Here is a 57,671-nt window from a genome sequence, read left to right as displayed (position 1 = left end):
TGAAAAGAAGTATATCGTTCAAGAATACATTCCTTCAGATTATTTACTAGCGCCAAATAAAAATAACGAATGGACACCACATTCACTGATTTGGGGCGCTTTTGGGTTTGGAGATGCATATGGAGGAACATGGGTAAGAATGGCAGCTAAGGAAAATGCTTTGGGCGCAATCAATGCAGCAACGGGCGCTGTAGAAGTAATAGTATATGAAGAAATATCCGTAAATCATCATACAAACAACGAAGAGAAAGAAATAACCAATAGTATATTAGGAGAAGCGTATAACCAGTTGATGTCTAATACTTCTAAAAACCTTCCTGCTTTTGTAGACTTAACATCCAAAAAATTGCCAAAATTGCTTCAAGAATATCATTATCCAGTATCTTCTTGGCCCGTAATTATTGATACTGATATAGTAGATAAACTAAAAGAATTATGCGTGCGTATTCCTAAAATGATTCAACAAATCCCAGAACTATACTTTAAAAATGATTTAAAAAAAATAGCTGATTTTTATTTTAATGGAGACAATATGTTAGCGCAATATGCCATGTTATGCCATCAAAAGAAGATTGAAATAGGATGTAGATTGGACTTAACATATTCGGATAACGAGTTCAAAATATTAGAAGCCAATGTTGGATCTGCAATAGGAGGTTGGCAAGTACAGTCTTTTGATCATATTATTCGCGATCAACATACTATTCTTAATGATACGGAAACAGAGCATTTTTACGAGTCAAGAAACACGCAATTATATTATATCAATTTTTTAATAGACAACCTTATAAAAATAAAACTACCCGACGATGATACAATTAATGTGTTTATGTGCTTAGGAGTTGCAGATGATACGAGTATTTATAAAAATACTGAAGATTTTTTAAATGAATTATTTCAGCAAGAATTATCTAAAAGAGGCTTAAAAGGACGTGTATGCGTTGCAGATTATTCCTCATTACATCTAATGAATGGTAAATTGTATAAAGACGACCTTTTAATACACGGACTAGCTATCTTAACTTTAAACAAAGAAGACTTGCCGCCAGATGTTTTTAGAGCATTTTTTATTGGGAATCTCTATTTCCCTGATCATTTGGGAACCATTATGTACGGGGATAAAAGAAATCTTGAACTATTAAGAACATTAGCCGAGCAACAAGCTTTTTCTGAAGAAGATAATGACCTAGTACTAAACAGTATTCCTTGGACAAAGAAAATAACGCCGAACAGTAAAGTTTTATATAGAGGGAAAACGGAATTATTTGCCCAAGTATTAAAAAATAACAAAGAAAACCTTGTTATAAAAGCTTCTAATGGATCTCAAGGGGAAGATGTTTTTGTTGGAAAATTTCTGACCGATAAAGAATGGGAAGAAGCCATTAACTTAGCTGAAAACACAAGTACCTTTATCGCACAAGAGTTTTGCAATTCCAATAGTAACATTGCTCCAAACAAAATAGGAGAATGGACACCTCACAAATTAATTTGGGGAGCGTTTGGTTTTGGAGAAAACTATGGAGGAGTTTGGGTTAGAATGTCAGAAGAAAAAACAGATATTGGAGTAATTAATTCTGCGTCAGGAGCAGTCGAAGCCATTGTATACGAACGATTATTCTTTGAAACCCTTATTCTATAATGATTCATATTTACTACGCTTACATTCATGAAAAAAGCCATAAAGAATTAATTGAAAAACATTTGTTCAGATTTCCAGAAATCTACCAACAAAAAATTCATAGATATCGTAGATGGCAAGATGCTCAACTATCGCTATTGGGAAGATTACTTTTGGTACATGGTATGAACAAATTAAATAAAAACTTTGATGACTATCAACTGGAATATACAGATTACAACAAACCATTTTTTGTAGACTCAAATTTAAAATTCAATATCTCTCATTCAGGAAATATAGTCGTTTGCGCTATAACTGAAGGATTTGAGGTTGGAATTGATTTGGAGTTAATTAATGAAATAAAAATTGAAAGCTTTAAAAGTCAAATGACTGCTTACGAATGGAAAAGAGTTAATGAAAGCGAAAATAAAACGAATGCTTTTTACGAATATTGGACAAAAAAAGAAGCTGTAGTCAAAGCACATGGAGAAGGCTTATCAATTCCACTAAAAAAAATTGAAATCATAAATGGAAAAACAGTGGTAAAAGATTCTTCATTCATAACTAAAGAAGTCTTTTTGGATAAAAAATATAAAAGTTACTTAGCTATACTGGCAAAAAAAACGATGGATATCAATTTCAGGGATTCTAAAAAAGTAACGATAAAAAAAGTACACTTTGAGTCCATTCTAGTTTTATAACAATCCAATCACCAGACTTAACATACGACAGAAAAACTATAATGTTTCCATGAAATCGCGTTGATTTCATAGAAACATTTTTTTATATTTTTTAATTGAAAATACCAAGCGAAGCTATCGAGATGTGTCACATTGAGCGCTGTCCAATGATACTCTTATTAAAGATAAACGCTAGTATTAACGAAAACCACACGATGTATCTGCAATCTTTGCGTTACATTTATAGTAAATAAAAGGAATTTTGCTGCACATCACGATAATAATTCTCAATCAAATAGTTCTAAAATTATAAACAATAATCTAAAAATATATTAAAATGAAAAAAGGTTCAATTAAAGTAAGTGTAGTATACCCAAACTCAGCTGGGAAAAAATTTGACATGGATTACTACTGTAATACACATTTACCAATGGTTGGTGCACTATTAGGTGACGCGCTCAAAGGTGCAACTGTTGAAAAGGGAATTGGTGGCGGTGCTCCCGGATCTTTGGCGCCGTATGCAGGAATGGGGAATATGTATTTCAATTCTGTAGCAGACTTCGAAAATGCTTTTGGACCAAATGCTGATAAAATAATGGGCGATTTACCAAACTTCACAAACATTGAACCTATAATACAAGTGAGTGAAGTGATGGTTTAATAGATAGAATAATCTAGCTGCTAACGCTTCAATTATAAAACGTTTCCATCAAATTCTCGTGATTTCTTGGAAACATTTTTGTTTAAAACGATTTAAAATAAGAAGGAATCGCTTCTACACAAATTGCCTATCTGCAATCTTTCCCGTATTTTTATAAAAAAAGAACAATCTGGCGTAAATCTTTACGATTTGAATCCAGATAAACTGAAAAAGAAATAGTTTCCACATGGAAAACAGGAAGTTTAATTACGGAAAAGGGTTTACGTTTAGTAAACACACTCCAGAAGATATATCACATTTTGATCGCGTGTTTAACATTTTCAAAGATGTACTAACGCATACCTCAGGCGATATCGAAGAAGCGTTTGAATGGCTTGAGATGCTCGACAAAGAATATGAAATCTTCAACGAAGAATATTCACTTCAAGACTTTGAAAACGATCTCAAGAAACGCGGATATATCAAAGAAGAAATTGATCCCGAAAAAGGCAACACAGGCACTGGAAAAGGTAAAAACATATTAACTGCCAAACTAGAATCCGCTTTGCGCGAATATGCGTTAGATCAAATCTTTGGAAAGCTCAAAAAAAGTGGCATCGGAAATCATCGCACTACAAAAATTGGTGTCGGTGACGAACGTGATGGCGATACACGTTCATTTCAATATGGAGACGATTTGTCGCGAGTGAACATGACGGAGAGTTTAAAAAATGCACAAATCAATAATGGAATAGGGGATCTTCGACTCACTGAAAATGATTTAATTGTTGAAGAAACCAAGCACAGATCACAGATGAGTACGGTGTTGATGATTGACATCAGTCACTCCATGATCTTATACGGAGAAGATCGCATTACACCCGCGAAGAAAGTGGCAATGGCTTTGGTGGAATTGATCAATCGAAAATATCCCAAAGATTCCATAGACATTATCGTATTTGGAAATGAAGCGTGGCCGATTAAAATCAAGGATTTACCATACTTAAAAGTGGGTCCGTATCATACAAATACTGTTGCCGGATTGGAATTAGCAATGGACATTCTTCGTAGAAAACGAAACACAAACAAGCAGATTTTTATGATTACGGATGGAAAACCAAGTTGTATTCGGTTACCATCAGGAGAGTTTTACAAAAACAGCAATGGTTTGGACGAAATGATTGTTTCAAAATGTTTAAACAAAGCAGCACAAGCAAGGAAATTAAAAATTCCGATTACCACATTTATGATTGCCAAAGATCCATATCTGCGTCATTTTATAGAACTATTTACCGCACAAAATAGAGGGAAAGCCTTTCTAACAGGTTTATCAGGTTTAGGACAAATGATTTTTGAAGATTACGAAAAAAATAGAATAAAAAGAATTTAAATGAAGATGAAAACTAGCTGTCACTTCGAGCGCAGTCGAGAAGCTAAAGAAAACTTTCTTTTAATCGAATCTCGACTGCGCTCGATTTGACAGATATATAAAATTGCAAAAAAACGTTACACTTACATTTAATAAATATTCAAATTATTAATTGAAAAAGAATTAAAAATACATGAAAAAAGAAATCACATTTAAAGAATTGAAAGATTCGGGATTTATAGATAAAACCATCAACGAAGAAATTCAGGCGAACTTAATTGCGCGCATTAAAGCAAATGAGCCAGTATTTGAAGGACTTTGGGGCTATGAAGATACCGTAATTCCACAATTGAAAAAGGCGATTTTGGCTGGACATCACATCAACTTATTGGGTTTGCGTGGACAAGCAAAAACCAAAATCGCACGAAGTATGGTGGAGTTGCTCGATGAATACATGCCAATTGTAAAAGGTTCTGAAATCAACGACAGTCCATTTCAACCAATTTCCAAATTTGCAAGAGATCTAATCGCTGAGCATGGTGATGAAACTCCAATTTCTTGGATACATCGATCCAATCGTTTCTTTGAAAAATTAGCGACGCCAGATGTGAACGTTTCTGATTTAATAGGCGACATTGATCCTATCAAAGCCGCGACTTTAAAATTGCCGTATTCGGACGAACGCGTTTTGCATTATGGTATGATTCCGCGTGCGAATCGTTCCATATTTGTACTTAACGAACTTCCTGATTTACAAGCACGGATTCAAGTATCCTTGTTTAACATTCTACAAGAAGGTGATGTTCAAATTCGTGGATTTCAACTGCGAATGCCGTTAGATATTCAATTCGTGTTCACCGCAAATCCAGAAGATTACACCAATAGAGGAAGCATTGTGACTCCTTTAAAAGATAGAATTGGATCTCAAATATTTACGCATTATCCAAAATCAATTGCGTTGGCGCGAAAAATTACGGAGCAAGAAGCACGCGTTTCAAGCAAAGACAAATTGGCAATTCAAATTCCTAATATGGCAAAAGACTTGTTGGAAGAAGTTGCCTTTGCAGCGCGTAACAGCGAATATGTAGATGCCAAAAGTGGTGTCAGTGCACGTTTAACTATTAGTGCCATGGAAAACTTGATGGCAGCTGCTAAATTGCGTCTGATTGAAACTGGAGCTGAAAAAACCACCATTCGTTTAGTTGATTTCATGTCGATTATTCCGTCCATCACGGGAAAAATCGAATTGGTGTATGAAGGCGAACAAGAAGGTGCGGATGAGGTAGCAAAAATCCTGATTGACAATGCTGTAATGACACAGTTTGAAGAGATCTTTCCACGAGTTCCTAAACTAGAAAAGCAAGGTGTAAAAACAACCTATACTGACGTTGTTGATTGGTTCGAAAACAACTTTCTTGAATTGAACTATACGGATACAGATGAAGAATTTTATGCGAATCTCAACGCTGTGACGCCTTTAGCAGCAATCATAAAAGAACATGCTGGCGATTTAAGCAAAGAAGATCAAGTTTTTTGTATGGAATTGGTTTTGTGGGCGTTAACGATCAATAATAAACTAGATAAGTCGGAAAATGATACTGCTTTCAAATTCGATTCGGCTGGCTTAAGTAAACATTTCCTGTAAGCACAGCACCTTAAAAGGATTTTAGAATACACTCAAATAGAAAATGTTTCCATCAAATCACAATGATTTTTTTGGAAACATTTTTTGGTTTTTGCACTGTTATATTTTGCGTCACTGCGAGGAGCGATAGTGACGTGGCAGTCTGTTTCATGAATACTAAAGTTGAGATTGCTTCGCTGGCGCTCGCAAAGACATTTTTCTTTTCTATGTTTAAGATTGAAATTGCATCTGATTGCGGGAAACCACAATTTTATGTGTGTTGTTTGTTTTAATTTTATGGAAAGTAATAAATAGAAATTATTTGTATGCATACATTGTAAAACTTTAAAAACAAATAAACCGAATGACTTTAATATCAGATTCAAAAATTAGAGAAGTAAAAGATTTGAAACCAGAAGTAATTAAAAGAATTTGTGATTACATGCAAGGAGCAGTATATTGTTGGTGTAAAAACAAAGAGGAAAAATGGTTCTCTGCACGTGATCTTTTTGGTGGAGAAAATTTTAACTGGAGCGGAACACCAATGATAAAACTATTTGACAAACATAAATCTAAAGGAAAAACTGATGACTCTGCAATTAAAGGTGCTGGAAAAGATGCTGGTTGGATTTTGAAAAAAGTTTTAAATGAAGACAAGAGAAACTTTGAAACGAAAAAAGGAGACTTGGTTAGAAAATATCGCTGGATAAAATAATAATATTTTACAAAACGTATGAAAATAAATTATATAATATTAACAACCAATCCTCAACCCAAATAAAAAATGCTCCCATCAAATCTGTACGATTCTTTAGGAGCATTTTCCTTTAATAATAAAAAATGGTTGGTTAGTCACTACCTTAAAAAAGGTTAGTGATGATCTTTCGCTAACTGCATCGCAGCTTCATCAATTTTTTGTAAATCAACTTTCGCAATATCTTTTACAGCATACACATAAGGCTCATGAACAACAATACCACTAGGTTTGTTGGCATTTAAAATATGTTTGTATGCAGTCATAAATGGTTTAATATTCAATAATGAATGATACGCTACTGTATGTTGTGTTCCTGCTTGTGCCGCAAAACGCACTAAATTACGTAAATACACAGCATACTTTCCAAGCGCTAATGGAAGTACTAATTCTATATACTTTAATTGCTTAGAAACGAGATCGTCAATAGTAGTATCAAAAGTTCCATTCAATGTAGTTGATGGCGATATTTGCTGATAGCGATTTACTGGAACACCAATAATATTCTTAGTTGCCAATGCATTCAATGCCGCAACACTTGCCAACGTTCCTGTTAAGGTTTCTGATGGATTTGCATCACTTGGTTGCACAATATGATCACTATAAATGGTTGGTATCTTTTCAATATCGCTTTTTTCCCACGCATGTGGCACGACATCAATTCCGTTGTGTTGACTTAAATAATAAATATCTTTCGCTTTGATTTTTTTCTCATAATACGAAGCAAAACCTTCATCACCAGGTGTTGGACCAGCTGTTGGAAAAGCACCAATAGAAGTTTTCCCGTTCGAATCCCAATGATGTTTTGTATCTAATAAATACAAAGCCAAAGTTGGCGATAATGCGCCTCCTAAACTATGACCAGCAACAGCAACTTGTACATCCGATAAATCAGGATTTGAAGTTAGAAAGTTTTTCAAGGCAGTCACAACGGTATCATTGTTATGATCTTTCATGTCTAGTAAAATTTCTAAGCCAGTATACGTTCCTAAAGAGATATTTCCAGAATTTTTAGCACCAGTAACCAATTCCCAAGATTTTGTTTTATGTACCGAAAAATCTTCTACAATCCAACCGTAAGGTGAGTTTACATTCGTTCCCGCAATAGAAATTACTACAACATTTTCACTTGCATTGTAATACATTCCCATGGTATTATCGGCATGTACAGAATTAGAAGTTGGATCGTTTGCATATACAATTGGTCCCCAAATTGCTTTCCAATCACCAATAATTGATGCTGTTTCAGTCAATACATCTTTCGCGACTTTGGTAACGTACGCTTGCATTTCAATCATTCCGCTTTTACAATCGGTTTGACTCCATGATAAATTTGATGCTGAATTTGTAGAAAAGGAGAGACTATATATTTGTTGTAATAGTTCACTTGTTGGATTCATAGCTTTTTTTCTTAATCGGTTAATACTAATACACAAAGTAACGACTAAAAAAAAGTTCACGTAAGATTACTTTTACGCGAAAACAGAACCACGTAGTTTTACTGATAAAGTTTAAAAAAAATGTATATAGAATGTTAAAATGAAGATAGTATTGTAAATAATTATTACATTTGTAATAAATGCACCAAATCGAATACGCGTGAAGCAAAAAATACTCTTTTTTATCCTATTATTCTCTTTAAGCACTATTGCTATCGCACAAAACAGCAATAGCACTCAAATTGGTGTTACCCAAGAAACTGTTTTCAACATTTCACCAAATCCAGGAATTAACGAGTTAAACATTCGACTTGCGCAAAAAACAGAAGCGACAGTTGAAATCTACAATTTATTAGGAAGAAAAATCTACACAGGAAAACTAACAACAATGCACAATGCAGTTGATATTACTTCTTGGAAATCTGGAATTTACTTGGTAAAAGTAATTACTGATAAAAAATCAATTACCAAGCGTTTCGTTAAGAAATAAGTTACTTTTCAAAACTCAAAACTCAAAACTCAAAACTCAAAACTCAAAACTTTCACACTGAGCAAAGTCGAAGTGCACTATTCACGATACGTAACTTTCACCTTATACTTTTCTAATTCTTTCATATAATCATCAGGAGTAAAATCTTCATGATCAAATTCGTCTGTACGTTTACGCTTCATTTCCATACGTTTCAAGGCTTTCAAAAAACGTTTAATGGTCGTTAAATCATCCAAAACTAAACCGTCAACTTCAAGGCTATGACCATCATCATCACGTGCAACCATCGTAAAATAAGAGGAGTTACAATGTTTTACGACGCCTGTCTGAATATTTTCCGCTTCAACGCGAATCCCAACAACCATCGAAGTTCGTCCCACATAATTAATAGAAGCGCGCATCGTTACCAATTCGCCAATCTCTATCGGATTCAAAAAATCGACTGTATCAACAGAAGCCGTCACACAATACGCTCTTGAATGTTTGGAAGCGCACGCAAACGCAATCTGATCGAGTAATGAAAGAATATAACCTCCATGAATCTTTCCGCTAAAATTTGAATGTGATGGCAACATCAATTCGGAAATCGTAATTCTTGATTCTGCTGCAGACTTATATCGGATGCTCATAATACTTGATTTAGCTGCTAAAAATAATCAATCATTTCCACTTGCGTGAGATGAAACTCGCTGAAAATTAAATTTTTATTTTAACGAACTATAGTAGTATAATTCTATTACGTTATTGATTTTAAATGATCTAATGTCCTTTGAAGTAATTTAGTGAGGTGATTTGCAGTGTTTTTATGCTTTTCAATTTGTAGTTCAATATGCGGAATAAAACTCTTATTATTCAAATTTTCAATTGCATCTAAGATAAGGTTGCCATGTCTATCAATAGTTTCAAGTTCTTTCAATAAAATATCTTTTATATCTTCATTTTTACGTTCAGACAAGGCTTCTATAGCATAATGTCTTACTTGTTTGTTTTTATCCTGAACGCTATTCCAAAGTGCCTCCTTAATTTTTGCACTATCTACTTCTGTCAAATGTCCTAAATTAAATACTGCTGTTTCTCGTATCTCAACATTTTTATCTTTTGATAATTCAATAAAAACGTCAATTACTTTTTCGTTGTAAAGATCGGAAATAGCAGTCATCAAACTATCTTTTACATCATCTCCGTAGCTTTTAAATTTGCAGAGAAATTCAATTTGTTGCTCACTAAAATTCATGTTATCATTACCTATTACGCTTAGTATAAGACTAATAATTTCTTCCTCTTCTTCTGACTTTAACAGGTCAAAAAAAATATTCAAAACTTTCTCTGGTTCATAATCTGAATCATAAAGTTTGACAAAGATACGAGTACCAACAAGCCTTTCCATATATGAATTCGAAGTAATTAATACATGTCCTTTATAAAAAGAAGTTTCAGGTTTTCGTTGTACCAATTCCGCAATACAATCCCATTGTTTTGAGGAATCGGTAGTTGTTAGAAGCTTCTCAAAAAGTATTTCTATAGTATCTTTTGTAATAGTAACCCATTGGTCTTTTAGAGAAGAATTTATATTTCTTTTTATATTACCGCGGCCTATTTCTTCGGTAATGGAAGTAAAAACATCATTTGCGCCAGATGTCCATTGTCCATCAATAAAAATTAACTTAAAATATCTAAATCGTTCTATTGGATGAGATATTTCTAACCGTAAACAATCTCTTTCCGAAGGTTCATAATCAAAATCAAAAGTAGTAACGTCTGAATTTAATTGGTCACGAATAGCATCTAAAGTGATTCCATTTCCCAAATCTTTTTTAGGCATCATAATTTTCCCTCTTACCTTAGATTCTCTAGAACCAAGATATCGTACTAAATCCCAAGTGTAATACACTGTAAGTTCATGAGTAGAAGGATCTTCATTTTTATCGACACAACTACAGAAAATAATTCGATTGTTAGCTTGGCACATACTTTTTATAATTAATTACATTATGTGAATCTAAATCTAATAAAAATAGGACGAACACTTGTACTACTAGTATCTAATTTTTATTTTTTTTCACTTCCGTGAGATGAAACTCGCTAAAAATTAAATTCTTTCGCTGAATAAAGAAATTGTATCGAAAGTGTGTACGTGTAGTTTTTTTGCTAAACAAGTATGTATAAAATTAGCAATACACATGAATTTGTAAATGTGAAGAAAGAACAAAAAAAGCGAACCGAAGTTCGCTCTCGCTATATTAGTCAGGAATACCGCCACCGCCACTGTATATTCTCGTATTTAAGAAGTCAGGACACGGATCCATAGTACAATTTGTGTCGTTGCAAATACCTCCACCGACAACTCTTCTGGTAATTTTAGGATTAAGTTCTGAAATTACCTCTTTTTTAAATTCAAGCTTGTCAAAAGTAAATGGTCTGTTTAAACTCTTTTTTTTCATGATATAAAATTTTGATTAGATCTTTAAATTAGAAAAACAAATCATCAATCACTTACGGTAACGCCATACTTAACATTTAAGTAGTAGTAATACTTTAAAAGATTGTTACAATTTCACTTTCACTTCCGTGAGATGAAACTCGCTGAAAATTAAATTCTTTTTGAGAATATATAGATAGATTTCAAACGAATACTAAACAACAACCAACGAATACTAAAACGACACACATTCTACCACAGTTTCATAGGATATTTGATTCATCAAGAACAAAACTTTAAAAATTCCAACACTATGAAACATATCTTTATCATCATCATCGCGCTCATTTCCAGCTTTGGATTTGCACAAAAAACGGAAAGCCCGTATTTAGAAGTACTCACGCCAAACGCTGTGATTCCATTGAAATCAACAAACGTTGATGTGAAAATTTCGGGAAACATTGCACACATTCATATTGCGCAAACCTATCAAAACAAAGGAAACATTCCGATAGAAGCAAAGTACATTTTTCCATTATCAACACAAGCGGCTGTACACAAAATGCAAATGACAATTGGTGACAGAACCATCAACGCAAAAATATATGAAAAGCAAGAAGCGCAACGTGTTTATGACAAAGCCCTAAAAGCAGGGAAAAGAGCAGCAAAACTCGATCAACATCGTCCAAATGTGTTTCAAATGAACGTTGGAAACATCATGCAAAATGATGAAGTTACGATTGATATTTATTACACAGAATTATTAGTGCCAACAGCAGGAACCTACGAATTTGTATTTCCAACAGTTGTCGGACCACGATTTACAGGCGAAAACACGTCTGGCGAAAAAACATTCAATCAACCGTATACAAAAAAAGGTGTGGCTGATACTTTTGATTTTGACTTAAACGTTCAAATCAACTCAGGAATTCCAATCGCAGATGTTTCATCAAACACGCACAAAATTAAGGTTCAGTATCCAAACACGCGCATTGCGGAAATCTCGTTAAGAGAAGAAAACAAAAATCCGTCTAATCGCGATTTCATTCTAAAATACAACATGCGTGGCAACGAAATTCAAGCGGGATTATTATTATACGAAGACAAAGGCGAACAATTTTTCGCGTATATGATGGAACCGCCAAAAGCTTCTGCCAACCTAAAAACGACAGCAAAAGAATATCTTTTCATCGTGGATGTTTCGGGTTCTATGAATGGATATCCGATGGAAGTTTCTAAAAAATTATTACGCAATTTATTAGTCAATTTACCAGAAACTGATCATTACAACATTCTACTATTTGCAGGCGGTTCGATTGTTTTATCAGACAAACCATTGGCGTGTACCAAAGAAAACATTCAAAAAGGAATCAACTTCTTAACAAACGAACGCGGCGGTGGCGGAACGCAATTAATAAAAGCACTCAAAAGAGCGTATCAATTACCACGAATGGACGCAAAAAGTGCACGATCAATGGTAGTAATTACGGACGGATACGTAAGTGTGGAACGCCAAGCATTTGAACTTATCGAAAAAAATCTTGGACAAGCAAACGTATTTACCTTCGGAATTGGATCGAGCGTGAACCGATATTTATTAGAAGGCATGGCAAAAGTAAGCAACAGCGAATCGTTTATTGCGACAGAAATGAGCGAAGCCAATGCAGTTGCCGAAAAGTTCAGAAACTACATTAAATCGCCTTTATTAACGCAAATTCGCATCAAAGCAGAAGGTTTTGATGTGTATGATGTTACGCCAAGTAGCATTCCGGATGTATTTGCATCGCGTCCCATTTTAATTTTTGGAAAATACAGAGGAGAAGCAACTGGAACATTAACGATTACGGGACAAAGTGGAAACGGCGTTTTTCAAAAAGAATTCAAAGTTGCCGATGGAATGTTGAGTAAAGACAACGAAGCACTTCGCTACTTATGGGCGCGCAAAAAAATAGAGCGTTTGGACGATTATAAAAGACGTTTTAATGATAATACCAAACAACAAGTCATTGAGCTTGGATTGAAGTATAACTTGGTTACGCAATACACATCATTTGTTGCAGTGGACAATGAAGTTGTGAATAACAGCGGAAATCGAAAAGTGGTAAAACAACCCTTGCCAATGCCAAAAAATGTGAATAACAGCGCAGTTGGTGCAGCAGCTTCTGTAAAAGGAAAAACGGTGATCAAAAAGAAAAAAAGAACTGTAAAAACTGCTAATGAAAAAGCAACGACTTGGTTTAAAGAAAACTATACAGAATTCATTAAGAAATACTTAAAAAAGTACGATGGTATTCGTGTAGAAATTGGAGAGAATGGCGAAATCTTAAAAGTAGAAATCTTAGTAAATGGAACTTGGATTATGAATGAAGTCGTGCTAGAACAACTCAATTTGATGATTGCGAAAGAAGTGTTTACGATTGGAAAAGGAGTTACGATTACAATCAAAAATTAGTCAAATGAAAAAGCTATTTATCTTAGTATTATTATGTTTTTCGGTTTCCGCTTTCGCGGGAACTGAAACAACGCAACTTGAAGTTGGAAAACCACAACCATTAGTTTTCATTGCAGGATTTGATGAAGGCGATAATACCTATTATACCAATGCGAAAAAGTATTTTGACAACGAGAACTATCAAGTAGTTGAAAAGGTGTTTAGTTTGGCAGAAATTCTAACGTGGCTGCGTTTGCATTACGATTCCAAATTATATAGTGATATTCACATTGTAAGTCACAGCAATCCGTGGCGCGGTTTGTCGATGAAAACGAGTGAAACTGGCGAACGCATCACAGAAACGAATCTAGCGGAAGCTTTACAAAACAAAGAAATCGTTCCGTTAGCTGAAAACTTCTTGCCGAAAGGCTTAAAAATCATCTTTCATTCCTGTGGATTGGGCAAAAATAAAACCTTGTTGATAAGCTTGAAAAAAGCATTTACGCATGATGCAACACTACACATTTACGCATCAGAATTGTTTAATGTATTTGGCGGAAAATATGCGGAACATTATTTAGCAAAAACCTATTACGGCTATTATCCAACGGCACATTCGCCCGGACCGAGAATGTTAGCAAGCGAATTCAAACAGAAATATCCAACCGTAAAAGCTGATTGGGAAACCGTTTTAAAAACGCGCGCTGAGCAATTGCCAGGCGAATTGCATACGTATCGTTTCAATATTCCGGTGGAATGGGAATTTGAGTTTGAAGAAGCTTCAGACATTCCAAATTTTTCAACTAAACAACAAATTATGGATTGGATTTCCGAAAATGAAGATTTAGTAAACGCCATCATGGAATTCAATATTCCGATAGAAAAATTTAGATGGTTAACAAAAATTCGTGGAAATACCTTAACAATCAAAGGAAAAACAACCGTTTTATGCGTGATGCAACCAGTGATGAAATCGAATAATAAAACTGAATATTCACCAATAGATATTCATACTGAGAGTTATACGAAAGTGTAATTTTATAAATAATTATATAAACGTAGCAGGAAATTTTTAAATGTTTTTGCTACGTTTTTCTATTTGAAAAAACACCAATTTCACCAATCTTCAACGAATTCTAGATAACTCCTAACGAATACTAAAGCTACCCAAATTGTTCTTCAGTTTCGTCGCATATTTGAACTATAAATCAAGTATAACACTTTAAATAAACAATTATGAAACGTACAACATTTACAGCCTTAGGATTAGTAGCAATGACATTTGTAGCTTGCAACACTTCAACAAAAGAAAACACAAAAACAATAGTTGCTGAAGAAGTAGTAATCACAGAAACAATACCACAAGAAACAACGACTCAATTTGAAGAAAAAGCAATGGAAGATTGTATTTCGTATTCAAAAATATTGAATGATATTAAGTTGATGGAAATTGCAGAAGCGCAACGTGTAAGCGATAGTATTGCAGCAGCAGAATTGTCATTGAAAGAGTCATTAGCAAAAGCAGTAGCTGCACAGAAAAAAAGAGCAGCATCACCAGAAGAATTGGCAAAAAGAGCGCAAGAAGCAGAACTTTGGTTTGAAACAAACTACGCAAGCGCAATGAAAACATACAATGCAACGTATGAAGGTTTACGAGTAAAGTTGACAACTGAAGGAACGATATATGAAGTAGCTTTATTGGTAAATGGCGAATGGAAAAAAGATCAGCAATTAATGAAGCACTTAGCAAAAGTAAAAGTAACCAATGATTTAGCGCCAGGGAAAGCGGTAGCAATCACGGTAAAAAATGCTTAATATGAATTGCTTACCCAATGAACGGCAACGTTACAAAAACACCTTATCAGCAAATTTGATAAGGTGTTTTTTTGTTTTTTAAATTCTTAATCTCCAGTTGGAATTTTGCAAGCAAAGTGACAACCATATGCTCCAGGCGGATAAAATAAACTAGAAGTCCAGCCGCCGCCTTTTATAGTTTCTGGATTGAACGATGAAATCACGTTTTTGTGAAATGTTAGTTTTTTAAGCGTTCTTTTTTTCATGATTAAACAGTTTAAAAAATGCCTACTCTGAGAAAGGTTTTCGGCTTCGCCTTAGCAATCAAGAAGTATTGATTACTACTGCAAGCTATCACTGAAATTGTAGAATAAAAAACGAAGGAAACGTAAATTAGATAATATGTGTTAGTAAAACGGATGTTTTTTTATAGTATTGAGATCTTAGTATTGAGTAATGAGAAACAACTATTTCCAGATACAATTTTCTTCATTTCATTTCAAAAATCACTCGAAATGACGATTAGTAGGCTTCTTGGATTATTAGAAGGTTAGACGTTTTTAAAACTGAAAACTGAGACTGAATACTAAAGAAGTCGTCTCGGTTCTTCGTCTTCTTGCTGTTGATCTAATTGTAAATTCTCAGTTTCTGCACGTTTGATAATTGCATCAGGAAGTGACTTTTTAGCTTTCGCGCCCATTTTCTTTATCTTCTCAATGCTTGTGATGATATTTCCACGACCTTCAAAGAGCTTGTTCATCGCGGAAGAATAATCAGATTTTGTCGCGTCAATCTTTTTACCAATTCCGATGAGGTCTGTCATGAAACCTTCAAATTTATCATACAACGAACCCGCTTGTCGTGCAATTTCTATTGCGTTTCGTTGTTGCTTTTCGTTGTTCCACATGGTATCAATGGTACGTAATGTAGCGAGTAATGTTGTTGGCGTGACAATGACAATATTTTGCTCAAAAGCTTTGTTGTATAAAGTATTATCTTCATTAATTGCAATCGCAAATGCTGGTTCAATCGGAACAAACATCAATACAAAATCGGGACTTTCCATTTCGTATAAATCTTCATATTTCTTCGCAGATAGTTGATCTACATGACGCCTGATAGAGATTAAATGTTCTTTTAGATTAAGTTCGCGTTCTTCATCTTCACTATTTACATATCGTTCGTACGCCGTTAATGAAACTTTCGCATCAATGACCATTTTTTTGTTATTTGGCAAATTGATAATCACATCCGGTAATGCACGCGAACCATCTTCACGCGAGAAATTTTGTTGCACTACATACTCACGATCTTTCTCTAAACCACTTTTTTCTAACACACGTTCTAAGACCAATTCGCCCCAATTTCCTTGCATTTTGCTGTCACCTTTTAAGGCTTTCGTTAGATTGACAGCTTCTTGACTGATTTGAATGTTGGCTTTGCTTAGTTCCGATAGTTTTTCGCGCAAAGCGGAATGAATACTTATGTTTTCCTTTTGACTGTCTTCCACTTTCTTTTCAAAGTGTTGAATCTTCTCTTGCAGTGGCGTTAAAATATTTTTAATATTCTCTTTGTTTTGTTCTGTAAATTTTGATGATTTTTCTTCTAGAATTTTATTCGCGAGTAGCTCAAAATCTTTTCGAAGTTGTTCTTGCTGGGTTTTTAAAGCTTCGTCACGTTCTATGTTTTGTTTTTGTAAACTTTCAAATTCAGAATTTCTACGTGCGAGTTCTACATTTAAAAAATCTTTTTCTCGACGAATTTCTTCGCGATCTTGCTCAGTTTTGGATAAATTTTCTTTGATACTATTCAACTGCTGTTGAAACGCCTCGTCTTGTTTTACATTTTCAGCATCCATCAATACCTTCAAATCGTCAAATTGTGATTGTATTTGGCGATTGCGTTCGTGCAAACCTTCTTGTTTTGCTTTCGTTTTTAGATTTCCGATGTACATTCCTAAGAAAATACCAACGGCTAAAAACACCACAATAAGGATTATATAGATAACGATTTCTGACATGAATTTGATTTTGCGTAAAGATAGTATTTTGTATTGATTGTAGATTTTTGAATTATGATTTTTTAATACCTCACAATTACGTATTCTCAACGTTCAAGTACAATAAATGAAATGCAAAAGCAAAGACCATATACTATGGAACTGATTTGAATTCCTTTTTTAAATTGTGGATGCATCCTGATGTAACCTTCGGGTTTTAAAAATCACGATAATTTCAAGAAAAAGAGCTAAAATGATGGCAAAGTAGGCTGAATATAGAAGATTAGCTATGACTTTATTCATAGAAGTCGCAAATTCTCTAGTTGTTGTCTCATTCACATCTCCACGAATTAATGCATTAAAATCTCCAAGAAATATGCAAATTAAAATTAGAGATAAAATCAATAATGCATTACAAACTAAGAATGTGTAGTTGGCAAATTTATTTTTAAATCGAGTAAATACGAGTCGCGCAAAATAGATAGCTGAGGTCAAGAGTAGTATTGAAAATACCGCTACATATACAGTTGAAGTCACGAAGTATGTATCGTGTACATTAAAATCAATAGTTGTATCTCCAGAAAAAATATCAAATCCAAATTGTAAACCATCAATAAGAATAATACCGAGTATAACGCATGCGAGATATAAAAGTTCTTTTTTCATGTTTAGTTTCTTAGTATTTGTATCATGTATAAAAGTTGTTAGGAAAACAATAATACAACATCATCTTCTGATAAGTGTACTTCTTTTTCAAATTGTAATCCAATTTTGTTCAGCAATCCAATAGAAGCTACATTTTTTGGATCGGTAATGGCAACAATCTTGTCAATGTTTAGTGTTTCTTTGGCATAGTTGAGTGTTGCTTTTGCAGCTTCAAACGTATATCCATTCCGTTCGTAGCTTGGCAATAAGGCAAAACCAATATCTACATCGTCGAGTGATTCTCTGTTGACTAAACCGCACATGCCAATGGATTTGGAAGTTTCTTTGAGTTCCATCAACCACAAACCAAAACCATTTTTCTTATAACTTTTTTGCAGATTGTTTTGAATATATTCCTCAGCAACTCCATGCGTTCGAATATTTTTATTGCCAATAAATTGAATCCACAATGGTGTGTTTACCAATTGCAATATAAAATCAGCATCACTCAATTTGAATTCGCGCAAGCGCAAACGTTCGGTTTCTAATATTGTTTTCAATAACTTAAGTATTAAACATTAAATGTATTGAATTAAAATTCAAATAAAAAAACATATAAATTTATTTTTGGCACGGAAGTTGGATATGATAAATTGTAACGCGGTGAGGACATTAGACAGAGCTGGTTACTCGAATTAAAGAGAGTCGCATTACATTTTAGTTGGTTAGTTAGTTTAAAAAACACTTCACGCTTGTGAAGTGTTTTTTATGCAATACATTTTGATGATTTTTAGTAATCAATTCCTTTATATAATTCAAAAATCATTCTTTTCCGTTGTTGATATTCAGTCAACTTTTAGTTTTTCAAAAATATGATATTTTAAGTTTTTTGTTCTTTATGAATTTTATAACTGTTTGATTATCAGTATTTTTTTAATGATTATCTGTAATGATCTTTTATAAAACATCAGCTATAACTGTTTGTTCTCCCTACTTTTTACTTTAGGTTTGATGTAACATTAACATTTAGTATGAAAAACAAATCCTTCTATTTTCTCGTCGCAATTTGCATCTGAGTAATTAGAAGCCCCCAGTTTTTTATAAACCACCAATAGTACTCTTTTAGTTGAGTATTATAATTTTTAAAAAATCACTCCTGTAATGATTCAAAAAACTGTTCTTTTTGCTTTGCTGTTATGCAGCCAATTTTTAGTTTCTCAGAATACTATATTTAAAGAATTTGGAATTAATGATGGACTTCCTAGTTTGCAAGTGTACGATATGTACCAAGCGAGTAACGGAGTTATTTGGTATGCAACCGATAGAGGTTTGGCAAGTTACAATGGATATGAATTCAAAAAATATGGCGTTCAAGATGGCGTGTTGAATAATGTTGTTTTAGATTTTTATCCACAAAAAAATGGCGATATCTATTGTGCAACATTAGATAGTAAGTTATTCTATTTTAATGAAAATTTTAATGGATTCATCTCTTATAGTTATAATCACATCCTTGAACATGAACAACAGTTTCAAGATATCCAACACATTACCAGTTTATATATTGACGATCAAGATAATTTACATCTTAGTAGTGATAAAACCATTGGTAAATTAGTTATTTCTAAAGAAGGAAACGTTTTAGAAACACCCGAAGCGAATAAGGATAAAGAGTCTCCAGTAGTTTATTTAGTGTTAGGTGAAAATGATTTTTATTTTGCTTATTACGCAAATGAAAGTAGAAAGATTACTCCTAATTCCTTAGAATTTCAAACAATATTTGATACTAATAATTACCCGATTGTCTTACCAGATAGAAATCATGTTGTTTACAGCTACAAGAATAGTGTGTTTGTAGCGAATGCTAAAGGAGAAGTAATAGCAAAGCTTGATGATTCAAAAATGCCAATTATGTTAAAAGTAATTGATGCAACTCATTTTTTTGTAGGGTATCATTTTGGAGGTGCAGCCATTGTAGATCTCAAAGGAAATATAGTAGAAAGGTTTTTAGCAAATAAATCCGTTACAGATTTTTTAATTGATAACGAAGGTGGTTATTGGTTTTCAACATTAAATTCAGGAGTTTTTTATAGCAAAGATCCTAAAATAAGAGTTTTTAAAAACCTGATTAATGCTCCCATAAATTCATTGACAAAAAATTCAGCAAATGAACTATATATTGGGTATGATAACGGAGATGTAGAAAGAGTACTTACTAGAACTAAAAAATCGTATGTTGAATATAGCTCTAAAAGTTATGAAAAAGCTTTTGTAGAATTTGATAGTCTTCACAACGAATTATATGTGTATTCTGGCGCAACATTTTACAAGAAAAATAAACAGAATAACAAAGAAGAAATTAGAGATTCCTTGTGTAAATTTTACTCATTAAAACTATCTGAGCCTACAAAAGAGGGCATTATTATATCGCAACTAAAACACTTGGCAGCTATTAAAAACGATTCGGTGAAAAGTGTTAACACTGCCATGAGAATTCATGATGCTTGTATTAGAAATGGCGAAATTTATTTAGGAACACCTTCCGGAGCTTATATTTTAAAAAATGATGAAATAACTTCTTTAGATACATTGGCTCCAATATTTAAAAATAGAATAGATGATGTTGATTTTAATGAAAGAAAAGATGAAATTTATTTTGGAACCTTAGGTGCTGGAATTATTATTTATAACGCGGATACAGCCGAAATTAGTACGATTACAAAGCAAGACGGATTGTCGAGCGATATTATCAATGAACTGTATATTGAAAATAAAAACGAACTGTGGGTTTGTACAAATTCTGGATTGAATAAAATAAAATTTTTGGCAGACGGCAGTTATAAAATTACAGGATTAAAAAGCTCTGGTGGTTCGCTAAATGACGGAATAAGTGATGTGGAAGTGATTAATGATACGGTTTGGATTGCTTCACAAAAAGGATTGATATACGCTCCGAAAAGTGTATTTGATAAAAAAGAAGAAACAAATTCCTATCATCTTCAAATCAAAGCGTCTTATGTAAATGACGTTCGCGTTTGTATGGAAAAACTAGAAAATCTTTCTCATAAAGAAAACAGAGTAGAATTTTTGGTAGAAGGCATTTCTTTTAAAGAATCGGGCGAATTACTCTATAAATACAAGCTCGAAGGATTGGATGATAAATGGTATTTTACAAAAAACCGTCAAATACCGTATCCAGCGTTACCTTATGGCGATTATACACTAAAAGTTGCCGCAACTACTTCCGAAAAAGCTGAAAATTTACAATTTATAGAAATTCCTATTTCTATAAAAGCACCATTTTGGAAACAAGCTTGGTTTGTAATTTCAGGAATACTATCTGCGTTGCTACTCATATATGTTTTTTTTAAATATAGAATATTGTCGTACAACAGACATATCATTAGAGAATTATTGCGATTACTCATAAAAAAGATCAAGCGCAAAGAAAAGTACTTTTCATTCAAAGATGCTGGCAAAGAAATTAGAATCAAAGCGAATACAATACTCTATGTGAAATCTTCTGGAAACTACATCGAAATAATAACAGAAAGTAAAAATTACATCGTGCGGACTAAAATAGGAGAATTTATAAATCGTACACCAGATCCTTTAGAGTACTTAAGAATTCACCGTTCATACATTATCCGAATAGACAAAGTAGCCGAAAAAAACAGCAAGGAAGTCATTATAAATGATGAAAAATTGCCAGTGAGTAATTCGTATACAGCCGAACTGAACAATTTAATTTTTTAAAAAAATAATTTCATCCCTAAAACCTTCTATTTCGTCACACGCCATTTTTTGACCGTCACTATTTATAGGGTAAACCAGCACAAACGCTACAAAATCAATGAATTATTTCTTTGTAGCATATACATTTGAAATATCAATTATTAACTAAAAATATAAACATTATGAAAAAAAAGAATTTAAAATCATTGACACTTACTAGAAAAACCATTAGTAATTTACACGAAGTATTAAAAGGAGGAGCAGTTTCTGGTTATTTATCGTGTAAGCCAGTAGAAGTGCCATTAACACAGAATAAACCAGGTTGTAATGATACCAAAGTAAATTGGTGTGATTCTAGATTTGGAGGTTGCGATTCATATTATTGCCCAAATTAGAACAACAACTAAAAACACAAATTGCGGCTAATTCTAGGTCGGGAGAGTTTTTCTTCCGACCTTTTTGTTTTATGAAGCTTTTTACTGAGAAACTACTTTTCATTCTTAACAAAAAGCTGATATTATTTAGCGTGAGTTCAATATGAAAATTAAACACAGTAATTTCTTCTTTAAAAAATGTCGTTGATATTTTTTGGTAAGAATCTTTAAGGAACAACTAGCATTAGTTGGTCGCTGCTCAAAATAAAAACAACTATTTTTCTATTTCAAAATCGTTTTGGCACGGAAATTGACATATAGTTTAATGTAACACGATGATGACATTACACAGAGCTGGTTACTTGAAGTAAAAGAGTCGTATTACATTTTGGTTGGTTAGTTAGTAAAAAAAACACCTTGCGCTTGCAAGGTGTTTTTTCTCTTTAAAAATCAGCTATAATTTTAACAAAAACCTTGTAGAATTTAAGAAAAAAGATTCCGTTTTGGCACGGAAGTTGAAATATAGTTTATGTAGTATGATGATGACGTTACACAGAGCTGGTTACTTGAAGTAAAAGAGTCGTATTACATGGTTGGTTAGTTTAGAATAAAACGTCTTATCGCTTGATAAGGCGTTTTTTCTTTTTAGGTAAAACCTAAAAGTTTATGTATTCTTCACTTTAAAACTTCCCGAAGTTGCATCAAAAGTAATGAGATCGTTTGGAAATAAAGCTTCAAAAACACCTTGACTAATCAATTCGCAGGGTGTTCCAGAAAATACCTTGCCATCATTCATCACAATCATTTCATCACACAACTGAATCGCCAAATCGATTTCATGGGTAGAAAACAACATCGTTTTTTGTGTATCGTGCGCTAATCTTTTCAGAAGATTCAACACGTATGCTTTGTGATACATGTCTAAATGTGTTGTCGGTTCATCCAGAATAATCATGGACGTATCTTGCGCCAACGCACGTGCAATCATTACTTTTTGCAACTGTCCGTCACTAAGTGTATAACACTTTCTATCTTTAAATTCGAGTAAATTTGTCTTCTCTAAGGCACTTTCCACAATCGCGTGATCGTTCTTCGAAAGGTTTCCAATCCAATTGGTATACGGTTGACGACCGAGCGCGATCAACTCAATAACCGTCAAATTTTTAGAAGGTAATTGTTCGGTTAATACCAAACTAATCTCTTTTGCCAAATCACCATTAGAATAGGCGTGAAGTGCTTTATTCTGCAATAAAATCTCTCCAGAAATTGGTTGTTGAATCTTTGCCAATGTTCGCAATAATGTAGACTTTCCAATTCCGTTTGCTCCAACCAACGCAACTAATTTTCCTCTTGAAACTTTAAAATCAATCGCTTCTGCAATCACTTTCGTGTTACCTTTCTCTTGATAACCAATGCTCAATTGCGAAACGCGTAAAACAGGATATGTAGTTGTTGTTTTGATAGGAATTATTTTGTGAATGCTAAATTACATTTTTTATTTTTGAGTTGTCAGTTATGAGTTGTGTGTTATGAGTTAAAAGTCTAACAATCCAAGAAGTCTAACAGCGTAGCGATACCAAAATACCAAAAGCGATAGCGATTCTAAGAGTGAAGCGATCTAGTATTAAAAAATCATCTTCCGTTTACGAACCAACAACCAAATCACTACGGGCGCGCCAATAATTGACGTAATGGCATTAATTGGTAACGTCATTTCACTAAACGGAACTTGCGCAATACTATCGCAAATTAACATCAAAATTGCACCAATCAAACAAACACTGGGCACTAAAATTTTATGATTCGTAGTATTAAAAAACAAACGTGTAATATGCGGAACTGCCAATCCAACAAAAGCTATCGGACCTACAAAAGCGGTGCAACTTCCTGCCATCAAACTAGTCGCTATAATAATGACAATACGTGATGTCTTAATATCAATTCCTAAACTACGTGCGTAATTTTCGCCTAAAAGAAACGCATTCAATGATTTTATAGCCCAAACGCTCAATCCGATTCCGAGAAATACTAAAAAGCTAAGAATACTCAATTCCTGCCAATCTAAATTTCCTAACGAACCCAATGTCCACATCATAAACTGTTTCAACTCTTCAGCATCACTAAAGTACGTCAGAACGCTTACAATAGCGCCTGTAATGCTTCCAAACATCAATCCGATGATCAATATCGACATGGTGTCTTTTACGCGATACGAAACCGCCATTACCGTAAGTAATACCAAGAAACTTCCAATACTTGCCGCAATGACCAAACTATAACTCGATAATAAAAGGGATGCAAAAAAACCGCCAAATGCAGATGCACCCATAATTAATAAAGCAACACCTAAACTTGCGCCCGAACTCAATCCTAAAACAAAAGGTCCAGAAAGTGGATTTCTAAATAGCGTTTGCATCAACAAACCACTTAACGACAAGCCAAAACCAACCAACATCGCTGCAATTGCTTTTGGTAAGCGAATGTCTAAAATGGTAATGCGCCACGTTTCTTTATCAATTTCGCCACCTGTAAATGCAGCAAAAATTCCTTTCAACGGAATTGATACTGAACCTAGACTAATATTCATCAGAAAACAACCGATTAGCAATACACTAAGCACTATAAACGTGAGTCGATATGTGGGTTGATTAGCCAATTAGTTTACAGGTTTAAAAAAGTAAGGTTCATACGTTGGTAATAAATCTGGATGAATTGCTTTGATGAGGTCTTTCAATACAATATCAGGTCGTGTTGGCGCTAATTCGTAATAGATAGTTCCACCAGTTTCGCCAATTGTATTTCCAATAGTAAATACTTTTTTATGCTTGAAAGGATCAAATTTCGCATATAATTCACTCGCTTTTTTTAGGTCTTCGTAGGTTTTAAAACGTCCGGGTCCAATCCAAATTTCGGCATCTGCAGCTTTATCCAACACGCTTTCAATACTTAACGACAAACTTCCAGTTCCTTCGGAATCCTTCCAAAGATAATCAGCGTTTGCATCTTTTAAAAATTGTGCCTGAAAACTATCGCCCGCAGGTAAATACCAAATATCTTTATACATCGCGCCACTTAAAACGGTTGGTTTTGTAGTTGCTTGTTGCGCTAGTTTTTTGGCTTCGTTATAATTTTGTTTAATCGTATTGAAAACTTCGGTCGCTTTGGCTTCTTTATGAAAGAAAGGCGCGAAAAATCGAATCCATTCAGCTCTTCCAATTGGAGTTGCTTCTGTCCAATCGCCATTATAAACCACTGGAATGTTTGCTTTTTGAATGGTTTTATACGTAGGATTTGTATTGTTGATCGAAAAACCAATGACTAATTCTGGTTGTAAATCAATTAGTAATTCAATATTAATTTGATCGTTCTGCCCAAGATCTTTCACTTTTTCAGCATCAATCAAAGCTCTTGTCTTTTCAGAAGAAATATAATTAGTATCAGGAAAACCTACCAACGTACTTTCTACGCCAAGCATTTCCAACATTGGAATGTGTGTGGTTGAAGTAACTACAATACGTTCAACAGGCGTTAAAACGATGGCATCATACGCATCACGATCAAGTGTAATTGTAGCTGCTTTTTCTCGCGGAATCAGCGCATACGTATAGTTTTTATCAGCATCTGGCCAAGGCGAAAGCACTTTAATAAGTGTAATGTCGCCTAATTTTTCAATCGTAAAACCTTTTGCATTCGCAATTGTACTTACTGTATTTTCAGTTGTAACTGGAAACGGATTCGTTGTTTCTTTTGCTTCCTTTTTTTCCGTTTTACACGAGAAAGTGAAAGCACAAAGTATAATTAAAAGGCAATAAATAGATTTGAATTGTGGCATGAATGGTTTTGCTAATTTTTTTCAAAAGTAATATTATTTCATCTTTTAGTAGATACATTCTAAAGAATGTTTATTTTTGCGCCGAATTTTGGTTTCGAACCTACGTTAGTATGTTTGAATTAAAAGGGAATCAAGTGAAGAGGCAACATGCTTCCATTCTTGGACTGTTCCCGCAACTGTAAGCATGTGCTGAAAGCTTTTTTCAGTACCTCATTTCAAAGATGAGTTGTTATAACTACATGACCACTGAGTATTCGGGAAGGTATATAACAAATTGCAAGTCAGGAGACCTGCCACATTTCGCAATTAATGTCAAACTTTCGGGATAAGAGTTTGCGTATGGAAACCCATACTTTATTCCCATAAAACGAAAAAAAATGAAAAAAACAGTACTATCTGTTAGTGCTTTGTTATTGGCGTGTACAAGTGTATTTGCGCAAGAACAAGACAAAAATGAACAACTTGATGAAGTTGTCATCTCAGATTCACGTCATGCATTAAAACGTGAAAACTCTGGAAAAACAGTGATTTCAATTTCTAGCGAAGAAATTAAAAAAAATCAAGGTAAAACCGTTGCCGAAGTCATCAACACCAAAAGTGGTATTGAAATTTTAGGAAGTAGAAGTAACGCAGGACAAAACTTGAGTTATTTTGTACGTGGTGGAAACAACCGTCAAGTATTAATTTTGATTGATGGAATTCAGGTAAATGATCCTTCTTCTATTGCAAATGATTTTGATTTACGTTTGATTGCGTTGGATCAAATAGAATCGATTGAGATTGTAAAAGGTGCTTCGAGTACACTCTACGGAAGTGGCGCAGCAACCGCAGTGATTAGCATTACAACCAAAAAAGCTTCCGAAGACACCATTGCTTTGCGTGTAAACAGTTCTTTTGGGACGAATCAATCACAAGACGATTCAGATTATAATGTAAACGATTTTTCAAATAGTGTTCGTATTGACGGAACTGTGGATGGAATCAGTTATGTTGTTGGTTTTGGTCATCAAAATACAGATGGATTGTCGGCTGTAATTGGTGAAGAAAGCGATCGTTTTTCTCGTATCAACACAAATGTGCGTATTGGATATAAATTTTCTGATGCTTTTGAAGCAAGTGTTTTTGGAAATATGGATAAATTCAAAAGTGATTTTGATAGTTCCTTTCCAATAGCAGATGCTGATTTTACAAGTGAAAGCGAACAATATCGATTTGGAATTGCACCAAAGTATACGTATAAAAATGGTAGCGTAACTTTAAATGCTGCTTATACAAAGATTGATAGAGAGTTTAAATCAAACTTTCCATCTACGTTTGAAGGTGAAACAATTGCGTTGGATGTTTTTAATAAATACAACTTCAGTAATAAGTTTTATACTGTTGTCGGTTTAAATTATATTGACAACCAAACGTTGTTTTTAGAAGAGCAATCGTCTTCAATTGTAGATCCATACTTAAATGTAGTTTATGTTTCTGATGTTGGATTGAATGTAAATGCTGGTGGGCGTTTAAACAACCACAGCGAATACGGAACACATTTTACATACAACTTGAATCCATCATATCGTATGCCATTCGGAAAAGGATATGCAAAAGCATTTGCTTCGTATAGTACATCATTTATTGCACCTTCTTTATCGCAATTATTTGGAAATTTTGGAGCAAATCCAAATTTATCACCAGAAGAAAACACAACATTAGAAGGTGGAGTAGAAGTGAAGTTCTCTGATAAATTACGTGTAAGTGCCGTTTATTTCAACAGAACAGAAGAAAATTTCATCGATTATGTCGTGACTGATTTTGTAACGTTTGCTGGAGAATATCAAAATATAGGAGCTGAATTTACTGTAAACGGTTTTGAATTTGAAGTTGCAGCAACGCCAATTAAAAACTTAACAGTGAACGCAAATTATACTTTCACAGAAAAGAAAGATGTAAAAGTATTGCGGATTCCGAAGCACAAAGCAAATTTGAATGTTGCGTATGCGTTTACACCAAAAACAAATGCAGGTATTTCGTATCAGTTTACTTCTGAGCGTTTAGACACAGACTTTTCAACATTTCAAGATGCAACTTTAGAATCATTCAGCTTACTTGGCGCGAATGTAAATCATACATTTAGCAAGCGTTTAAGTGGATTTTTAACCGTTTCAAATATATTCAACGAGGAATATACAGAGATTATAGGATTTACTACAAGAGGAACTAACGTTCGTATTGGATTCTCTTTAAACCTATAAGTTTATTTAATACTAGTACAAGTCGATTAAAGCCACTCCGCAAAAGAGTGGCTTTTTTGTTTGATCAATTACGTAAAAATACGCTATTGCACTTGGGAAAGTTAGAGTATCTTGTGACTCCTAACTTATAAACCATACTAGCATGAGTAGTCCAAATCCATTTCCAATTACAATTGTAAATAATTCAGGATCAAAAGAAGAAGTATATATTACGATCAAAGGAATCAATGCAGCTAAAGCTGGAAATAAAGTACAACAATTTTATAATCCAACAAAAAAAGTGTGGAGTGATACTTCTGTTGCTACTAAATTGAGTGACTTTTCTAAAAACGTGATCAATATGCCCAATATAGATTCGGGTATAGTATATCTTTCTTTTGGAAAAGCATTGGCATTTGCAAACAGAATTTCGCCACCAAATATTGGAAATCCTTCAGATCCAAGTTTTGACGTTGTGTATGATAAATTTGAAATTTCGTTTTTACCCAAAGATGGTTTTCCGTATATAGATATTACGAATGTAGATTTTTTATGTGTTCCTTTACAGTTACAAGAAACACTTCCCAACGGTACCACCAATGGTCCAAAAGGATTTAAGAAAGGCAGACAAGAAGTTTTTAAATCGTTTACTGGTGGACTTACTGGAAACTGGAAAACAATTATACAAAATCCAAATAATAAAGGAATCATTCGAATTATAGCACCAAATAAGGCATTGGTTGATCTTCCAAATGTAATTAACAATAATTTTGATGCAAGTTCATTTCAAACGTATGTAGATGCGGTTTGGGAATATTATGCAGAAGGGAAAAATAAATCGATTGCAGTTGATATGTCTGAAATTGCAGAATTTAATCCTGGCTATCAAGGTGTTATTTTTAATGGTGTTGTGAAGAAAAGCGGAGAATTTGTGTTTTCAGGAAAAGACGCCAATGGAAGAGCATTGCCAGATATTTCTTTTGAAAAGCCAAATGGAAGTAACGAAATAAAAGGTAGTATTTTTGGTTGTGCAGACCTGTTTGCAGCACCAAATAAAACACCACAATCTGTGCCTGCTAAAAATTTAGGCGCTGCATTTAATGTTGGACTTTTAGCGCATCCAAAGATTACAGATGATGTTTTATTCTTAATGCCTTCGACAACAAAACAAAAAAAGAATTGGATTTCGTATAAAGGTCATTTTTATACAAATACCATGAAATTAAAAAATGGAGATATTTTAGATTGTTATAATGTATATGCTAAAATTATACATGCGAATGCTATTGATAAAGATGATTATGCATTTGCTTTTGATGATGTAACACATAGCGATTCTACCTTAGCAGATAGAGATGCAACTGGTGCAATTGTAACCATTCAGAAAGTAGGATAAAGTCAAATATTAACGATACAAAAAACGCTTCTAAAAGTAATTTAGAAGCGTTTTTTTATGTCATTTATTGATTATGCTGTGTATTTAGAAAAGCGTCAATTCGAGTGATTTTTGATAAAAAAGTGTATCGAGAATAGTTTTTTTAAATGTTCAAAATCAATATTACTTAATAATCAATTTATGGTTTTGTAAAGCATCATCGCTGTCACCAACTTTTAAATCGATATACATACGATCTCCAGTAATTCTACGCAATTTTGTGTCTGTAATGAAATCAATTGGTACAACTCTAGTTGTATTGAAGTTTAACGGTCTTCCAGCCGCAGCAATATTTGCCAAAGCAGCAGCTAATAAAGGTTCCGTTTCATCACCTAAGATTCCTAAATTTGTCAAATCTTCTGAAATTACAATATCAGGTACTAATCCTTCTGTATAGTTTGAAAAACCTGCGCTATTTTCTAAGCGAGAAATTAACGGTTGCATTGCCCATTTATGATTTGAATTTAATTGTGAATCGCCAAATGTCCAAGAAGGTGAATCATATAAAGAAACCGAAGCTTCATTTTTCCCTCTCGAAGTTGTTCCTACTTGGATCACATCAATATACGGTTCTAGTGAATTGATCACTAATTCGCTTGCAGAAGCAGTACTTGAAGTTGTTAATACATATACTTTCGTTAAGTTTAAACCATTAATTGCCGCGCCAGAACTTAATGTGCCAGTGAAATAACGATTTTCTTGTTCGTCAGTTAGCTGTGGCTGAATTTTATCATTATATCTAAATCGTGTAAACAATAGACCTTCAAACTGTCCTGTTACCATACTTCCTATATTGATGGCAGAACTTACAAATCCTCCTGGATTGTAACGGAAATCTAATACTAAGTCGGTAACACCTTGCCCTTGAAAATCAGCAAAAACATCATTTAATTGTGAATCAAAGTTTGAAATAAATTGATTGTACACAATATATCCAACCTTTTTTGCGCCAACATCAATTGTTGAAGCGATCAAAATAGGATTTTCAGTAATATTCGTTTTTGTCAAATCAATATTTCTTCCGTTAGGTGTAATAGAACGAACTCCGCTAGTTACTGTTAAGTCCGCTAAATTGAATGTATAGTTTGTTGGATCTAATAAATCTAAATTGTTGTCTGTATCAGAATTATAGAATAAACTTTGTCCATTTACAGCATATACAATATCGCCACGGCGAATATCTTTTCCGTCTGCATCTGAGTTTGGTACAATATAACGTACATAGCCAATTACTTCAGAGCTTCCACTATTTAAAAAGATATAACTAATATCAACACCATTTGATTCTGAAGTTCCTTGTTGCGAATTTTGCAATACATCGTAGTTGTCTACAATCACACTAAAACGATCATCAGGATCACGTAAATGTTCAAATAAATCACCAGGATTTGGGAAACTATTTAAAAAAGAGATGTAATTTTCACTATCATCTAGCTTACTATCAGCTAAATCAGGAACTTCACCTTGCCAAAAATACCATAAATTTAGTCCTTTCCAAACGAAGTCCTGCACTTCTATACTTGCAGGTACACTAAACAGATTATCATCCTGATCTGTACAGCTTATGGTGATTACAGAAGCAGCAACAAATAGGAAGAGCAATTTTTTTATATTCATAATTTTCTTTATCATAGCAGTATCTTACTTAGGGTTTACTTTATAAACACTAAAAATAGCGACATTATTGTAAAATAAAAATTATTTGTAACAAATTATTAACTCGCTCGTCTTCCTTATAACTAACCGAAATTAAGTAACCATAGAAATGAAACAGGCAGATTTTTTACAGATGGTAATGCCTTTTAAAGACAAGTTATACAGACTTGCGAAGCGATTATTAGTTTCTAATGAAGAAGCTGAAGACGCAACTCAGGAAGTATTGTTGAAATTATGGTCTAAGAAAACAAAGATCGGTACGTATAGTAATGTAGAAGCTTTTGCAATGACAATGACTAAAAATTATTGTTTAGACAAATTAAAATCTAAACAAGCCAGCAATTTAAAATTAGTACATAGTAATTATAAAGACGAAAATACATCTTTACAAAAAGAAGTAGAATTAAAAGATAGTGTCAGTTTTGTGCATCAAATTATGGATGAACTACCATCGCAACAAAAAATCATTATTCAACTCAGAGATATAGAGCAATATGATTTTGAAGAAATTGCAAAAGTAGTAGACATGAACCCAACCGCAATACGCGTAGCATTATCAAGAGCAAGAAAATACATAAGACAAGAACTTATAAAAAAACACAACTATGGAATTAGCTAACATAGAAAATTTATTAGAGAAGTATTTTGAAGCAACAACAACGGTTCAAGAAGAACAAACGTTACAGTTGTATTTTTCGCAAGACAATGTGGCGCCGCATTTGCAAGAATACCAACCAATGTTTCAACACTTCGCTAATTTAAGAGGAGAACAATCAACACGCAATGTTCCATTAAAACCTAGAAAAAACTATTTAAAATGGATTTCAGTTGCCGCGGTATTTTTACTCACAACAGGATTATTTTTTAATGAATGGAATGAACAACGACTAGCTAGTGAAGCTTTTGAAGATTTCAAAACAACAATGACAATGGTCTCCAAAAATTTTAATAATGGAGCTAGTCACATCAATCATTTAAATCAATTTACAGAAACAACAAACAAAATTTTTATAACAGAAAACAATTAAAACATGAGAAAGATAATAGTATTAGTATTCTTAATGGCGTTGCCATTAGTTACATTCGGACAAAATATTTTTGAGAAATATGCAGACAACGAAGAAGTTGCTTATGTTTCTATCAAACCAAGAATGTTTAAAATGCTTGCTTCTATGGGCATCGATTCTGATGATCCAGAAGCAAAAGAATTTTTGAAAATGGTAAATAGTATTACGAGTTTTAAAACAATTGCAACTAGCAATGTTAAAATTTCAGCAGACCTTCAAAAATGGGTTGGAAGACGTTCAAACGACTTGGAAGAGTTAATGGAAGTAAGAGAAGGTGGTTCACGTATGATGTTTTACGTAAAATCGGGAAGCAGTGATACACAGGTTAAAGAACTATTAATGTTCATCACTGGAATTGAAGATAAAGTTAAAATTAGCGAAACAGAAATCAATACGGTTGTTGTATCGTTAACAGGAGATATTGACTTAAATCAAATTTCTAAATTAACAAGCAAAATGGATATCCCAGGTGGAGAACATTTAAAAGACGCGAAAAAGAAAAAGAACTAACATCGTATATGTTTCAAGTACGTCAATAGTTTCCTCTATTGACGTACTTTTTTATAGTATCAAAGAATTCATCATTCATCATCAACAATCAAAAAACACATGAAAACTATAAAATCAATTTTAGTACTGGTTTTTATAACCATTGGAATAAGCAGTTGTTCAGATAAAAACAGCTTGCAAAACTATATATTAGAAAATGCTGAAAAAGTAGGTTTCTCATCGAGTAGTATTCCAAAAAGTCTTATAAAACCTGCAAACTTAAAGTTAACTCCAGAACAACAAATAGCGTATGATGCTGTTGATCGTGTAAATGTATTGATATACAAATACGATCAAGAAAAGAAAGATGATTTTGAACTCCAAAATACAAGAGTGAAAACCATCTTGAAGCAGAAAAAGTACGAAGAGCTTATGAATTTTGGAAGCAAAGGAATCATCAAATATTCAGGTGAAGAAAATGCTATGGATGAGATTATTATTTTCTTATCAAATAAAGAAATGGGCTTTGCGGTCGCAAGAGTCAGCGGTAACGACATGACCATGAATAAATTTATGGAATTGTATAAAATGGTGGGCAATTCTTCACAAGGAGATTTTAACCTTGGAGCACTGACAAGTTTTATTACAAACTAAAAAAAGAATACTTAACTAAAAAAGGCTACATGTATATTGCATACATGTAGCCTTATCTTTTATAATTATTTACGTTTAAAATAACCTATTAGAGAAAAAGTATATTAAAATCAGCGCAATAATAGCAATTATAATACTAATGCTAATTTCTCTAATTTCTCTTTTCTTAGTAAGCAAACGAGTTTCGTAATCTTTCTGGGTAATTTCTAAATGTACTTCTTTGTTGTAAGAACCTAAGAAATTTTCCTTTAGCGTTTCAATTCCTTTCATAAATTCCTCAGAACTTATACCATCTTTAGCTAAAAATGTACAGGTAAAACTTTCATAAATGTCAAAATCTGCAAATTCATTTTGCAAATCATTGACAACTGACAAAGTATTTACATCTATTAAAGGTAATTTAACAATACCTTCCATTATCCCGTCAAGCGAAAGCCTTTTGAGAATTTCTTCTAAGTTGTTGTTCATACTACCGAAATGAATTCCAGAGCCGTATTTGTCCTTGATAAAAGACTTGAATGCTTTGTTGTAGATTACTTTTTTAATTTGTAACCGTCCAACATTCGCAGCAACATCCAAACTTTTGTCTACTTTCGAGTGTGTTAGCTTGATATCCACAGGGATTTATTTTGTTAGTTCTTTAGCTTTGCAAAATTAATAAAAAAAACACGCTAATTGTCATTAAATGTTAAATTCCTGTATAATTATTTGGATTTATGCTTTTTAATTCAGATTTTATAGTGTCTGAAATCGTTAAAGTGTCAATAAATTCGGCAATTGACGCTTCATTTATCTTTTCGTTAGTTCTTGTCAATCCTTTCAGTGCTTCATACGGATTTGGGTAACTTTCCCTTCTTAAAATCGTTTGAATGGCTTCTGCAACAACTGCCCAATTGTTTTCTAGGTCTTCTGCAAACTTCTTTTCATTCAATAATAACTTGGTCAATCCTTTTAAAGTAGACTGAAATCCAATGACAGTATGTCCAAAAGGAACACCAACATTACGTAACACCGTAGAGTCTGTTAAATCACGCTGTAAACGCGAAATTGGCAACTTTGCAGACAAATGTGTAAAGATCGCATTTGCAATCCCTAAATTCCCTTCGCTGTTTTCAAAATCAATAGGATTTACTTTATGTGGCATGGCAGATGAGCCAACTTCGCCCGCTTTGATTTTTTGTTTGAAGTAATCCATAGAAATATACGTCCAGAAATCTCTATCTAAATCAATTAAAATAGTATTGATACGTTTCAATCCATCAAAAATTCCAGCAAGATGATCGTAATGTTCTATTTGTGTTGTTGGGAATGAATGGTGCAATCCTAAAATACGCTCTACAAAATCATTTCCAAAGGCTTTCCAGTCAATTGCTGGATACGCAACTTTGTGTGCGTTAAAGTTTCCTGTGGCACCACCAAATTTCGCTGCATGCGGAATTCCTGAAATCGATTCAACTTGTGCTTCCACACGTGTAATAAATACTTCAATTTCTTTTCCTAAACGCGTTGGTGAAGCAGGTTGTCCGTGCGTTCTTGCCAACATTGGAATAGCAGCCCATTCGGTTGCCAATTCTTTCAATTTTTCTAATACGCTAACCAATTCAGGAAGATATACTTCTTGTAAAGCTTCTTTAATAGAAAGCGGAATGGCAGTATTGTTGATATCTTGTGACGTTAATCCGAAGTGGATAAACTCTTTATATTTTGAAATCCCTAATTTGTCAAATTCTTGTTTGATGAAATACTCAACAGCTTTTACATCATGATTGGTTACTTTTTCAATCTCTTTAATGGCTTGCGCGTCTTCTGATGAAAAATTTTCATAAATACTGCGCAAATCGTCAAACAAAGAAGCATCAAAAGTTTCTAATTGTGGTAAAGGAATATTGCATAAAGCGATAAAATATTCAATCTCGACTAAAACACGATATTTTATAAGTGATTCTTCACTAAAATAATTAGCTAAAGTGATGGTTTTGTTACGATATCTTCCGTCAATAGGGGAAATTGCGTTGAGCGTAGTAAGGGTCATTGTAGTTGTGTTGTTGTTTAAGCATACAAATATACTTGTTCCATTGCTTTTAATTCAATATTTTTTACTTTTTAGCTTTTTTAATTCTCTTGATGAGTTCGCGCCCTCTTGCTTTAAAAGCAGCACTTTGCGAAGTGTAATCGCGCTCTAAAATGATCAATAATTCTTCATGAATCCAATCAAATTCTTTTCCTAATAAATACAAAGAACGCATAGAATAGGCTTTTACAGCTACTTTTTGATCGCTTATCATCCAATCAAAACAAGCTTCTGTAATTTTTTCGCGCTGTTTTTTGGTTAACTTTTCTTGAGTTTGATTAGGTTCTTTATGGTAATATGCTTCAATCAAATATTCGGCAACTTTCGCCATTGGTCGTACTGCAGGATCTAAATGTACGGTGTGCATCTTTTCAAGATAGGTATCTAAATAGGGAAGTATTGCATCTAAGTTTTCTCTAGCGACAAACTCAAATAACCAAGCGGCTCTAGCTGAAATTTTATCGTCTATAGTAAATACCACTTTTAGGAGTGTTGGCAATAAACTAAGATTGTTTAAAACAATATCAGCATAATATTTTCGCTTCTCGCGAGAATGATTAACATAATTTAGCTCCGAATAGAGTTGTTCAAACGTCATACTTTTTATATTTTTAGACCAAATAAAAACAACGACATGAAGATAGTTAAAAAGATCGCAGTTTTGGCATTAATTGTATTGGTAATTTTACAATTTTTTGGGCCCGAAAAAAATGAAGGTGATATTGCAGACTTGCAACCATTTTTAACAGAAACCAATCCGCCAGCTTCAGTACAAGCTACCTTGAAGGTTGCTTGCTATGATTGTCACTCAAGCAATACGCGCTATCCTTGGTATAATAACATAGAACCAGTTTCGTATTGGATGGCTAACCATGTGAAACACGGAAAAGACGAGTTAAATTTTTCAGAATGGAGTACGTATTCTTGGAAACGAAAAGATCATAAACTCGAAGAGGTTATTGAAGAAATTGAAAAAGGGCACATGCCAATTGGTTCGTATTTATGGACACATAGTGATGCAAAACTAACCGAAACACAAGTACAAGAAATTGCTGATTGGGTAAAAAATGCACGTGCAATTATGGCATTAGGACAGCAAAAACCGCAGTAATTTTTTAATTTGAAAATTTGATAATGTGTCAATTTCTCATTGCTAAAAAATAATATGAGCGTTACTTTGAGTGAAATTTCATCAGTTCATTAAAATGAAATGATGAAATTTTATATCGAGAAGTACTCGGAATACAATTTTCAAATTAATTCAATAATTCCCTAACCACTTTAGGCACACCAACCGAAGCGTTTTCAGCAATCACTGTCAAATTTTGATATGATTTTTGTGGAACAGCAGGTTTTGGATCTATAAAGTAAATACGAGTGTTTTTTGGTACGTAATCTATCAAGCTTGCGGCAGGATATACTTGCATAGATGTTCCGATAATAATTAAAATTTCTGCCTGTATACATTTTGCAACAGCCGTTTCAATCATTGGAACTTCTTCGCCAAACCAAACAATATGTGGACGCAATTGTGCGCCATGTTCACACAAATCGCCTAACACAATATCTTCCGTACACTCATAAACTTTATACGGTGATTTAGTACTTCTCACTTTTGACAATTCGCCATGCAAATGCACAATATTAGAACTTCCTGCGCGTTCATGCAAATTGTCTACATTTTGCGTAATTACTGTAACATCGTATTGTTCTTCCAAAGAAACCAATGCTTTATGGCCTTCATTTGGAGTAACTTCTTTCAATTGTTTTCTTCTTTGATTGTAAAAGTCCAATACCAACACCGGATTTTCCTCAAAACCATTAGGCGATGCAACTTCCATAATATCATGTCCTTCCCACAAGCCATCTGCATCACGAAACGTTTTAATTCCGCTTTCTGCGCTAATTCCTGCGCCGGTAAGAATAACTATTTTTTTTCTTTCCATTTCTTATAAATTGGAGCGTTTGGTAAATGTTCAAATTCATTTTCTTTATCATCGATGAAATCTACCAAATCTTGTTTGGTATATTCTTCACTATCAATCATTTTATTGAGCAATAGAATATTATCTTCATGTTTCTCTAAAAAATCATACAAATACAGCAAACTTATTTTTGCCATTTCATAGTTTGGATATTCGTTCATGATATACGTATATGCTTTTTCGGCACCTTCATAATCTTCAAATTCCCACGCCATATTTCCTTTTACATATTCTATAAAATCATCTTCGGTAGCTTCTTGTAATGCATTTAAAGCGCCCATTGTAGCATTGTAATCTTTCAACATCACATGATAGTCTACTGCCATGAGTTGTGTAGAAGGATCATCAGGAAATTTTTTCAACAATTCATCAATAGCTTCCATATAATAAACATCATTAATCTCGGAAGCAACTTGAATTTTCAGTGTATAATAGATCTTCTGATTTTTAATGTCGCCTTCTAAATTATTCAACAAATCAAATGCTTTTTTATACTCTTGCTTTTCTAGTAATTTTTTGTATTGAAGAATAAAGAGAATATTGGCAATTCGATTTCTTTTTATATCAATATCATCAATATACTGTTTTGGAATTGCCATAAGATATAGCTGGCGTAAGGTTTCACTCAAATATTCGCCCGTAGAATAGATGTATAAATCTTCAATAAGAAACTTTTCATTTACATAATTTAATTGATAATCATGATAATTTAATCCTTCTTCATCTGAAAACATACGAAATAGCAAATGATATTTTTGTTCACTATCGTTGTAATAATAGTTGACAATATCATACGAATTGTCTTTTTCCATGCTTTCGATAATTTTCAATGGAAACGCCTCAAATCCTTTAAAAAAACCATCTTTGAATGATGAGTTAAACTTCTTTATTTTCTGACTCTTATTTGTTTCTTCTAGACTTAATACCACTTTTTTAGTAAAACCATCTTTGTCAAAATTATTTATAAAAAACGTGGTTTCTTTTTCATAAAAAGAATCTTGAAGTTGTTCTCCAAATACAATAACTGTAGCATCGTTAATAGAATCGTTTACAGCAAAATTTTGTGCAAATATGATTGTAGAAAAACAGCATAGGAGCAAAGTGAAAATATATTTCATTTAATATGTTTTAGGAAAACAAAAATAACCAAATTATATCGATTTTATAATTGTGGTTACTATTTTGCTCGAATCTGTTTTTATGATAGTTTTGCAATATGATCGACAAAGAATTACTAGAACATCTTGAAGGGTATCTTACGGAACGAAGGAGAGGTCTGTTTACCAAAGTGTTAGCGTCGCGTACACGCCATTTTACAGTTGCTGTGGAAGATGTATATCAACTCCATAATACAAGCGCAGTATTGCGTAGTTGTGACGTTTTTGGCGTGCAAGATGTGCATGTAGTGGAAGCGCAATTGGGGAAAAAGATGGATCGGGAAATTGCGATGGGCGCACAAAAATGGGTTGATATTCAGCGATATAGTAATACACAAACCTGTATTGATACGCTAAAACAGCAAGGATATCGTATTATAGCGACAACACCGCATACAGATTCTCAATACTTACATGAGTTTGATGTAACGCAAAAAGCAGCTTTCTTTTTCGGAAAAGAAACAGAAGGTTTAAGCGAAGAAGTATTAGCGCAAGCAGACGAATTTTTAAAAATTCCAATGGTAGGTTTTACTGAAAGCCTTAATATTTCTGTTTCTGCCGCTATCACTATTCAGCATGTGACGAATTTATTGCGAAACTCTGACATTGCTTGGCAATTGACTGAAAATGAAATTTTAGAAAAACGGTTTGATTGGTGCAAAAAAACAATCAAAAGTATTGATGATATCATAAAACGCTACCGCGAATTACATTCTTGATGAAGATCACCAATATGTTACTCCTTTTCTGAAGTGCATGAATACTTATAAAGTGAATAGAAATTCAGCAATATAAGCTAAGGCAACTAAAGAAGTTATAACTGAAGGGATAATTATAATCCAAGTAATGATGCGATCTTTTTTACTTAAATAGGTCATAAACTAAGCTAATTATTTTATTAGTTACTCAAAAGAAGTAAAAAAATAAAATAAAATAGAATTTTAGATTGTATGTTTTGAACAATTAGTTATTCAGAATTAAATATCAGATAAACTGTATTTTTGAAAGTAAAATCTTTACTATTTATTGATTTCTATACCTATAAATTATTGCAAAGTTAGAATGAATTCATTTGCTATTAATTTTGATAACAACACTAAAATTGCTCGGAAGTAACCAAAACTACTTCTTTATCACATTTGCTTCATACAAATCAATCCAATCTTGAGGTGTCATTTTTGTTGCCAATTCCGTGAGTAAGACATACGGAATATCGTCCATTTTTTTAAAACGAATACAGCTTTTCCCCATATCTAGCTTGCGTTTAGAATGTTTAGGATATTCGGTTGTAAACCAAGCTAACAATTCAGGATTTGCATAAATTCCCATGTGATACAACGCTACAAAATTCTTCTGCGAAGCAAAACTAATAAAAGGCAATGGAAGTTTCGGATCGCAATGATAACCGTTTGGATAGGTATCATGTGAAACTACAAAAGATGGCATGTTGTAGCCAATTGTTTCTGAAAAACCTTTGGGTAAATTTTCTTGAAGAATACTTCTAATTTTGGCTATTACTTCTTTTCGATCTTCTGGAAGTTGTGCAATATATTCGTCAACAGAATTAGCTTCGTATTTCATGAGATTGTTTATTTTGGAAATTTAAAATTAGTAAAAAATTTGTAACAGCAATTGTATTTTATTTTCGATTCTAATTTAGAATGAATTTTTTGTTTTAAAAAAAAAGCTATCTTTAAGTAGTAAACGTAACATAAAATAATATGGTAAACTGGTTTGAAATTCCAGTGATTGACATAAATCGCGCACAAAAATTTTACGAAACTGTTTTTAAAGTTTCTATTAAAGTTCAAGATTTAGGAGGATTATTGTACGGATGGTTTCCCCCAAAACCAGCTTCAGAAAGTTGTACAGGCGCGTTAGTAGAACATGAATCATATGTCCCAAGTAAAACAAATGGTGTCTTAGTATATTTTGCTTCTGAAGATGTTGATACAGAATTAGCAATTATACCAGAAGTTGGCGGAACGATAGTTCAAGGGAAAACACAAATTTCTCCCGAAATAGGTTATATGGCTGTTTTTATCGACCCCGAAGGAAATAGAATTGCGTTACATTCAAAGGTGTAAAATAAACTATTGGTGTAGCAATACAATCGAAAACTCAGAATCAATCGTCACTTTTCCATCTTTTACTTCTGCTGTTTTCCCAGAGTAATGATCCGTTACAGTGATGCCATTTTCAAATTGAGTTCCCACAGTAATTTCCTTGCTTCCTTTTGCCAAATCTAATCCAACAACAACTTTGTCATTTTTATAGCTTCTAGCGAATACGTACGGACTGTTGGAAAGCATTGTATGTTTTCCAGCGCCAATTGCAGGATGTGCTTTTCTAAAAGTTCCTAGTTTTTGCCAATGTGCTAATAAATCTTTGGTTGCTGCATCATTCATCATCTCCCAATTCATAAAAGAACGCAATGTTGCATCGCCTTCAGTTCCTTCAATGATTAATGAACGCTTGGTTTCGTCACCGTAATATACTTGCGAAATTCCTGGCGTTAATAATAATTTGGTGGCTGATTCGTAGGTTTTGTTTCGTGCTTTATCAAACGGATCGCCATCATCGTGTGAACTGATGTAATTCATCACGCTTTTCCCTTTTAAATCATTGTGAAGAATTCCGTCATACTTAGAAAAAATACTTTCGTAATCTCCTCTTGCATCATATTTGAATTGAAAATTGATTAAATTATCAAACCCATTTGCGTAATAATCTACTTTCTTGTCGCCAAAATCATAAAAGCGTTTTGAATCTATTCCGTAACCGTACAATTCGCCCAACATAAAGAAATTGTGATCATCTAAAACTGATTCCGGATACGTTTCTTTCCATTCGGTAAACGCTAGTTGTGCTTGTTCGTTTAATGTATTCCAAGCGTCTTCTTCCACATGTTTTACCGTGTCAACTCTAAAACCATCCACACCATATTCGCGAACGTAATCTGTCAACCATTTTATGATGTAATTCTTTGGACTTTTTTCTAAACCAGTTGAAGTGAAAAACGCATCCAACTCTTTCATCTCTTGTTCGTAACGACCTTCTGCTTTCCATTTTGCAACTAGTGGAGCAGGTAATGTCACAGTTTCATTACTATTTGTCAATACATCTGGAAGGTTTTTAACAAGTGTACAATCTACGGCAGTGGCATAATTTTGATACGAACAGTTTGGTCCAGTACGCACCCAATTATCATCCCAAACAGGATCTTTTTCTGTTACAGGACCTGTATGATTCATTACAACGTCCATCAGGATTCTAATTCCGTGTTCGTGTGCTGTATCTATTAATGCTTTAAAATCTGCGGCAGTTCCAAAATTGGCATCAAAGTTTGTCCAATCTTTTGTCCAATAGCCGTGAAACGCATACGTATTTCCTGTTCCTTCATTAGTACTATCGTGAATTTGCTCTAATACAGGCGAAAACCAAATTGCGTTGATGCCTAAATCGTCAAAATAGCCATCTTTTATTTTTTGTGTAATTCCAGCCATATCACCGCCCATAAAACCTCTGAGTTTTGCAGGTTCTTTTGTTCGATCGTAATTGATGTCATTTTCTTTATTTCCATTGTGAAAACGATCTGTCAACATAAAATATACGTTTGCAGCTTCCCAGACAAAAGGTTGTACTTCGGTAGTTGTTTTGGCAACTTCAGAAGGTTTTGATTTGCATCCAAAAATAAATAGAAATCCTAAAAAGAGTAGTGATAATTGCTTCATGTTTTATGTATTAATTGAATAAAAACAATTGCAATATAAACGATACGATGATATTTTCATACCATGAAACCGACAATCGATTAAAAAATAGTTACGACAACGATTGAGTTGTTATAACTTTTTACAAAAACGATCTGTTTACATAAAAAATTGGCAAAAAAATGTAGTAAAATTATAGATTTTACAAAAAATAGGAGTGAAGGTTTACTTCTTCTTTTCTCTGCTCAATATTTTATATTCTTCGTAACAATCGTTAATTGCATCTAAAATTTGTAAATCATTTGCAGTTGTAATGAACGTTTTAGAGTAATTACATAAAGAAAGAATTTCGTCAATATCTACACGTTCAACTTGAAGCAACTCACGAAGCATTTGACGGTCAAATTTTGAAGCTAATAAATTTCTAATCTCATCATCTTCCTTCATCTGACGCAGTTTCCGCATTTGTTTTGGCTTCTTACCAAAAACTTTTTGCAAGAAATCAGCAGGATTGAAAATGGCACCTAATACGCTAGAAATTGCACCAGGAGCATTTTGTCCAGCTTCATATCCTGTAGAAAGTCCCGCAATACGGTAACGATAGTTTGGACGAAGAGGAACGTTTTTAGCGTCAATATCTAAATACCCTGTGAGTTTATAAGGTGTTAAAACAACTTTTTCAAGTGCATAGGCTAATTCCGTCAATCGGATTGTAGAAGAACCTTTGTACTTTAACATGTCATTCGTTACGCGAACCTTGATTGATTTGAATCCTAAAAAAGAAAAGAATATGATATCGTCGGCTTTTGCTGTTAATTCAAATTCTCCTTTTTCATTTGTAATAACACCTTTAATTGTGGTCAAATTTACGACGTGTACATTTGGCATTGGAGTATCATCCGAATCGTTCACAACTTTTGCATACAATTTTTTATCAGTTTGCGCAGTAAGTGAAGTTATGGTGAATACTAAAAGGATAAGGAACGAAAGCTTTTTCATGTATGCAATTTTTAAAATCAGCCGATTTGACTAATTCTCCTGTAAAAATACTAAACAAAACTAAAAAAAGTGCGCCATGGCGCACTTTTTACTTAATATTAACACTTATGGTATTATTATTTTCTTCTTGATCTTCCTCTGAATCCGCCACCGCTATCACCGCCGCTGCTTCTTCTTCTTCTTCCACCATCCGATGAAGAAGATGATGAACTATCTCTTCTTCTGCGATCTCCGCCACCGCTATCTCCGCCGCCAGAACGTTTACGGTATCCACCGCCTCCGCCACCTGAGCGTCTTCGGTTTCCACCACCGCCACCGCCGCCAGTAGTTGATTCTTCAACATTTACAAAACGTCCGTCAACTTTAAAGTCTGTGAAGTGTGTTAAAACTTGTTCTTTTTTCTCAACATCTGTGTTGAAGAAAGAGAAACTTTCTTTAACATCTACTTTGTAAACATCATCACGACCTAAATCTAAAGTTTCTTTTAAGAAATCTTTTAAACGCATCCAGTCATATCCGTCTTTTTCACCAACATTGATGAAATAACGTGTGCTGTTAGAGTTTCCGCCACTTCTTGAATAGTGATTGTCAGAACCAGAATCTGCATACGAATCAGAACCGCCTTTTTGGTTGAGATCTTTTGATTTTTTATAGTAATTGTAGAATCTGTTAAATTCAACAGAAACCATTCTTTTAATTAATTCTTCTTTAGAAGTATCTTCAAAAATTTCACTGATAGAAGGTAAAAACTTTTCTACTTCTTCGTTTACTTCCGTATTGTGAATTTTGTTTGCCAAGTGAAACAATTGAATTTGACAAATTTCCATTCCAGATGGAATTGTTTTTTGTTCAAATTTTTGTTGAATTTTACGTTCGATAGCTTTTATCTTACGCATTTCACTTTTTGTTACAATCACAATCGAAACTCCTGATTTTCCTGCTCTACCTGTACGACCACTTCGGTGCGTATACGTTTCTACTTCGTCAGGAAGTTGATAGTTAATTACGTGTGTAATATCGTCTACATCAATACCACGCGCAGCAACATCTGTTGCTACTAACATTTGTATTTGACGTGATCGGAATGATTTCATCACTAAATCACGTTGATTCTGGCTTAAGTCACCATGAATCGCTGCTGCATTATAACCATCTTCAATTAACTTTTCAGCTACTGCTTGTGTATCACGTTTTGTTCTACAGAAAACTACTGAAAATATATCTGGGTTTGCATCTGACAAACGTTTTAATGCTAAATAACGATCTCTACCACCTACTGTGTAATATTCGTGACTTACCGTATCTGTTCCAGAATTACGCGATCCAACCGTAATTTCTTTTGGAGAATGCATAAATTTCTTAGCAATTGCAGTTACTTCTCTTGGCATGGTAGCCGAGAATAACCATGTATTTTTTTCATCTGGTGTGTGCGATAAAATGGCTGTAATGTCTTCATAGAATCCCATGTTTAACATTTCATCAGCTTCATCTAAAATACAGTATTCAATTTTAGAAATATCAACCAAACGACGGTTGATCATATCTTGCATACGTCCTGGTGTTGCCACAACTATTTGTGCACCTTTCTTTACTTGTTTTGCTTGATCGGTAATACTTGCACCACCATAAATAGCAACAACATTAATGTTTTCGTATTTAGAGTAGTTTTTTAATTCGTTGGTAATTTGCAAACACAATTCACGTGTAGGAGAAAGGATTAATCCTTGTGTTGTTCTGCTATTCGCATCAATTTTTTGAATTAACGGAAAACCAAATGCGGCTGTTTTACCAGTTCCTGTTTGTGCTAATGCTACTACATCAACGTCTTCGGTAAGTAATAATGGAATTGCTTTTTCTTGTACTTCACTTGGGGTTTCAAAGCCCATATCCTGAATTGCACGCAAAAGCGAGTCTTGAAGACCTAATTCTTCAAATTTTGTCATATTGTAATCTTAAAAAGGTTCGTACAGCTTCTTGCTGTGTTGAGAAGTTACATGGAGCGCACGACCTTAAATAAAAATACCTTGACGCTGCATAACTTCATCCCGCTCTGGGATTTCAAGCGGCAAAGGTAGTGTTTTATTTTTAGATTGTATTATGTAAGCATAATAAATTAAAATATAAAAAACAGTCAGTGTATTTTACTGAAAATCAATTTATTACTATTTTTCTGAAAGTGAAATTTTGATTTGTGGATAGTCAACGCCGAATGCTTTTTCATTTTTGAATGGAATTTTTAGGGTGTCTTTTTTATTAAATGGAAACCAAAGTTCGAGATCGTCAAGGTTTTCAATTTCAAATTCAGATAATGTTTGCGATTCTACGGGAATAAATGGAGATTTTTGATTTTTAAATTTGAGATAGAAATGTTCTTCAAAAATATTATCAAAATTAATATTTAAGAAACTTATGTATTTTGTACTTCCAGAAGCTTCTTTGATGAAAAGTACTGGTATATCAGGAATTTCATTTTTTAATATTCCAATATAATAATAGTTTTTCTCTGTTTTTACAGACTTAATATTGTCATTTGATGATAGAATATAGTTGCCTTGTAAATCAAATAATTCATAGGTATTAGAACTCATACAACAACCATACTGAGAGCAAACAAAATAACCTTCTCGGTCGTAGAGTTGTAGGTGACTTCCGTATGCTTTAACTTTATATAGAGGTTTATTTGATTTTTTGTAATTAGGTTTATTAAATACCTGAAAGATATGTTTAATCCCTGAATATCCTTCAAAATTGAGGTTTTTATATGTTTTAGTGAATTTTTTTACAATATAAGTGTCTCTAGAATACTTGTCAAAAAAAGAAAATCTTCGATGTGTCATAGTTGCACTTTTTGTAAGAGTAGCACCAGAATCTAGCAACACAAATTTCCCTTCAAAAGTATCATCAAACTTATATTTTTTTTGAAAAGTATTGTAAATAGCTTTGTTGTAATTTTTTGGTCTTTGATAAGTTATTAGTGAATCTACCTTTTCTATTTTAAATTGATGCTTTTCTATGTTTAATTCTGGAATAGTTACTTCTGTTAAGTTATCATCAATGGTTTGAAGGTATATTATTTCCTTTTCAATAACAGTTTCGGTAATGGTTTTTGTGCAAGAAGCTAAAGAAAGTACTAGCACACAAAGTAAAAATCGAATTTTCATATAGTTTGATTAGTTGTTTGTATTCAAAAAATCAATCAACTTTTGTACCGCTTTTCCGCGATGTCCCACACAATTTTTTTCTGCTAATGAAATTTGTGCAAATGTTTCTTCAAATCCGTTTGCCATAAAAATAGGATCGTAGCCAAAACCTTGATCGCCTATTTTTTCGTTGATAATGCTTCCTTTGCAAATTCCTTCAAACGTATGTTGTTGTCCATTTAAAATTAAAGCGACAACGGTTTTAAAATGTGCAGAACGATCATTTTTATCTTGAAGTTCATTCAGTAACTTGTTCATATTATCGTCGGCATTTCGCTGTTCGCCCGCATAACGCGCCGAGAAAACGCCAGGCTCGCCATTCAATGCGTTTACTTCCAATCCTGTGTCATCCGCAAAACAATCGTAACCGTAGTGTTCTTTTATGTATTGTGCTTTTTGAATTGCGTTTCCTTCAATCGTTGGTTGCGTTTCTGGAATGTCTTCTTCACAGCCGATATCTTTCAAACTTAAAATAGTAATATGACTAGGCAATAAAGACTGAACTTCTTTGACTTTATTGGCGTTGTTGGTGGCGAATACGAGTTTCATGGAGTATATTTTTTATCGATGATGATACGGTTCATTTCGTAAAATAGTGAAGGCTCTATAAATTTGTTCTACGACAAACAAACGAACCATTTGGTGTGAAAAAGTCATTTTGGATACCGATATTTTTCCCTGCGCTTTCGCGTAAACGGTCTCGGAAAAACCGTAAGGTCCGCCAATCACAAATACCAATGTCTTAATACCAGCATTCATGCGCTTTTGTAAATAGCTTGAAAAATCAATGGAAGTGAACTGTTTTCCATTTTCATCTAATAAAACTAAAACGTCCGTTGGCGACAGTTTTTTAAGAATGAGTTCGCCTTCTTTTTCTTTTTGTTGTGCTTCGCTGAGGTTTTTAGTGTTTTTCAAATCGGGAATCACTTCCAAATCAAACTTTACATAATGCGACAAACGTTTCACATACTGATCAATCAGTTGTTGCAACTGTTTATCGTCCGTTCGTCCAATAGCGAGCACTTTTATATTCATTTGGCAAAAATAAGAGAATTTTCAAGAATCCATCACACTATATTCATCACGTTTCTATTTGCGGTCATCACAGTTACAAAAATTGACAAAAATGGCGTATTTCCATTCGTAACTCTTTTGGCTTCATTCATCCCTTAGTATGCTGAAAATGTAATAATAACAGTGCTTTTGCGATACTTTAGTAACAGCGTAAAACATTCGAAAACGTACAAAAATCAATTGCAATTGTGACGAATCGTATTTAAAAAACGATTCAAAAAGAACGTTTTACCTACACTCAAGTTATTAACAATTAAAACTCAATTAAAAATGAAAAAACAAAATTTAAAATCGTTAAAACTCAAGAAACACACAATTTCTAATTTCAACACAGAAGAAATTAATGGAGGAGTTACTGGTTCTAGATGCCTGATAAGCTATAATTGTACCATTCCAGAAACATTGATAAGTTGTCCTGACCTAACCTTTTTGATTGGTTGTGATGCAACATCGATGTTGTGCTAGTACTATTTTTCATGTAATACATGAAAAATAGTAATGATTCTATTTTTTTTAACTCAAGAGCACCATCTTTTCAGGTGGTGCTTTTTTATTTTCCAATAATTATGCGTTACAATTTTGATATGCAGTTTAAACTTTGCAATTTTGGTATAAATACTAATTTCACACGAAAAAATGATTTCAGAAACGCAATTTCAAAAAGAATTAGAATTAATAATTTCAAATGCTATCCGTGAAGATGTCGGCGACGGCGATCACAGTTCGTTGGCGTGTATTCCAAATACAGCAATGGGAAAGGCGAAACTATTAGTGAAAGATGAAGGAATTATTGCCGGAATTGAATTTGCCAAAATGGTGTTCAACTATGTAGATCCTGAAATGAGCGTTGAAACCTTAATCGAAGATGGAAGCACTGTAAAATATGGCGACATTGCGTTTTATGTAACAGGAAAATCGCAATCCATCCTAAAAGCTGAACGTTTAGTATTGAACGCAATGCAACGAATGAGCGCGATTGCAACGAAAACAAATATGTTTGTACAATTGCTGGAAGGAACCGAAACCAAAATATTAGACACTCGAAAAACAACACCCGGAATTAGAGCGTTGGAAAAATGGGCGGTAAAAATTGGAGGTGGTGTCAATCACCGTTTTGCATTGTATGATATGGTGATGTTAAAAGATAATCATATAGATTTCTGTGGTGGAATTACGCAAGCAATTACGCAAACAAAAACATATCTAAAAGAAAATAATCTCGATTTAAAAATCATTGTGGAGGCACGTGATTTAAAAGAAATTGAAGAAATACTGCAAACAAAAGGTGTGTATAGAATACTGATTGATAACTTTAATTATGAAGATACGCGAAAAGCAGTTGCTATGATTGGCGATCAATGTTTGACGGAATCATCGGGTGGAATTAACGAAAAAACCATTCGCGATTACGCACTTTGTGGTGTAAATTACATTTCGTCAGGTGCATTGACACATTCTGTATATAACTTAGATTTAAGCTTAAAAGCCGTCGAATAATGTCTAAAGACATCGAAGATAAACTAGCTAAAATTCCACTACTAAACATCTTAGTAGCCTTGCTCAAGAAGGTAAAACTTCCTGGACTTGAAGGTTTGTCTGTCTATGATTTATTGGAAATGTATATTGTCGGAATCATCAACGGCGCATTGACTTCTCGTGCTGGCGCGGTTGCGTTTAGTTTCTTTATGGCAATATTTCCAACCTTATTATTTTTTTTAAACCTACTGCCGTTTATTCCTATTGAAAACTTTCAAGCAAATTTTATAGAAACAATTACTTCATTTCTACCGAATGAATCCGGTAACTTCTTAAATGAAATCATTGTTGATATTGTAAAAAATAAGCGTAGCGGATTGTTATCGACTACATTTTTGCTTTCTATATTTCTAATGGCAAACGGTGTAAGTGCCATTTTTGCTGGGTTTGAAAACTCTTATTACATACAAACAAAGCGAAACTTCTTCAAGCAATATCTGTACGCATTAAGTGTCGGTATACTTTTGGCATTGTTATTGATTTTTACCATTGCCGTATTGGGATATGTAGAATTGTACATACCTTATTTGAGTGAATTTGCAGGGAAAACAACAGGTTTTCGTGTTGAAAGTGGTGATGAACTAGGAGTTACCATTGCAAAATTTTCGTTTTTAGTCTTCATGGTATATTTAGGAACGGCCATTCTATATTACTTTGGAACACATCAAGCACGAAAAGCAAAATTCTTTTCGCCAGGCGTATTGCTTACTACGGTATTGATTGTATTAACGTCATACCTATTTGGAATATACATTGCTAACTTTTCTCAATACAACGAACTATATGGCTCTATTGGAGCATTATTAATCCTAATGATGTATATCTGGTTGAATTCGAATATATTACTCTTAGGGTTTGAATTAAATGCTTCTTTAAACATGCTAAAAAATAAAAAGCAGCAGTCATAGATATTATGTTTGCATAATAAAAAATAGTATATTACACGTCGAAAAAAATATAAATAAACCCAATAAAAATGAAAAAGACAATTTATGCGTTCATCGCTTTTTTAATCGTAGGTATGAGTGTTTCACATGCACAAATTGAAATAGGAGCAGCTACACTTCCAGAAACGGTTACTTTTGAAAGTCAAAAACTAGTATACAATGGAGCAGGTGTTCGTAAGAAAGCATGGTTCAAGCTATATTCAGGTGGATTGTACTTAATGGAAAAGTCAAGTGATGCGAAAGATATCATGTCTGCAGATGAATCTATGGCAATAAAATTACACATTACTTCTCGAATGATTTCAAGTAGTAAAATGATCAATGCTGTAAACGATGGTTTTGAAAATGCAACAGGTGGAAACACAGCACCAATTGCTACTGAAATAGAAAAATTTAAGGGATTCTTTAGTGACGAAATCAATGATGGTGATATTTTCGATATTGCATACATCAAAGGAACTGGTGTCGTTGTGTACAAAAACGGAACAAAAAAAGGAACCATTACAGGATTAGAGTTCAAAAAAGCACTTTTCGGAATTTGGTTATCTGACAAACCAGCTGACAAAAAGCTTAAAAAAGGAATGTTAGGAAGCTAATTCGCGAATAAAAAACATGAAAAAAACAACGTACGTATATCTTACAGTACTATTGCTAAGTCTTCAAGTTGGCTTTGCGCAGAGTATTATCGGAAAATGGAAAACTATTGACGACGAAACAGGCGAAGCAAAATCCATTGTAGAAATCTACGAGGAAAGTGGCAAAATTTATGGTAAAGTAGTGGGTATTTTAAATCCAGATAAACGTGATGGTGTTTGTGAAAAATGTAGCGATGATCGAAAAGATAAGCCAGTATTAGGAATGCTCATCATTAATGGTCTTGAAAAAGATGATGATGAATACAGAGGTGGCAAAATTTTAGATCCTGAAAAGGGAAAAGAATACAAATGCAAACTTTGGCTTGATGAAGCGAATCAAGATAAACTATATGTGCGTGGATACATAGCGTTTTTATACCGAACACAAAATTGGTATCGCGTTGACTAATATCAATTACACATAACTCAAAAACCGTTTCTTCTGAAGCGGTTTGTTTGTGCCGTATTTTTGACTTAATTCTACACAAAAAATGAAAAAGGAATGATTTTTGGTGCATAGTGTCTCATAATAAATCAAAACCACAATCAATGAAAAAAATCATGCTAACCGTACTTTGTTGCGGAATTACCTTTATCTCCACCGCACAAGACGCTAGTGTTGAAAAATCAATCTTTGGTGTACAAACAGGTTTATTTGGAATTTGGGCGCATAACGAAGCCAAACTATCCAATCAATTTGCATTACGAACAGAAGTAGGATTGGATGCAGGAATCTTTATAAGTGATAATAGCAACCTGAATGGATTTTCGTTAATTCCAGCTATTACTCTAGAACCGCGTTGGTATTACAACTTAGATAAGCGTCAATCAAAATCAAGACGAACTGATGGAAACAGCGGAAACTTTTTCTCCATTAAGACTACCTATCATCCAGATTTGTTTGTCATTTCCAACAGAGATAAAAATACGTATCGATTTATTAGTGATATTTCTATCGTTCCTACTTGGGGAATTCGACGTAGTATTGGAAAACATTTCAATTACGAAACAGGTATTGGTGTTGGATATATACGTTTTTTTGAGCCAGACGGTGTAATTCTATTTGATGAACACGAAGTTGCCATTAATTTGCATTTACGTATCGGTTATCGATTCTAAATATATTTATACAAAATCAGAAACCACTTTGCTTAAAAGTGGTTTTTTTATGGAAAGTACCTACCTTTGAATTATGGGAATTATTAAAAAAATACTAATGTTGTTTCTCTGTTTTGCTTACGCGAATCTTTCAATTGGGCAAATAATACATGAAGTCCTAGAAGGTGAAGAGGTAGAAACTCAACAAGAAATTGAAGGAGATTCTAGATATAATTCTAGTGACAAGAAAAAGAAATCTAAAAGGCTTCCATCTTCATTCAATGCATTTCATTATGAGTTTATTCAAAATGGAAACGAAATACACTATGTTTCCATAAAAAACAAAACGAAAAAGGCGGAGAAAACAATCGAGATTATTCCTGTAAAGAATACTAAAAACGTTCAATTTGTAAGTTATAATTATGGATATGAATATCACAGAACAAAATCTCATGAAAATGATATAGAACGTCATTTTAGTGAAAACTACATCATTTACAAGCAAAGAAAAAAATATGGATTGGTATTAGATAATGATGTTATTCCTGCAAAATTTGACAGCATTGGAAAACCGTATTTACTGCGAGGAGAAAAGCCAATGATGTTGGTGGCAAAGAAAAAAAGAGGCAACTACAAATGGGGAATCGTAAAATCAGATGGTAGTTTCTTGCTTCCTATAGAATATGATGAAATTAATGTGCCTATTGAGGTTGATGTCACTGCAAATACTTACGGAAGTAATAGAAAAGATACTAAAGGACCTATGAATGGTCTAACTCCACCCGGATTATTAATAGATGGCTTATATCACAATCAAAAAATAATTGTTCGTAAAAAAGATAAATACGGGTTGTATAATGCTAACGGAACAATCGCTTTAGCTATTGAATACGATCATATTGAAGCAGACGAATCTTTAATGTTTTACGCGTTGCAAAAAGGAAAAGATGCAGGTTTTATCATTGAAAATCGTGGAAAAATTGGTGTATGGGGAATGCGGATATTAACAAAAAAAGAAAAAGCAGTAACATATATAAAAGTATTTCCATTACAAGACTTCAAAGTGATAAAGAGAAAATATGCATACTTCATTCAATATCCTGATGGAACTGAAAAAAAAGTAAATGCTTCTGACCTTTACAAAATGGCGAAAGAATAATTCATCTTCTTGTCCAAACTCAGTACCTTTGAACTCATGACTTATTTCATCGATGTCATATTACCAATTCCGCTTCAGCGACTATTTACCTATAGTATCACGGAAGCTGAAGCACGCTTTCTACAACAAGGAATGCGTGTGGCTGTTCCGTTTGGAAAAAGTAAGGTCTACACAGCATTAGTCTATAAAATTCATCAAGAAGCGCCAGAAGCGTATGAAGCCAAAGACATTCAGCAAATTCTGGATGAACAACCTATTGTTTCCAAACAACAGTTGAAACATTGGGAATGGATTGCGAGTTATTATATGTCGAGTTTGGGCGAAGTATTTCGTTCTGCAATTCCGAGTGCTTTTTTATTAGAAAGTGAAACAATTATTTCCAGACGTGAGAATAGTGAAATTGATGAAAGTACCTTAAAAGATGATGAATTTTTAATTTTTGAAGCATTGCAGCATCAATCACTATTGAAAATTCAAGAAATCAGTAACATTCTCGGAAAGAAAAATGTGTTGCCCGTTTTAACACGATTGATCGAAAAAGAAGTCATTCAGGTATACGAAGAAATTTACGAGCAATACAAGCCAAAATTAGTTCGCTACGTAAAGCTTCACGCGAATTATACAAGTGAAGAAAGTTTACAGGAATTACTTGAAACATTAAGCAGAGCCAAAAAACAGCGTGAAGTCATTCTGAGTTTATTCTCACTCTCAGCGACGGCAAAAAAAACAATCACAGTCAAGGAATTAAGTGAACAAAGCAAAGCGAGTTCAGCTGTTATTAAAGCATTAATTGACAAAGAAATTTTGGATGAATATTACATTCAAACTGATAGAATTACATACAACGGCGATGAAGTTTCAGCTTCCAAAAAGCTCAATGAATATCAGCAAGAAGCCTACAGAACCATCAAAACGGCTTTTGAAACGCAAGATGTTTGCTTGTTATACGGAATTACATCTTCGGGGAAAACGGAAGTCTATGTAAAACTCATTGAAGAAATTATAGCAACTGGAAAACAGGTGTTATATCTGTTGCCAGAAATTGCACTAACTGCGCAACTCATTGATCGATTACAATACTATTTTGGCGAAAAAGTTGCCATCTATCATTCTAAATATTCCATTCATGAACGTGTTGAGGTTTGGAACAATGTATTGGAAAACAAACCAAAAGCACAAATTGTATTAGGCGCGCGTTCGTCTTTATTTTTGCCATTTTCAAACTTAGGGTTAATTATTGTCGATGAAGAACACGAAACGTCTTTCAAACAATTTGATCCAGCGCCACGCTATCACGCACGCGACGCAGCCATTGTATTGGCAAAATTGCATCAAGGAAAAATAGTATTAGGTTCGGCAACGCCAAGCGTAGAAAGTTATTACAATACAAAGGTCAATAAATACACTTTAGCAACGATTACAAGGCGTTACGGCGATGTTCTGTTGCCAGAAATGGAATTAGTTGACATCAAAGAGAAGCATCGTAAAAAGCGTATGAAAGGTCATTTTTCTGATCGTTTATTGGAAGAAATTCAAGAAACATTAGACAATGGCGAACAAGTCATTCTATTTCAAAATAGACGTGGGTATGCGCCCATTATTGAATGTAAAACCTGTGGAGAATCGCCACAATGTCCAAATTGCGATGTGAGTTTGACATTTCATCATTATAAAAATCAATTGCGTTGTCATTATTGCAGTCATCACATTGCGATGCAGCAACAATGTTTTGCATGCGGCAGTCATGAATTGGATTCCAAAGGTTTTGGAACGCAACAAGTAGAAGAGGAGTTGCTCGAATTAATACCCAATGTGAAAGTAGGGCGCATGGATTTGGATACAACGCGCGGAAAATATGGCTATCAAAAAATCATTTCATCATTTGAGCAACAAGAAATTCAAGTCTTGGTAGGAACGCAAATGTTGACAAAAGGATTGGATTTTAGAAACGTGAATTTAGTCGGAATCATGAATGCGGATAGTATGCTGAACTTTCCTGATTTTAGAGCGCATGAACGTAGTTTTCAGCTCATTCAGCAAGTTGCCGGTCGCGCCGGAAGAACTAAAAAACGAGGAAAAGTTATTGTGCAAACGTACAATCCGTATCATCAAATATTACAGCAGGTTTCTGTAGGGAATTATGAAGCAATGTTTACCGATCAACTCAATGATCGACGACAATTTCACTATCCGCCATTTTACAGATTGATCAAAATTACACTTAAGCACAAAGAATACAATCGTGTCAATGAAAGTGCGGCTTGGTTTGCAAAATCGCTTCGCAATAGTTTTGGAGATAATGTATTGGGACCAGAATTTCCAGCCATAGCGAGAATTCGAAACTTATACTTGAAAAATATCTTATTAAAAATACCGAAACAACAATCGTTAGGAAAAACAAAAGACGTTATTGAGCGCGTAAAAGCGAGCTTTTTGTCTATTTCAGCATACAGAAGTGTGCGAATTATAATTGACGTGGATACGGTTTAAGTTAGTATTGAGAAGTGAGTAATTAGTATTGAGGTTCTCAATTTTTCAAAATACAATACAAAGTGTCACTCTTGAGTGATTTTAATGTAAACTGGAAATAAATATAAGTGTAGTCGAAGACTAAATATTAGAAAGCGCTTCAGAAAGTTCTACTTTCTTATTTCTACTAAGTGGAATCAATTGTCCAGAAATTTCAACATTTTTACTGTTAAAACGATCTACTTTATCCAAATTCACGATGTAGGATTTGTGAATTCTTAAAAATTTATTCTCTGGTAATTGCTTTTCAAATGCTTTCATTGTAGATAAAACCACGATGTTGCTATCGTCAGTAACTAACTTCACGTAATCACCTAACGCTTCAATCCATTTGATTGTGCTTAAGATTACTTTACGCTTCTTTAAATTACTTTTCACAAAAATATGATCATCATCTTCCATGCTTTTTGCGCCATAATTTGATTTCTCAAGGGCACGCGCAATAGCTTTGTCAAAGCGATCTTTCGTTAAAGGTTTGTGTAAAAAGTCTGTCACATCATAACTAAATGCCTTAAAAGCATATTCAGTTTTTCCAGTAACCATAATGACTTGTGGTGGATTTTTTAGTGACTCAAGCAAGTCAAATCCATTTAAAACGGGCATTTCTATATCCAAAAAGATTAAATCAACGTTATTCGTCTTTAATCCATTCTTAGCCTCAATAGCATTGCTATACTCGGCAATTAGGTTTAAAGATGGATGGTTTAGCGTCAACTTCGCAACAGCCATTCGCTGTATAGAAGAATCATCTACAATAATACAGTTAAGCTTCATATTCAAAAAGCGATTTTATCAAATTTGGGTACATGCAATGTTATAAAAAATAAATCAAAGACACAACAATTTAGCGTATTTATTATGCATTTAAACGGAAAAGAAGATTATTAATTATTTGGTTTAAAATAAATAAACACTATATTTGCGCCCAATTTAACTAAAAATAGTATATATGAATCATTATGAAACTGTTTTCATTTTAAATCCCGTTTTGTCTGAAACTCAGATAAAGGAAACAGTAGAGAAATTTGAAGATTTCGTTGTTTCTAGAGGTGGAAAAATGATTTCAAAAGAAAATTGGGGGCTAAAGAAGTTAGCATATCCAATTCAGCACAAAAAAAGTGGTTTCTATCACTTATTCGAATTCCAAGCGCCAGGAGAAGTAATTACTCCTTATGAGTTAGAGTTTAGACGTGACGAGCGCATTATGCGTTATTTAACTGTAAGGTTAGACAAACATGCAATTTCTTGGGCAGAGAGAAGAAGAAACAAAAAAACCGCTAAATCTTAAGAAATTATGTCGTCAATAGAACAACAAGCAAAAGGAAAGAAAGAAGGAGAAATCAGGTATTTAACTCCTTTAAACATCGAAACAACAAAGGCAAAGAAATATTGTCGTTTCAAGAAGTCTGGTATTAAGTATATCGATTACAAAGATCCAGATTTTCTAATCAAATTTGTAAACGAACAAGGTAAATTGTTACCACGTCGTTTAACAGGAACTTCATTAAAATATCAACGAAAAGTGTCTGTAGCTGTGAAAAGAGCGCGTCACTTAGCATTAATGCCATATGTTGGCGATATGTTAAAATAAAATAGAGACGATATGGAACTTATTTTAAGACAAGATGTTGAGAATTTAGGATTTAAAGATGACGTTGTAACTGTGAAAAACGGTTATGGAAGAAACTATTTAATTCCTCAAGGATTTGCAGCAATGGCAACAAGTTCAGCTAAAAAAGTTTTAGCAGAAAACTTGAAACAAAAAGCATATAAAGAACAAAAATTAGTTGATGAGGCTAGTAAAATTGCGAAAGCATTATTAGACTTAGAAATTAAGATAACTGCAAAAACAGGAGGCGGAACAAAACTTTTCGGTTCTGTAAGCAATATCAACTTAGTAGAAGCACTTGAAAAAGCGGGTCACACTATTGAAAGAAAATTCATAAAGGTGATTGGTGGAAGTGTAAAAAGAACTGGTAAGTACGAAGCGAAAATTAGACTACACAGAGATGTGATTGTTGATTTCCCATTCGAAGTTATTGCAGAAGCATAAAACACAAAACGCTCAGCGTTCATAGAAAGAGGCTGTCTGAAAAGGCAGTCTTTTTTTTTGCAATTTTTTGAAGTAATTCTTAACTTTAAGAATGAGCAGAAAAGTTATTTTTAAGACCTATTGTCAAGATCAGTTAAGTCTTTTACCTCCAA

57 protein-coding genes and 1 riboswitch (1 of these 58 running past the window's edge) are annotated in these 57,671 nt (G+C 33.6%); of the genes, 32 read left to right on the top strand and 25 right to left on the bottom strand.

What is annotated here, in order from left to right; genetic code table 11:
* From H2O64_RS19445 to H2O64_RS19420, 6 genes are all read left to right on the top strand, one after another.
* Positions 1-1,639: the 3' portion of an ATP-grasp domain-containing protein gene (locus H2O64_RS19445; protein WP_187563899.1), read on the top strand. The gene continues 1,142 nt to the left of window position 1, outside the view; only the last 1,639 of its 2,781 coding nucleotides appear in the window; its start codon lies beyond the left edge, outside the window; its stop codon occupies positions 1,637-1,639.
* Positions 1,639-2,319 carry a 4'-phosphopantetheinyl transferase family protein gene (locus tag H2O64_RS19440; RefSeq protein ID WP_187563898.1) on the top strand — a complete coding sequence of 227 codons (681 nt, stop codon included), beginning with the start codon at positions 1,639-1,641 and terminating at the stop codon, positions 2,317-2,319. Before H2O64_RS19445 ends, H2O64_RS19440 begins: the two co-directional genes overlap by 1 nt.
* A 316-nt stretch (positions 2,320-2,635) precedes the next feature.
* Complete coding sequence (locus H2O64_RS19435) at positions 2,636-2,959, top strand: EthD family reductase (protein WP_187563897.1); 324 nt, start codon at positions 2,636-2,638, stop codon at positions 2,957-2,959.
* 226 nt (positions 2,960-3,185) lie between these two features.
* Positions 3,186-4,328, top strand: coding sequence for a vWA domain-containing protein (locus H2O64_RS19430; RefSeq protein ID WP_187563896.1), 1,143 nt, complete (start codon positions 3,186-3,188; stop codon positions 4,326-4,328).
* A gap of 172 nt (positions 4,329-4,500) precedes the next feature.
* Complete coding sequence (locus H2O64_RS19425; RefSeq protein ID WP_187563895.1) at positions 4,501-5,952, top strand: sigma 54-interacting transcriptional regulator; 1,452 nt, start codon at positions 4,501-4,503, stop codon at positions 5,950-5,952.
* 343 nt (positions 5,953-6,295) lie between these two features.
* Positions 6,296-6,646 carry a hypothetical protein gene (locus H2O64_RS19420; RefSeq protein ID WP_215907195.1) on the top strand — a complete coding sequence of 117 codons (351 nt, stop codon included), beginning with the start codon at positions 6,296-6,298 and terminating at the stop codon, positions 6,644-6,646.
* A 155-nt stretch (positions 6,647-6,801) separates the two neighbouring features.
* Here H2O64_RS19420 and H2O64_RS19415 read toward each other — a convergent pair whose 3' ends face one another.
* The gene (locus H2O64_RS19415; RefSeq protein ID WP_187563894.1) at positions 6,802-8,085 is read right to left on the bottom strand and encodes a lipase family protein; all 1,284 of its coding nucleotides are present in this window, start codon (positions 8,083-8,085) and stop codon (positions 6,802-6,804) included.
* Between the two features lie 199 nt (positions 8,086-8,284).
* Here H2O64_RS19415 and H2O64_RS24335 point away from each other — a divergent pair, with 199 nt between their 5' ends.
* On the top strand, positions 8,285-8,614 hold the full coding sequence (locus H2O64_RS24335) for a T9SS type A sorting domain-containing protein (protein ID WP_187563893.1): 330 nt from the start codon (positions 8,285-8,287) through the stop codon (positions 8,612-8,614).
* A 77-nt stretch (positions 8,615-8,691) separates the two neighbouring features.
* Here the strand turns inward: H2O64_RS24335 and H2O64_RS19405 are convergent, their stop codons facing one another.
* The 3 genes from H2O64_RS19405 to H2O64_RS19395 all read right to left on the bottom strand — a co-directional run bounded on the left by H2O64_RS19405 (position 8,692) and on the right by H2O64_RS19395 (position 11,055).
* On the bottom strand, positions 8,692-9,243 hold the full coding sequence (locus H2O64_RS19405) for an acyl-CoA thioesterase (RefSeq protein ID WP_187563892.1): 552 nt from the start codon (positions 9,241-9,243) through the stop codon (positions 8,692-8,694).
* A gap of 107 nt (positions 9,244-9,350) precedes the next feature.
* Positions 9,351-10,583: a HEAT repeat domain-containing protein gene (locus tag H2O64_RS19400; RefSeq protein ID WP_187563891.1), complete on the bottom strand. Its 1,233-nt coding sequence runs from the start codon at positions 10,581-10,583 to the stop codon at positions 9,351-9,353.
* 271 nt (positions 10,584-10,854) lie between these two features.
* Positions 10,855-11,055 carry a hypothetical protein gene (locus tag H2O64_RS19395; protein ID WP_187563890.1) on the bottom strand — a complete coding sequence of 67 codons (201 nt, stop codon included), beginning with the start codon at positions 11,053-11,055 and terminating at the stop codon, positions 10,855-10,857.
* A gap of 291 nt (positions 11,056-11,346) precedes the next feature.
* On the opposite strand from H2O64_RS19395, the gene H2O64_RS19390 reads away from it, so the two are divergent.
* The 3 genes from H2O64_RS19390 to H2O64_RS19380 all read left to right on the top strand — a co-directional run bounded on the left by H2O64_RS19390 (position 11,347) and on the right by H2O64_RS19380 (position 15,279).
* Positions 11,347-13,485 (top strand): VIT and vWA domain-containing protein, encoded by a 2,139-nt coding sequence (locus H2O64_RS19390; protein WP_187563889.1) that lies wholly within the window; start codon positions 11,347-11,349, stop codon positions 13,483-13,485.
* Positions 13,486-13,489: 4 nt separating this feature from the next.
* Complete coding sequence (locus H2O64_RS19385) at positions 13,490-14,500, top strand: putative periplasmic lipoprotein (protein WP_187563888.1); 1,011 nt, start codon at positions 13,490-13,492, stop codon at positions 14,498-14,500.
* A 200-nt stretch (positions 14,501-14,700) separates the two neighbouring features.
* A complete protein-coding gene (locus tag H2O64_RS19380; RefSeq protein WP_187563887.1) occupies positions 14,701-15,279 on the top strand; it encodes a hypothetical protein in 579 nt (192 codons plus the stop codon).
* 86 nt (positions 15,280-15,365) lie between these two features.
* On the opposite strand, the gene H2O64_RS19375 is transcribed toward H2O64_RS19380, so the two are convergent.
* From H2O64_RS19375 to H2O64_RS19360, 4 genes are all read right to left on the bottom strand, one after another.
* Positions 15,366-15,524 (bottom strand): hypothetical protein, encoded by a 159-nt coding sequence (locus H2O64_RS19375; protein WP_187563886.1) that lies wholly within the window; start codon positions 15,522-15,524, stop codon positions 15,366-15,368.
* A gap of 320 nt (positions 15,525-15,844) precedes the next feature.
* Positions 15,845-17,278, bottom strand: coding sequence for a DNA recombination protein RmuC (gene rmuC, locus H2O64_RS19370; RefSeq protein ID WP_187563885.1), 1,434 nt, complete (start codon positions 17,276-17,278; stop codon positions 15,845-15,847).
* A 159-nt stretch (positions 17,279-17,437) separates the two neighbouring features.
* Positions 17,438-17,923 carry a hypothetical protein gene (locus tag H2O64_RS19365; RefSeq protein WP_187563884.1) on the bottom strand — a complete coding sequence of 162 codons (486 nt, stop codon included), beginning with the start codon at positions 17,921-17,923 and terminating at the stop codon, positions 17,438-17,440.
* Positions 17,924-17,961: 38 nt separating this feature from the next.
* Positions 17,962-18,462 carry a GNAT family N-acetyltransferase gene (locus tag H2O64_RS19360; RefSeq protein ID WP_187563883.1) on the bottom strand — a complete coding sequence of 167 codons (501 nt, stop codon included), beginning with the start codon at positions 18,460-18,462 and terminating at the stop codon, positions 17,962-17,964.
* A gap of 601 nt (positions 18,463-19,063) precedes the next feature.
* Between H2O64_RS19360 and H2O64_RS19355 the strand changes: the two genes are divergently transcribed.
* A complete protein-coding gene (locus H2O64_RS19355; protein ID WP_187563882.1) occupies positions 19,064-21,658 on the top strand; it encodes a ligand-binding sensor domain-containing protein in 2,595 nt (864 codons plus the stop codon).
* Positions 21,659-21,819: 161 nt separating this feature from the next.
* Positions 21,820-22,032, top strand: a complete 213-nt coding sequence (locus H2O64_RS19350; protein WP_187563881.1) for a hypothetical protein — start codon at positions 21,820-21,822, stop codon at positions 22,030-22,032.
* Between the two features lie 643 nt (positions 22,033-22,675).
* Here H2O64_RS19350 and H2O64_RS19345 read toward each other — a convergent pair.
* The 3 genes from H2O64_RS19345 to H2O64_RS19335 form a co-directional block, all read right to left on the bottom strand.
* On the bottom strand, positions 22,676-23,431 hold the full coding sequence (locus H2O64_RS19345; protein ID WP_187563880.1) for an ABC transporter ATP-binding protein: 756 nt from the start codon (positions 23,429-23,431) through the stop codon (positions 22,676-22,678).
* A 204-nt stretch (positions 23,432-23,635) separates the two neighbouring features.
* A complete protein-coding gene (locus H2O64_RS19340) occupies positions 23,636-24,667 on the bottom strand; it encodes a FecCD family ABC transporter permease (protein ID WP_187563879.1) in 1,032 nt (343 codons plus the stop codon).
* Positions 24,668-25,843, bottom strand: coding sequence for an ABC transporter substrate-binding protein (locus tag H2O64_RS19335; RefSeq protein WP_187563878.1), 1,176 nt, complete (start codon positions 25,841-25,843; stop codon positions 24,668-24,670).
* Positions 25,844-25,915: 72 nt separating this feature from the next.
* Positions 25,916-26,155: riboswitch (cobalamin riboswitch) on the top strand.
* A 65-nt stretch (positions 26,156-26,220) separates the two neighbouring features.
* Between H2O64_RS19335 and H2O64_RS19330 the strand changes: the two genes are divergently transcribed.
* On the top strand, positions 26,221-28,083 hold the full coding sequence (locus H2O64_RS19330) for a TonB-dependent receptor plug domain-containing protein (protein ID WP_187563877.1): 1,863 nt from the start codon (positions 26,221-26,223) through the stop codon (positions 28,081-28,083).
* A gap of 142 nt (positions 28,084-28,225) precedes the next feature.
* Positions 28,226-29,458: a beta-1,3-glucanase family protein gene (locus H2O64_RS19325; protein ID WP_187563876.1), complete on the top strand. Its 1,233-nt coding sequence runs from the start codon at positions 28,226-28,228 to the stop codon at positions 29,456-29,458.
* 162 nt (positions 29,459-29,620) lie between these two features.
* Here H2O64_RS19325 and H2O64_RS19320 read toward each other — a convergent pair whose 3' ends face one another.
* The gene (locus H2O64_RS19320) at positions 29,621-31,114 is read right to left on the bottom strand and encodes a S41 family peptidase (protein ID WP_187563875.1); all 1,494 of its coding nucleotides are present in this window, start codon (positions 31,112-31,114) and stop codon (positions 29,621-29,623) included.
* A gap of 148 nt (positions 31,115-31,262) precedes the next feature.
* Between H2O64_RS19320 and H2O64_RS19315 the strand changes: the two genes are divergently transcribed.
* The 4 genes from H2O64_RS19315 (at position 31,263) to H2O64_RS19300 (ending at position 33,363) form a co-directional block, all read left to right on the top strand.
* A complete protein-coding gene (locus H2O64_RS19315) occupies positions 31,263-31,772 on the top strand; it encodes an RNA polymerase sigma factor (RefSeq protein ID WP_187563874.1) in 510 nt (169 codons plus the stop codon).
* Positions 31,759-32,181, top strand: coding sequence for a hypothetical protein (locus H2O64_RS19310; protein WP_187563873.1), 423 nt, complete (start codon positions 31,759-31,761; stop codon positions 32,179-32,181). The genes H2O64_RS19315 and H2O64_RS19310 overlap by 14 nt, the downstream gene beginning before the upstream one ends.
* A gap of 3 nt (positions 32,182-32,184) precedes the next feature.
* Positions 32,185-32,730: a DUF4252 domain-containing protein gene (locus H2O64_RS19305; protein ID WP_187563872.1), complete on the top strand. Its 546-nt coding sequence runs from the start codon at positions 32,185-32,187 to the stop codon at positions 32,728-32,730.
* Between the two features lie 99 nt (positions 32,731-32,829).
* Complete coding sequence (locus H2O64_RS19300) at positions 32,830-33,363, top strand: DUF4252 domain-containing protein (protein ID WP_187563871.1); 534 nt, start codon at positions 32,830-32,832, stop codon at positions 33,361-33,363.
* 75 nt (positions 33,364-33,438) lie between these two features.
* Here the strand turns inward: H2O64_RS19300 and H2O64_RS19295 are convergent, their stop codons facing one another.
* The 3 genes from H2O64_RS19295 to H2O64_RS19285 form a co-directional block, all read right to left on the bottom strand.
* Positions 33,439-33,981 carry a hypothetical protein gene (locus H2O64_RS19295; protein WP_187563870.1) on the bottom strand — a complete coding sequence of 181 codons (543 nt, stop codon included), beginning with the start codon at positions 33,979-33,981 and terminating at the stop codon, positions 33,439-33,441.
* A gap of 70 nt (positions 33,982-34,051) precedes the next feature.
* Complete coding sequence (gene purB / locus H2O64_RS19290; RefSeq protein WP_187563869.1) at positions 34,052-35,395, bottom strand: adenylosuccinate lyase; 1,344 nt, start codon at positions 35,393-35,395, stop codon at positions 34,052-34,054.
* A 64-nt stretch (positions 35,396-35,459) separates the two neighbouring features.
* Positions 35,460-36,032 carry an MmcQ/YjbR family DNA-binding protein gene (locus H2O64_RS19285; RefSeq protein WP_187563868.1) on the bottom strand — a complete coding sequence of 191 codons (573 nt, stop codon included), beginning with the start codon at positions 36,030-36,032 and terminating at the stop codon, positions 35,460-35,462.
* A 36-nt stretch (positions 36,033-36,068) separates the two neighbouring features.
* Between H2O64_RS19285 and H2O64_RS19280 the strand changes: the two genes are divergently transcribed.
* Positions 36,069-36,545, top strand: a complete 477-nt coding sequence (locus tag H2O64_RS19280; protein ID WP_187563867.1) for a heme-binding domain-containing protein — start codon at positions 36,069-36,071, stop codon at positions 36,543-36,545.
* 145 nt (positions 36,546-36,690) lie between these two features.
* On the opposite strand, the gene H2O64_RS19275 is transcribed toward H2O64_RS19280, so the two are convergent.
* Positions 36,691-37,380, bottom strand: a complete 690-nt coding sequence (locus tag H2O64_RS19275) for an SIR2 family NAD-dependent protein deacylase (protein ID WP_187563866.1) — start codon at positions 37,378-37,380, stop codon at positions 36,691-36,693.
* Positions 37,362-38,537, bottom strand: coding sequence for a tetratricopeptide repeat protein (locus H2O64_RS19270; protein ID WP_187563865.1), 1,176 nt, complete (start codon positions 38,535-38,537; stop codon positions 37,362-37,364). The genes H2O64_RS19275 and H2O64_RS19270 overlap by 19 nt, the downstream gene beginning before the upstream one ends.
* 98 nt (positions 38,538-38,635) lie before the next feature.
* On the opposite strand from H2O64_RS19270, the gene H2O64_RS19265 reads away from it, so the two are divergent.
* The gene (locus H2O64_RS19265; protein WP_187563864.1) at positions 38,636-39,295 is read left to right on the top strand and encodes a TrmH family RNA methyltransferase; all 660 of its coding nucleotides are present in this window, start codon (positions 38,636-38,638) and stop codon (positions 39,293-39,295) included.
* Between the two features lie 403 nt (positions 39,296-39,698).
* Here the strand turns inward: H2O64_RS19265 and H2O64_RS19260 are convergent, their stop codons facing one another.
* A complete protein-coding gene (locus H2O64_RS19260; RefSeq protein ID WP_187563863.1) occupies positions 39,699-40,157 on the bottom strand; it encodes a DUF1801 domain-containing protein in 459 nt (152 codons plus the stop codon).
* Between the two features lie 140 nt (positions 40,158-40,297).
* On the opposite strand from H2O64_RS19260, the gene H2O64_RS19255 reads away from it, so the two are divergent.
* The gene (locus H2O64_RS19255; protein ID WP_187563862.1) at positions 40,298-40,663 is read left to right on the top strand and encodes a VOC family protein; all 366 of its coding nucleotides are present in this window, start codon (positions 40,298-40,300) and stop codon (positions 40,661-40,663) included.
* Between the two features lie 6 nt (positions 40,664-40,669).
* Here the strand turns inward: H2O64_RS19255 and H2O64_RS19250 are convergent, their stop codons facing one another.
* The 6 genes from H2O64_RS19250 to rlmH form a co-directional block, all read right to left on the bottom strand.
* Positions 40,670-42,310, bottom strand: coding sequence for an alpha-amylase family glycosyl hydrolase (locus tag H2O64_RS19250; RefSeq protein WP_187563861.1), 1,641 nt, complete (start codon positions 42,308-42,310; stop codon positions 40,670-40,672).
* Positions 42,311-42,514: 204 nt separating this feature from the next.
* Positions 42,515-43,288, bottom strand: a complete 774-nt coding sequence (locus H2O64_RS19245; protein ID WP_187563860.1) for a carboxypeptidase-like regulatory domain-containing protein — start codon at positions 43,286-43,288, stop codon at positions 42,515-42,517.
* Between the two features lie 116 nt (positions 43,289-43,404).
* Positions 43,405-45,231, bottom strand: a complete 1,827-nt coding sequence (locus H2O64_RS19240; RefSeq protein WP_187563859.1) for a DEAD/DEAH box helicase — start codon at positions 45,229-45,231, stop codon at positions 43,405-43,407.
* Positions 45,232-45,450: 219 nt separating this feature from the next.
* Complete coding sequence (locus tag H2O64_RS19235; RefSeq protein WP_187563858.1) at positions 45,451-46,449, bottom strand: hypothetical protein; 999 nt, start codon at positions 46,447-46,449, stop codon at positions 45,451-45,453.
* A gap of 9 nt (positions 46,450-46,458) precedes the next feature.
* Positions 46,459-47,037, bottom strand: a complete 579-nt coding sequence (locus tag H2O64_RS19230; protein ID WP_187563857.1) for a non-canonical purine NTP diphosphatase — start codon at positions 47,035-47,037, stop codon at positions 46,459-46,461.
* 12 nt (positions 47,038-47,049) lie between these two features.
* Positions 47,050-47,523, bottom strand: coding sequence for a 23S rRNA (pseudouridine(1915)-N(3))-methyltransferase RlmH (rlmH, locus tag H2O64_RS19225; RefSeq protein ID WP_187563856.1), 474 nt, complete (start codon positions 47,521-47,523; stop codon positions 47,050-47,052).
* Between the two features lie 309 nt (positions 47,524-47,832).
* On the opposite strand from rlmH, the gene H2O64_RS19220 reads away from it, so the two are divergent.
* From H2O64_RS19220 to priA, 8 genes are all read left to right on the top strand, one after another.
* On the top strand, positions 47,833-48,027 hold the full coding sequence (locus H2O64_RS19220; RefSeq protein ID WP_187563855.1) for a hypothetical protein: 195 nt from the start codon (positions 47,833-47,835) through the stop codon (positions 48,025-48,027).
* A 171-nt stretch (positions 48,028-48,198) separates the two neighbouring features.
* A complete protein-coding gene (gene nadC, locus H2O64_RS19215) occupies positions 48,199-49,059 on the top strand; it encodes a carboxylating nicotinate-nucleotide diphosphorylase (RefSeq protein WP_187563854.1) in 861 nt (286 codons plus the stop codon).
* Complete coding sequence (locus tag H2O64_RS19210) at positions 49,059-50,006, top strand: YihY/virulence factor BrkB family protein (RefSeq protein WP_187563853.1); 948 nt, start codon at positions 49,059-49,061, stop codon at positions 50,004-50,006. The genes nadC and H2O64_RS19210 overlap by 1 nt, the downstream gene beginning before the upstream one ends.
* 68 nt (positions 50,007-50,074) lie before the next feature.
* Positions 50,075-50,641 carry a chalcone isomerase family protein gene (locus H2O64_RS19205; RefSeq protein WP_187563852.1) on the top strand — a complete coding sequence of 189 codons (567 nt, stop codon included), beginning with the start codon at positions 50,075-50,077 and terminating at the stop codon, positions 50,639-50,641.
* 16 nt (positions 50,642-50,657) lie between these two features.
* The gene (locus H2O64_RS19200) at positions 50,658-51,089 is read left to right on the top strand and encodes a DUF2147 domain-containing protein (protein ID WP_187563851.1); all 432 of its coding nucleotides are present in this window, start codon (positions 50,658-50,660) and stop codon (positions 51,087-51,089) included.
* Between the two features lie 140 nt (positions 51,090-51,229).
* Positions 51,230-51,799, top strand: a complete 570-nt coding sequence (locus tag H2O64_RS19195) for a hypothetical protein (protein WP_187563850.1) — start codon at positions 51,230-51,232, stop codon at positions 51,797-51,799.
* A gap of 97 nt (positions 51,800-51,896) precedes the next feature.
* A complete protein-coding gene (locus tag H2O64_RS19190) occupies positions 51,897-52,937 on the top strand; it encodes a WG repeat-containing protein (RefSeq protein ID WP_187563849.1) in 1,041 nt (346 codons plus the stop codon).
* A gap of 36 nt (positions 52,938-52,973) precedes the next feature.
* Entirely contained in the window at positions 52,974-55,427 is a 2,454-nt protein-coding gene (priA, locus tag H2O64_RS19185) for a replication restart helicase PriA (RefSeq protein WP_187563848.1), read from the top strand.
* 120 nt (positions 55,428-55,547) lie between these two features.
* Here the strand turns inward: priA and H2O64_RS19180 are convergent, their stop codons facing one another.
* Entirely contained in the window at positions 55,548-56,240 is a 693-nt protein-coding gene (locus tag H2O64_RS19180) for a LytR/AlgR family response regulator transcription factor (RefSeq protein ID WP_187563847.1), read from the bottom strand.
* Positions 56,241-56,415: 175 nt separating this feature from the next.
* Here H2O64_RS19180 and rpsF point away from each other — a divergent pair, with 175 nt between their 5' ends.
* From rpsF to rplI, 3 genes are read left to right on the top strand one after another with little or no spacing between them, the layout of a single operon-like run.
* A complete protein-coding gene (rpsF, locus tag H2O64_RS19175) occupies positions 56,416-56,754 on the top strand; it encodes a 30S ribosomal protein S6 (RefSeq protein ID WP_187563846.1) in 339 nt (112 codons plus the stop codon).
* 3 nt (positions 56,755-56,757) lie between these two features.
* On the top strand, positions 56,758-57,057 hold the full coding sequence (rpsR, locus tag H2O64_RS19170; protein ID WP_187563951.1) for a 30S ribosomal protein S18: 300 nt from the start codon (positions 56,758-56,760) through the stop codon (positions 57,055-57,057).
* Between the two features lie 12 nt (positions 57,058-57,069).
* Positions 57,070-57,519, top strand: coding sequence for a 50S ribosomal protein L9 (rplI, locus tag H2O64_RS19165; RefSeq protein WP_187563845.1), 450 nt, complete (start codon positions 57,070-57,072; stop codon positions 57,517-57,519).
* Positions 57,520-57,671 lie beyond the last annotated feature (152 nt).

Source organism: Kordia aestuariivivens, assembly GCF_014397005.1.
In the GTDB taxonomy this organism is placed as follows: domain Bacteria; phylum Bacteroidota; class Bacteroidia; order Flavobacteriales; family Flavobacteriaceae; genus Kordia; species Kordia aestuariivivens.
This window is presented reverse-complemented; position numbering and strand designations above follow the sequence as displayed.

Bases quoted from the DNA above. Each gene is read 5' to 3' on its own strand.
- H2O64_RS19440 (WP_187563898.1), top strand. From the start codon at position 1,639: ATGATTCATATTTACTACGCTTACATTCATGAAAAAAGCCATAAAGAA.
- H2O64_RS19435 (WP_187563897.1), top strand. From the start codon at position 2,636: ATGAAAAAAGGTTCAATTAAAGTAAGTGTAGTATACCCAAACTCAGCT.
- H2O64_RS19430 (WP_187563896.1), top strand. From the start codon at position 3,186: ATGGAAAACAGGAAGTTTAATTACGGAAAAGGGTTTACGTTTAGTAAA.
- H2O64_RS19425 (WP_187563895.1), top strand. From the start codon at position 4,501: ATGAAAAAAGAAATCACATTTAAAGAATTGAAAGATTCGGGATTTATA.
- H2O64_RS19420 (WP_215907195.1), top strand. From the start codon at position 6,296: ATGACTTTAATATCAGATTCAAAAATTAGAGAAGTAAAAGATTTGAAA.
- H2O64_RS19415 (WP_187563894.1), bottom strand. From the start codon at position 8,085: ATGAATCCAACAAGTGAACTATTACAACAAATATATAGTCTCTCCTTT.
- H2O64_RS19405 (WP_187563892.1), bottom strand. From the start codon at position 9,243: ATGAGCATCCGATATAAGTCTGCAGCAGAATCAAGAATTACGATTTCC.
- H2O64_RS19400 (WP_187563891.1), bottom strand. From the start codon at position 10,583: ATGTGCCAAGCTAACAATCGAATTATTTTCTGTAGTTGTGTCGATAAA.
- H2O64_RS19395 (WP_187563890.1), bottom strand. From the start codon at position 11,055: ATGAAAAAAAAGAGTTTAAACAGACCATTTACTTTTGACAAGCTTGAA.
- H2O64_RS19390 (WP_187563889.1), top strand. From the start codon at position 11,347: ATGAAACATATCTTTATCATCATCATCGCGCTCATTTCCAGCTTTGGA.
- H2O64_RS19385 (WP_187563888.1), top strand. From the start codon at position 13,490: ATGAAAAAGCTATTTATCTTAGTATTATTATGTTTTTCGGTTTCCGCT.
- H2O64_RS19380 (WP_187563887.1), top strand. From the start codon at position 14,701: ATGAAACGTACAACATTTACAGCCTTAGGATTAGTAGCAATGACATTT.
- H2O64_RS19375 (WP_187563886.1), bottom strand. From the start codon at position 15,524: ATGAAAAAAAGAACGCTTAAAAAACTAACATTTCACAAAAACGTGATT.
- rmuC (WP_187563885.1), bottom strand. From the start codon at position 17,278: ATGTCAGAAATCGTTATCTATATAATCCTTATTGTGGTGTTTTTAGCC.
- H2O64_RS19365 (WP_187563884.1), bottom strand. From the start codon at position 17,923: ATGAAAAAAGAACTTTTATATCTCGCATGCGTTATACTCGGTATTATT.
- H2O64_RS19355 (WP_187563882.1), top strand. From the start codon at position 19,064: ATGATTCAAAAAACTGTTCTTTTTGCTTTGCTGTTATGCAGCCAATTT.
- H2O64_RS19350 (WP_187563881.1), top strand. From the start codon at position 21,820: ATGAAAAAAAAGAATTTAAAATCATTGACACTTACTAGAAAAACCATT.
- H2O64_RS19335 (WP_187563878.1), bottom strand. From the start codon at position 25,843: ATGCCACAATTCAAATCTATTTATTGCCTTTTAATTATACTTTGTGCT.
- H2O64_RS19330 (WP_187563877.1), top strand. From the start codon at position 26,221: ATGAAAAAAACAGTACTATCTGTTAGTGCTTTGTTATTGGCGTGTACA.
- H2O64_RS19325 (WP_187563876.1), top strand. From the start codon at position 28,226: ATGAGTAGTCCAAATCCATTTCCAATTACAATTGTAAATAATTCAGGA.
- H2O64_RS19320 (WP_187563875.1), bottom strand. From the start codon at position 31,114: ATGAATATAAAAAAATTGCTCTTCCTATTTGTTGCTGCTTCTGTAATC.
- H2O64_RS19315 (WP_187563874.1), top strand. From the start codon at position 31,263: ATGAAACAGGCAGATTTTTTACAGATGGTAATGCCTTTTAAAGACAAG.
- H2O64_RS19310 (WP_187563873.1), top strand. From the start codon at position 31,759: ATGGAATTAGCTAACATAGAAAATTTATTAGAGAAGTATTTTGAAGCA.
- H2O64_RS19305 (WP_187563872.1), top strand. From the start codon at position 32,185: ATGAGAAAGATAATAGTATTAGTATTCTTAATGGCGTTGCCATTAGTT.
- H2O64_RS19300 (WP_187563871.1), top strand. From the start codon at position 32,830: ATGAAAACTATAAAATCAATTTTAGTACTGGTTTTTATAACCATTGGA.
- purB (WP_187563869.1), bottom strand. From the start codon at position 35,395: ATGACCCTTACTACGCTCAACGCAATTTCCCCTATTGACGGAAGATAT.
- H2O64_RS19285 (WP_187563868.1), bottom strand. From the start codon at position 36,032: ATGACGTTTGAACAACTCTATTCGGAGCTAAATTATGTTAATCATTCT.
- H2O64_RS19280 (WP_187563867.1), top strand. From the start codon at position 36,069: ATGAAGATAGTTAAAAAGATCGCAGTTTTGGCATTAATTGTATTGGTA.
- H2O64_RS19275 (WP_187563866.1), bottom strand. From the start codon at position 37,380: ATGGAAAGAAAAAAAATAGTTATTCTTACCGGCGCAGGAATTAGCGCA.
- H2O64_RS19270 (WP_187563865.1), bottom strand. From the start codon at position 38,537: ATGAAATATATTTTCACTTTGCTCCTATGCTGTTTTTCTACAATCATA.
- H2O64_RS19265 (WP_187563864.1), top strand. From the start codon at position 38,636: ATGATCGACAAAGAATTACTAGAACATCTTGAAGGGTATCTTACGGAA.
- H2O64_RS19260 (WP_187563863.1), bottom strand. From the start codon at position 40,157: ATGAAATACGAAGCTAATTCTGTTGACGAATATATTGCACAACTTCCA.
- H2O64_RS19255 (WP_187563862.1), top strand. From the start codon at position 40,298: ATGGTAAACTGGTTTGAAATTCCAGTGATTGACATAAATCGCGCACAA.
- H2O64_RS19250 (WP_187563861.1), bottom strand. From the start codon at position 42,310: ATGAAGCAATTATCACTACTCTTTTTAGGATTTCTATTTATTTTTGGA.
- H2O64_RS19245 (WP_187563860.1), bottom strand. From the start codon at position 43,288: ATGAAAAAGCTTTCGTTCCTTATCCTTTTAGTATTCACCATAACTTCA.
- H2O64_RS19240 (WP_187563859.1), bottom strand. From the start codon at position 45,231: ATGACAAAATTTGAAGAATTAGGTCTTCAAGACTCGCTTTTGCGTGCA.
- H2O64_RS19235 (WP_187563858.1), bottom strand. From the start codon at position 46,449: ATGAAAATTCGATTTTTACTTTGTGTGCTAGTACTTTCTTTAGCTTCT.
- H2O64_RS19230 (WP_187563857.1), bottom strand. From the start codon at position 47,037: ATGAAACTCGTATTCGCCACCAACAACGCCAATAAAGTCAAAGAAGTT.
- rlmH (WP_187563856.1), bottom strand. From the start codon at position 47,523: ATGAATATAAAAGTGCTCGCTATTGGACGAACGGACGATAAACAGTTG.
- H2O64_RS19220 (WP_187563855.1), top strand. From the start codon at position 47,833: ATGAAAAAACAAAATTTAAAATCGTTAAAACTCAAGAAACACACAATT.
- nadC (WP_187563854.1), top strand. From the start codon at position 48,199: ATGATTTCAGAAACGCAATTTCAAAAAGAATTAGAATTAATAATTTCA.
- H2O64_RS19210 (WP_187563853.1), top strand. From the start codon at position 49,059: ATGTCTAAAGACATCGAAGATAAACTAGCTAAAATTCCACTACTAAAC.
- H2O64_RS19205 (WP_187563852.1), top strand. From the start codon at position 50,075: ATGAAAAAGACAATTTATGCGTTCATCGCTTTTTTAATCGTAGGTATG.
- H2O64_RS19200 (WP_187563851.1), top strand. From the start codon at position 50,658: ATGAAAAAAACAACGTACGTATATCTTACAGTACTATTGCTAAGTCTT.
- H2O64_RS19195 (WP_187563850.1), top strand. From the start codon at position 51,230: ATGAAAAAAATCATGCTAACCGTACTTTGTTGCGGAATTACCTTTATC.
- H2O64_RS19190 (WP_187563849.1), top strand. From the start codon at position 51,897: ATGTTGTTTCTCTGTTTTGCTTACGCGAATCTTTCAATTGGGCAAATA.
- priA (WP_187563848.1), top strand. From the start codon at position 52,974: ATGACTTATTTCATCGATGTCATATTACCAATTCCGCTTCAGCGACTA.
- H2O64_RS19180 (WP_187563847.1), bottom strand. From the start codon at position 56,240: ATGAAGCTTAACTGTATTATTGTAGATGATTCTTCTATACAGCGAATG.
- rpsF (WP_187563846.1), top strand. From the start codon at position 56,416: ATGAATCATTATGAAACTGTTTTCATTTTAAATCCCGTTTTGTCTGAA.
- rplI (WP_187563845.1), top strand. From the start codon at position 57,070: ATGGAACTTATTTTAAGACAAGATGTTGAGAATTTAGGATTTAAAGAT.